Source organism: Micromonospora sp. NPDC005172, from assembly GCF_040608555.1.
GTDB lineage: Bacteria > Actinomycetota > Actinomycetes > Mycobacteriales > Micromonosporaceae > Micromonospora.
In genome coordinates, this window is record NZ_JBEXIL010000001.1 from 304,509 (window position 1) to 348,893 (window position 44,385).

Annotated in this window: 39 protein-coding genes and 1 pseudogene (1 of these 40 cut by a window edge); 19 read left to right on the plus strand and 21 right to left on the minus strand. The window is 70.2% G+C overall.

Features of this window, described 5'->3' with window-relative positions:
- Together ABZV06_RS01110 and ABZV06_RS01115 are read right to left on the minus strand one after the other, a co-directional pair.
- On the minus strand, positions 1 to 620 hold the 5' end (the start) of the coding sequence (locus tag ABZV06_RS01110) for a hypothetical protein (RefSeq protein ID WP_355617580.1). It extends 757 nt beyond the left edge of the window; only the first 620 of its 1,377 coding nucleotides appear in the window; it begins with the start codon at positions 618 to 620; its stop codon lies beyond the left edge, outside the window.
- A 348-nt stretch (positions 621 to 968) separates the two neighbouring features.
- Complete coding sequence (locus ABZV06_RS01115) at positions 969 to 1,529, minus strand: response regulator transcription factor (protein ID WP_355617583.1); 561 nt, start codon at positions 1,527 to 1,529, stop codon at positions 969 to 971.
- A 411-nt stretch (positions 1,530 to 1,940) separates the two neighbouring features.
- On the opposite strand from ABZV06_RS01115, the gene ABZV06_RS01120 reads away from it, so the two are divergent.
- Entirely contained in the window at positions 1,941 to 2,399 is a 459-nt protein-coding gene (locus ABZV06_RS01120) for a hypothetical protein (RefSeq protein ID WP_355617586.1), read from the plus strand.
- A 211-nt stretch (positions 2,400 to 2,610) separates the two neighbouring features.
- On the opposite strand, the gene ABZV06_RS01125 is transcribed toward ABZV06_RS01120, so the two are convergent.
- From ABZV06_RS01125 to ABZV06_RS01140, 4 genes are all read right to left on the minus strand, one after another.
- Complete coding sequence (locus ABZV06_RS01125) at positions 2,611 to 3,015, minus strand: nuclear transport factor 2 family protein (protein WP_355617589.1); 405 nt, start codon at positions 3,013 to 3,015, stop codon at positions 2,611 to 2,613.
- Between the two features lie 226 nt (positions 3,016 to 3,241).
- Positions 3,242 to 4,480 (minus strand): lanthionine synthetase C family protein, encoded by a 1,239-nt coding sequence (locus ABZV06_RS01130; RefSeq protein WP_355617592.1) that lies wholly within the window; start codon positions 4,478 to 4,480, stop codon positions 3,242 to 3,244.
- A complete protein-coding gene (locus ABZV06_RS01135; RefSeq protein WP_355617595.1) occupies positions 4,477 to 7,317 on the minus strand; it encodes a lantibiotic dehydratase in 2,841 nt (946 codons plus the stop codon). Before ABZV06_RS01135 ends, ABZV06_RS01130 begins: the two co-directional genes overlap by 4 nt.
- A 144-nt stretch (positions 7,318 to 7,461) precedes the next feature.
- Positions 7,462 to 7,596: a hypothetical protein gene (locus ABZV06_RS01140; protein ID WP_355235891.1), complete on the minus strand. Its 135-nt coding sequence runs from the start codon at positions 7,594 to 7,596 to the stop codon at positions 7,462 to 7,464.
- A 280-nt stretch (positions 7,597 to 7,876) separates the two neighbouring features.
- Between ABZV06_RS01140 and ABZV06_RS01145 the strand changes: the two genes are divergently transcribed.
- The 3 genes from ABZV06_RS01145 to ABZV06_RS01155 are packed head-to-tail and all read left to right on the plus strand — an operon-like array spanning position 7,877 to position 10,091.
- Positions 7,877 to 8,176, plus strand: coding sequence for an NAD(P)-dependent oxidoreductase (locus ABZV06_RS01145; protein WP_355617598.1), 300 nt, complete (start codon positions 7,877 to 7,879; stop codon positions 8,174 to 8,176).
- Positions 8,173 to 9,837 carry an FAD-binding dehydrogenase gene (locus ABZV06_RS01150; RefSeq protein WP_355617601.1) on the plus strand — a complete coding sequence of 555 codons (1,665 nt, stop codon included), beginning with the start codon at positions 8,173 to 8,175 and terminating at the stop codon, positions 9,835 to 9,837. The genes ABZV06_RS01145 and ABZV06_RS01150 overlap by 4 nt, the downstream gene beginning before the upstream one ends.
- 29 nt (positions 9,838 to 9,866) lie before the next feature.
- On the plus strand, positions 9,867 to 10,091 hold the full coding sequence (locus ABZV06_RS01155) for a hypothetical protein (protein ID WP_355235882.1): 225 nt from the start codon (positions 9,867 to 9,869) through the stop codon (positions 10,089 to 10,091).
- A 65-nt stretch (positions 10,092 to 10,156) separates the two neighbouring features.
- Here ABZV06_RS01155 and ABZV06_RS01160 read toward each other — a convergent pair whose 3' ends face one another.
- Positions 10,157 to 11,578 carry an NAD(P)/FAD-dependent oxidoreductase gene (locus ABZV06_RS01160; protein ID WP_355617604.1) on the minus strand — a complete coding sequence of 474 codons (1,422 nt, stop codon included), beginning with the start codon at positions 11,576 to 11,578 and terminating at the stop codon, positions 10,157 to 10,159.
- Position 11,579: 1 nt separating this feature from the next.
- Positions 11,580 to 12,140, minus strand: coding sequence for a hypothetical protein (locus ABZV06_RS01165; RefSeq protein WP_355617607.1), 561 nt, complete (start codon positions 12,138 to 12,140; stop codon positions 11,580 to 11,582).
- A 136-nt stretch (positions 12,141 to 12,276) separates the two neighbouring features.
- Here ABZV06_RS01165 and ABZV06_RS01170 point away from each other — a divergent pair, with 136 nt between their 5' ends.
- From ABZV06_RS01170 to zwf, 4 genes are all read left to right on the plus strand, one after another.
- Positions 12,277 to 12,885, plus strand: coding sequence for a TetR/AcrR family transcriptional regulator (locus tag ABZV06_RS01170; protein WP_355235873.1), 609 nt, complete (start codon positions 12,277 to 12,279; stop codon positions 12,883 to 12,885).
- Between the two features lie 423 nt (positions 12,886 to 13,308).
- A complete protein-coding gene (locus tag ABZV06_RS01175) occupies positions 13,309 to 17,220 on the plus strand; it encodes a Pls/PosA family non-ribosomal peptide synthetase (protein WP_355617610.1) in 3,912 nt (1,303 codons plus the stop codon).
- On the plus strand, positions 17,217 to 18,554 hold the full coding sequence (locus ABZV06_RS01180; protein WP_355235867.1) for a M1 family metallopeptidase: 1,338 nt from the start codon (positions 17,217 to 17,219) through the stop codon (positions 18,552 to 18,554). The genes ABZV06_RS01175 and ABZV06_RS01180 overlap by 4 nt, the downstream gene beginning before the upstream one ends.
- 279 nt (positions 18,555 to 18,833) lie before the next feature.
- On the plus strand, positions 18,834 to 20,327 hold the full coding sequence (zwf, locus tag ABZV06_RS01185) for a glucose-6-phosphate dehydrogenase (RefSeq protein WP_355235864.1): 1,494 nt from the start codon (positions 18,834 to 18,836) through the stop codon (positions 20,325 to 20,327).
- A 202-nt stretch (positions 20,328 to 20,529) separates the two neighbouring features.
- Here the strand turns inward: zwf and ABZV06_RS01190 are convergent, their stop codons facing one another.
- Together ABZV06_RS01190 and ABZV06_RS01195 are read right to left on the minus strand one after the other, a co-directional pair.
- Positions 20,530 to 21,705 carry a hypothetical protein gene (locus ABZV06_RS01190; RefSeq protein WP_355617613.1) on the minus strand — a complete coding sequence of 392 codons (1,176 nt, stop codon included), beginning with the start codon at positions 21,703 to 21,705 and terminating at the stop codon, positions 20,530 to 20,532.
- The gene (locus ABZV06_RS01195) at positions 21,702 to 22,823 is read right to left on the minus strand and encodes a ThiF family adenylyltransferase (protein WP_355617616.1); all 1,122 of its coding nucleotides are present in this window, start codon (positions 22,821 to 22,823) and stop codon (positions 21,702 to 21,704) included. Before ABZV06_RS01195 ends, ABZV06_RS01190 begins: the two co-directional genes overlap by 4 nt.
- A gap of 290 nt (positions 22,824 to 23,113) precedes the next feature.
- On the opposite strand from ABZV06_RS01195, the gene ABZV06_RS01200 reads away from it, so the two are divergent.
- On the plus strand, positions 23,114 to 25,924 hold the full coding sequence (locus ABZV06_RS01200; RefSeq protein WP_355617619.1) for a tetratricopeptide repeat protein: 2,811 nt from the start codon (positions 23,114 to 23,116) through the stop codon (positions 25,922 to 25,924).
- A gap of 148 nt (positions 25,925 to 26,072) precedes the next feature.
- Here the strand turns inward: ABZV06_RS01200 and ABZV06_RS01205 are convergent, their stop codons facing one another.
- Positions 26,073 to 26,555, minus strand: a complete 483-nt coding sequence (locus ABZV06_RS01205) for a hypothetical protein (protein WP_355236342.1) — start codon at positions 26,553 to 26,555, stop codon at positions 26,073 to 26,075.
- 235 nt (positions 26,556 to 26,790) lie between these two features.
- On the opposite strand from ABZV06_RS01205, the gene ABZV06_RS01210 reads away from it, so the two are divergent.
- Entirely contained in the window at positions 26,791 to 27,852 is a 1,062-nt protein-coding gene (locus tag ABZV06_RS01210; RefSeq protein ID WP_355617622.1) for an NAD(+)/NADH kinase, read from the plus strand.
- A gap of 42 nt (positions 27,853 to 27,894) precedes the next feature.
- Here ABZV06_RS01210 and ABZV06_RS01215 read toward each other — a convergent pair whose 3' ends face one another.
- Both ABZV06_RS01215 and ABZV06_RS01220 read right to left on the minus strand, forming a co-directional pair.
- Positions 27,895 to 28,485 (minus strand): hypothetical protein, encoded by a 591-nt coding sequence (locus ABZV06_RS01215; protein WP_355235851.1) that lies wholly within the window; start codon positions 28,483 to 28,485, stop codon positions 27,895 to 27,897.
- On the minus strand, positions 28,482 to 30,110 hold the full coding sequence (locus ABZV06_RS01220; protein ID WP_355617625.1) for a serine/threonine-protein kinase: 1,629 nt from the start codon (positions 30,108 to 30,110) through the stop codon (positions 28,482 to 28,484). The genes ABZV06_RS01215 and ABZV06_RS01220 overlap by 4 nt, the downstream gene beginning before the upstream one ends.
- A 101-nt stretch (positions 30,111 to 30,211) precedes the next feature.
- Here ABZV06_RS01220 and ABZV06_RS01225 point away from each other — a divergent pair, with 101 nt between their 5' ends.
- Positions 30,212 to 30,610, plus strand: a complete 399-nt coding sequence (locus ABZV06_RS01225) for a cupin domain-containing protein (RefSeq protein WP_355235845.1) — start codon at positions 30,212 to 30,214, stop codon at positions 30,608 to 30,610.
- A 149-nt stretch (positions 30,611 to 30,759) separates the two neighbouring features.
- Here the strand turns inward: ABZV06_RS01225 and ABZV06_RS01230 are convergent, their stop codons facing one another.
- The 3 genes from ABZV06_RS01230 to ABZV06_RS01240 all read right to left on the minus strand — a co-directional run bounded on the left by ABZV06_RS01230 (position 30,760) and on the right by ABZV06_RS01240 (position 31,989).
- Complete coding sequence (locus tag ABZV06_RS01230) at positions 30,760 to 30,984, minus strand: hypothetical protein (protein WP_327034932.1); 225 nt, start codon at positions 30,982 to 30,984, stop codon at positions 30,760 to 30,762.
- A gap of 98 nt (positions 30,985 to 31,082) precedes the next feature.
- On the minus strand, positions 31,083 to 31,235 hold the full coding sequence (locus ABZV06_RS01235; RefSeq protein ID WP_355617628.1) for a hypothetical protein: 153 nt from the start codon (positions 31,233 to 31,235) through the stop codon (positions 31,083 to 31,085).
- 175 nt (positions 31,236 to 31,410) lie between these two features.
- Positions 31,411 to 31,989 carry a TetR/AcrR family transcriptional regulator gene (locus tag ABZV06_RS01240; protein WP_355617661.1) on the minus strand — a complete coding sequence of 193 codons (579 nt, stop codon included), beginning with the start codon at positions 31,987 to 31,989 and terminating at the stop codon, positions 31,411 to 31,413.
- A gap of 155 nt (positions 31,990 to 32,144) precedes the next feature.
- Here ABZV06_RS01240 and ABZV06_RS01245 point away from each other — a divergent pair, with 155 nt between their 5' ends.
- From ABZV06_RS01245 to ABZV06_RS01255, 3 genes and pseudogenes are all read left to right on the plus strand, one after another.
- A complete protein-coding gene (locus ABZV06_RS01245; protein ID WP_355617631.1) occupies positions 32,145 to 33,164 on the plus strand; it encodes an aldo/keto reductase in 1,020 nt (339 codons plus the stop codon).
- 142 nt (positions 33,165 to 33,306) lie between these two features.
- Positions 33,307 to 34,152, plus strand: coding sequence for an LLM class flavin-dependent oxidoreductase (locus tag ABZV06_RS01250; protein ID WP_355235839.1), 846 nt, complete (start codon positions 33,307 to 33,309; stop codon positions 34,150 to 34,152).
- A gap of 153 nt (positions 34,153 to 34,305) precedes the next feature.
- Positions 34,306 to 34,731 (plus strand): annotated as a pseudogene (locus ABZV06_RS01255) (ATP-binding cassette domain-containing protein); the annotation flags it as partial.
- A gap of 693 nt (positions 34,732 to 35,424) precedes the next feature.
- Here ABZV06_RS01255 and ABZV06_RS01260 read toward each other — a convergent pair.
- Positions 35,425 to 36,066 carry a response regulator transcription factor gene (locus tag ABZV06_RS01260; RefSeq protein ID WP_355236336.1) on the minus strand — a complete coding sequence of 214 codons (642 nt, stop codon included), beginning with the start codon at positions 36,064 to 36,066 and terminating at the stop codon, positions 35,425 to 35,427.
- A gap of 17 nt (positions 36,067 to 36,083) precedes the next feature.
- Positions 36,084 to 37,310 (minus strand): histidine kinase, encoded by a 1,227-nt coding sequence (locus ABZV06_RS01265; protein WP_355235836.1) that lies wholly within the window; start codon positions 37,308 to 37,310, stop codon positions 36,084 to 36,086.
- A 107-nt stretch (positions 37,311 to 37,417) separates the two neighbouring features.
- On the opposite strand from ABZV06_RS01265, the gene ABZV06_RS01270 reads away from it, so the two are divergent.
- Both ABZV06_RS01270 and ABZV06_RS01275 read left to right on the plus strand, forming a co-directional pair.
- Positions 37,418 to 38,152: an ABC transporter ATP-binding protein gene (locus ABZV06_RS01270; protein WP_355235833.1), complete on the plus strand. Its 735-nt coding sequence runs from the start codon at positions 37,418 to 37,420 to the stop codon at positions 38,150 to 38,152.
- Positions 38,149 to 40,059: an FtsX-like permease family protein gene (locus ABZV06_RS01275; RefSeq protein ID WP_355617634.1), complete on the plus strand. Its 1,911-nt coding sequence runs from the start codon at positions 38,149 to 38,151 to the stop codon at positions 40,057 to 40,059. Before ABZV06_RS01270 ends, ABZV06_RS01275 begins: the two co-directional genes overlap by 4 nt.
- 464 nt (positions 40,060 to 40,523) lie before the next feature.
- Here the strand turns inward: ABZV06_RS01275 and ABZV06_RS01280 are convergent, their stop codons facing one another.
- The gene (locus ABZV06_RS01280; protein WP_355617637.1) at positions 40,524 to 41,120 is read right to left on the minus strand and encodes a DUF6518 family protein; all 597 of its coding nucleotides are present in this window, start codon (positions 41,118 to 41,120) and stop codon (positions 40,524 to 40,526) included.
- A 47-nt stretch (positions 41,121 to 41,167) separates the two neighbouring features.
- Here ABZV06_RS01280 and ABZV06_RS01285 point away from each other — a divergent pair, with 47 nt between their 5' ends.
- Positions 41,168 to 41,290 (plus strand): hypothetical protein, encoded by a 123-nt coding sequence (locus ABZV06_RS01285; protein WP_355617640.1) that lies wholly within the window; start codon positions 41,168 to 41,170, stop codon positions 41,288 to 41,290.
- Position 41,291: 1 nt separating this feature from the next.
- Here the strand turns inward: ABZV06_RS01285 and ABZV06_RS01290 are convergent, their stop codons facing one another.
- The gene (locus tag ABZV06_RS01290; protein ID WP_355617643.1) at positions 41,292 to 41,561 is read right to left on the minus strand and encodes a hypothetical protein; all 270 of its coding nucleotides are present in this window, start codon (positions 41,559 to 41,561) and stop codon (positions 41,292 to 41,294) included.
- A 440-nt stretch (positions 41,562 to 42,001) separates the two neighbouring features.
- Here ABZV06_RS01290 and ABZV06_RS01295 point away from each other — a divergent pair, with 440 nt between their 5' ends.
- Together ABZV06_RS01295 and ABZV06_RS01300 are read left to right on the plus strand one after the other, a co-directional pair.
- Complete coding sequence (locus tag ABZV06_RS01295) at positions 42,002 to 42,520, plus strand: hypothetical protein (protein ID WP_355617646.1); 519 nt, start codon at positions 42,002 to 42,004, stop codon at positions 42,518 to 42,520.
- A gap of 407 nt (positions 42,521 to 42,927) precedes the next feature.
- Positions 42,928 to 43,146, plus strand: a complete 219-nt coding sequence (locus tag ABZV06_RS01300) for a hypothetical protein (RefSeq protein ID WP_355617649.1) — start codon at positions 42,928 to 42,930, stop codon at positions 43,144 to 43,146.
- A 212-nt stretch (positions 43,147 to 43,358) separates the two neighbouring features.
- Here ABZV06_RS01300 and ABZV06_RS01305 read toward each other — a convergent pair whose 3' ends face one another.
- A complete protein-coding gene (locus ABZV06_RS01305; RefSeq protein ID WP_355617652.1) occupies positions 43,359 to 43,673 on the minus strand; it encodes a hypothetical protein in 315 nt (104 codons plus the stop codon).
- Between the last annotated feature and the right edge of the window lie 712 nt (positions 43,674 to 44,385).

A 44,385-nucleotide genomic window follows, 5' to 3' on the forward strand; every position in this document is an offset into this window, starting at 1 on the left:
TGCCAGACGTGCTCGCTCATGTAGGCGTGACCGGCACCGAGCAGGTGCGCCATCTCGTGCCCGACGACCCCACTGTCCCATGCCTCGACGACGGAGATACAGCCGCTACCGCCACTGCTCGGACACCAGTGCGCCGACGCGGACGGCGCGGGGAACTCCGTCAGGACCACATGCCAGCGGTTGCTGTCGTCGTACCCCTTGGCCGAAAGCTCGTTCGCGATCGACCAGTAGTCGGTGTTCGTGGTGTCGATCTTCACCGGCGTCACCATCGCCTGCGCGTACTGGTTGTACGTGCTGGTGGTCGTCGACCGGCAGCTCACCTTCACGTGCTGGTCGTAGTTGCTGGCCTGGTCGAGCAGCCAGTCAACGCGATCCACGACACGGGCGGCATTCTCGACGTTCGTCGCGTACTGGTTCCCGGTGGAGTTGTTCCACGCGTAGATCACCTGCACCGCCGCCGGACTGCTGGCCGGCGGACTCGTCGGGTCGGTGGCGGTCGTGTCGCAGCCCGCTCTGGGCAGACTGGCGTTGTTCGGCTGCGCGTACGGCAGGGTCGGCTCGCTACCGAGGTTGGCGGCATAGACCGGCTGCCCGGACGACACCATCACCAACACACTCACGAGCAGGGAAGCCAACCCCAGACGGCGACCGCGCCCAGACCAGCGTCCTTTGCCAAGCATGCGAATCCTCCCTCGCGTAGGTCGTTGTCGCGGCGTGACGTCGGGGATCGGCCTGTCAGTTGCAGCAGACCGTGGCGCGAAGAAGAGAACCTTCGCGCCCCACACCACCCATCGATGAAGGCCGAAGCTAGCTCTCTTGGGATATCGACCTCAAGGCGACGGAGCCGTCGTTTCTGGTCCGAACGGTCCCGAACATGTCCCGAACAGGTCCCGGACAACCGTCGGACCGCCTATCGCCGTGGCAGGACCCCCGCCGCCCCGTGAAGCCGTTGAGGCATACCTGTGGAGTCAGATCAGACCGTGGCGCAGCGCCGTCGTGACCGCGGCCGTGCGGTCGGCGACGTTCAGCTTGCCGAAGACGCGGAGTAGGTAGATCTTCACGGTGGTCTCGCTGATGTAGAGCGCTCGCCCGATGTCGGCGTTCGTGAACCCCCGCGCGACCAGGCGCAGAACCTCGGTCTCGCGGGCCGAGAGGGCCGGCGGCGCGGGGTGCCGCACCTGCCGAACGAGCGTGGAGGCGACGCTCGGCGCGAGCACCGTCTCGCCCCGGGCCGCAGCCCGGACCGCCTCCGCCAGCTCCGCCGGTGTGGCGTCCTTGAGGAGATAGCCGCTGGCGCCGGCCTCGATCGCCCGCAGGATGTCCCGGTCCGATTCGTACGTCGTGAGCACCACCACGCAGACGCCGGGAACACGCGTGCGGATCTGGCCGGTGGCCTCGACCCCGTCACCGCCCGGCATGCGCAGGTCCATGAGCACGATGTCAGGCTGCTGCTCGGCGGCGAGCTGCACTCCCTTCGGCCCCGACGACGCCTCGCCGACCACCGTCAGGTCCTCCTCGGCGTCGAGCATGCCGCGCAATCGCTGTCATAGCGTGGACGGTGCCAGTCGCAGCCCTCCCTGCGGAACGACCGCTCGACGGTCAGCGACTGTCCATCGATCGGTGGACAACCGAAGGCTTCGTACGGCGCGACGGATGAGCCGGATTCACACCCGACCATTCCACCGATTCATCACCCCGTCCCGGAAATCCCGCCGCCGGGCACGCGCTGCGGCACTGTAGACCACCGTTCTCCGACTGCCGCCGCCTGCGACATCTGCCGTCCACAGTCACGATGCGCCTCGTATCCGGCTCCAGACCGAGGCGCGTGCTCGACGGCGAACAACTGACCCCACCTGCTCGACCTGCGCTGGTAGCGTGCGCCGAACACGAAGATCATGGGGGAAACATCGATGAACCGAACTCGACTCGTCCTGACCGGCTTGGCCGTAGCGGCGATGATCGCGACGTCCGGCTGCGATCCGCAGCCGGAATCTCAGGACGCCGCAACCTCGCCGTCACCGGCGGTCTCCAGCGCCACCCCGACCGTCGGTGCAGCCAGCACCGCGGCCAGCACCGCGGCCGACAACGCGGCCACGGTGAAGGCCTGCGCCGACATCAAGAAGGACATCAAGGACAACGCGTCTAAGATCGCCAAGGCCGAGAAGATCGGCCCGCCGGCCGGACACTTCGCGGTCAGTGCCCAGTGGGCCGCCGGCTCGGTCGCGATCCTGGCGCACGCGATTGGCGCCAACCAGGCGGTCACCGCCGCCTCCGAGAAGATCCAGAACGAGATGATGAGCCTGAGCGACGCGTACAACACGTCCGCCGACGCCAAGCCCAGCAAGAAGGCCCTGGAAGCTGCCATCAAGGAGCTGGACGCGGCCTGCTCGGCCGCCTGACCGGTTCGACCTCGCAATCGGCGGTGACCCTCACCCGGGGGTCACCGCCGATTCGCATGTCGGTCTGTCCCGCGGCCTGGGCCAGCGGCCGCTGATCGAGCCACGGTCAGCCTGCGTGACGTCCAACGAGCTACCGCGACGAGCGGCGAACCGTGCCCGGCAAGCCGCACATGCTCTGCGTCGGGGTCGGGCTGCGCCCTCGATGGTGCTGCTACTTCTGCGGACGTAGTGCGGTCAGAAGGCTGTCGAGTTGACCCCAGGCCCGCGCGCTGGCGAGGTGGTCAATGTAGTCCCGGGACTCGATGATGAGCCCATCGCGGATACGCATCACGAAGACGCACGGCACCGTGAATTCCTCCCCCGTCTCGGCGACATGCCCCTGATAGGCGAACTCGGCGACAATGACCTCCGGGTCTGCGGTTTCGTGAATCCGCACGTCGACCGGCTTACGGTTCAACGTCCGGTCGGTCGGGGGCGCCGCGGTGAAGTGCTCGTGCAGTTCGCTGCGGCTCCGCAACGGCGGCGGGTCGAGCGGGTGGAACGGATGCGTGACATGGGTCTGTTCGCCGTACAGGTCGGCCAGGTCTTCGTACGGACCGTCGCAGACACCGTTCACGAGTCGGAGGAAGGTCTCGCGTGGACTACTCATACCGGGCATCCTTCGATCGGTAGATGTCACTCACGTCATGCCGTGCGGTCGGGGACGGCCGGTACCCTACCCACCTCGGCCCCGATCCGACTGTCCTTGAGGGCCTTCGTGGGCCGTACCAGGTGCGTCTGGCCATCGTGCCCAGAGGACGTGCCGACTCGTCGGGCCGAGAAGCCGAGCGCCAGCGTTTCGATCATGTGAGCAGCAGTGCCGCATCCCAGGTGAGCGTGGTGGCCCCCGGAGGTGTACCGCGGAGCACGAGCGCGACGCCGGCCGCGCCGTCGAGCACGCCGGCCCAGTGCGCTGGAGCCGTTCGTACGTCGAATCTGCTCTCCGGGTCGACGAAGGTGTTCAGGTGGGCACGGACTCGCCTGGTCAGCGGGTCGATGGCTGTGGGCGAGGCGGCGTCGCGGGCCACGAGGCTCAGGATGTGCAGGACTCCGGCAGAGCCGTGGCAGAGGGAGGCGTCGCGAATGCCGGTCGTGGACCAGGGGCGGGCCAATGCCGCCGTGAGGGTGGTCAACGCAGCCCGCTCCCAGGCCGGTTCCGCATAGACGCGTGCCGCCAGTTGCAGGGCGCGCGCGATCCCCGGTGCGCCGTAGCACCAGGCCACTCGGCTCGGTGGCAATCCGCGCACCGAGCCACGCTCCTCGTACTCCAGCGGCACCACCGCCGGCCAGTACGGGCCGTACTCGTCGTAGCCGCGTCGGGCCAACAGCCATTCGGCGATCCGGGCCACCGCCACGCGCTGCCCCGCCACCTCGACGCCAGCCGTCGCCGCGAGGGCCAGCAGCGCCAGAGGCCCGGCGATGCCGTGTGCCAGTCCCGGATTGAGGTGTCCCCGCGCGGCGGCGACGGGGTCGTTGAGAACGGCCGGGTCCGGTGTCCACCAGCCGGGCACCGGCCGGCGACCAGGAGTGACGGGTTCGATGAGCCGTACCAGGTAGCGCAGCGTCCGTTCCAGCACGGCGCGGTGCTGTTCCACGTCCGCCAACAACACCCGGCCCAACCCCGCCAGGCCGAAGCTGACGTCGTAGTGATGCATTCGGACGCCCGAGCGGCCCGAAGCGAGACGTTCCTCCTCGGTCGCAAGCAGGCGTTCGGCGATCCGGATGGTTGCGTTGTCCGCCGAGCTGAGGAGTTTCGCGTAGTCACCGGGAGTTCGGGCGAGCATTCGCCCGGCGAGCGCCACCGCGGGCAGACCATCGAACACGCTCTCGTGGGCGGGACGCGCGGTGCGCACGCCGCGCAGGAGCAACCGGTGCGCGGTCGCGCGATCGGCCGGGTCGTCGCTTTCGGCGAAGACCAGCGCGAGCCCGACGTAGCCGTCGGCGATCGACATCGGATGCCACCGCCGTCCGCCGTCGGCGAGCGGTTCGGGGTCCGCCGCTGCGGCAGCCAACCGCGAGGTGATGTCCTGGAGCCAGCTCATCGTCGGGACTTCGCGCGGGCCTGGTGAGCACGCAGGGCGCCGCTGGCGAGCGCGTACACCAGGTGCTCGCTGTCCGGCTCGGTTCCCAGCCGACGGTTGCAGTGCATGTGCGCCAGCGCGGCGAGCGCGGTGTCGCGACGATCAGCCGCGAGATGTCTGCCGTACGCGGCGAGGCGATCGGCCCACTCCCGTTCGATCGGGTCCGTGGGTGTGGGCCAGTCGGGACCGATGGCGTTCAACGCGGCGACCCGATGCGGAGCGAAGAGGCGGCGCTCGGGGTAACCATCGGCGAATCGCGACAGCAACCACTGGTCGCCAATGGTGCTGGACCCGTGGAATGACCGGACGAGCGCGACCAGGTCCCGTGCGATCAGCACCGGATCGTCGGCACCCTGCAACCGGTGCAGTACGAACATGCTGTCCGCGGCGAAGACCCGCTCCGCGAGCGGCATCAGCAGGGTGCCACCGTAACGGCCGACCTCCGGGTGGTAGGGCGCCAGCGTCATCGCCCCAGCCAACCCGGATGCGGCCACCTCGGTCGCCAACTCGTACAGCGCGGGCAGTACCTCGCCGCGCACCACCCCGGGCTCGCCGTGCAGTCGGATCCGCAACTCGGGTGCGTCACGATCGTCGACGTACCGGAGGAAGAACCACCTGTCGATCCGGTCGGCCACCGCGGTGATCCAGGGCAGCAGATGACGGGTGAGGAATTGGTGTTGGCGCGGAGTATCACAGGGGATTCGCGCGTACAGCCACTCACCGCCGGGCAGAGCTGAGGGCACGTCGGCGACGACGGGACGGCCAGGAAAGGCCGCCGCGCGGGCCGCCGTGCGCGAGCGCAGCGACAACACCAATTCGCTTTCGTACGCGCCGTCGGCTCCCCGCAGCCAACCATGGTCCAGGTCGGGAAGTGGTTCGGCGCAGACGTCCACGGCCGATGACCGTGCGGCCGCGCGGAGCAGGCGCCGATGCACTGGCGATTCGAGGTCGAGCCCGATCCGATGGTCGGCATACGCCAGCCGTACGTGTCGTGGCACACCGATCCGCGAACGCCACGCGGCCAACGCTTCGTCGTCTGAGAGGTCCTCGGGAGTTGCCCGCCACCGGGCGGGACTGAGGACCGTGCGGCCGTAGCGGACGGTCGGCAGGAACGGCGCGTTCACGAGCGGACCCCAGCTCCACCCCTTGAAGGTGCGCACTCCCATGAACGTCACGCCCCGCAGGAGCCGGACGACCTGCGGAGCGAAGGTGTCGGTGTCGAGCACGTGCGGGATGATCACGTCGAGTTCGCGGCCGCGGCTCAACGAGTACAACCGCAGCCGTTCGGCGTCGGCGACGATCGCCACGTCGTTGAGACGCAGGTCGTTGTCCGACATCGGCGCCACCCCGACGACGAGGGCCGTCGGGAGCGTGCGAGACGAGGGCAGCACGTTGCCGTAGCGGGGCGGTATTACCGAATGGACGAGTTCGACGGGCAGTGTCGCGTCCGGGTCCCCGACGGGGCGTACCAGCTCGGTCAGGGCGATCCCGAGACCGGACAGATGACCGAAGCGCCCGAGCGAGGCGCCGGCCTGCTGCGTGCCGGTGAGCGGGGAGATGATCAACTCGAAGTCGCCGGCCTGTAGGGCCGCAGCGTCGCGAGACACCAGAGCGCAGAACAGGTCGATCGATGCGGGTGTGCTCCCGCCCGGGCGGTGCAGCTGGTCGATCGTGTCATCGTCGAGGACCACGTCGCGACCGCCGTGCAGGGTGGACTCGACGAGCAGTCGGGTGAGCACGGTGGTCCGGGCGACATCGTCGAAGTCGAGGCGACGGAGCCGCGGGTCGTCCTTGTGGCCGTCGGGGAGGCCGATCCCAAGGTCCGGGTCGATCACTTCGGTCAGCGGCACCGCACGGCCGAGGCCGTACCGGTCGAGAAAGCGGGCGTGGTAGTCCTGCATGGCCCGAGAGCGAGGCGTGTCGGGAATCGCCAAACGGTGCAGAGCGCTGGCAGCGCGCTCGGCCTCGACTGCGACCGAGCGGGGCAGTGTCACGTCGAGGTCCAAGCCGAGATCTACCTGGATCGCCTCATCTTCGCCGGCCAGGCACCGCGTCTCGGCGAGCGCCGCCGGCCGGCCCGCCGCGGGCGCGTCGGAGTAGGCGGTGATCGCCTGGCGGGCTGATTCGACCGTCTTGTGACCGGGCAGTGCCGCTTCCAGCATGTCCAGGGAACGCGTCCGCCCCAGCGGCGTCAACAGCACGCCGGCACCAACCATGTCGGTGACCAGTGCCAGGACGCGGTCACGTGGTGCGCCGGGAAACTCTACGACCAGGCAATCGACCATGGTCGACGCCAGGACCGGGCAAGCGGCGTGCTTCAGGATGGCCGCGACCAGGCGTGTACGGCGTAAGGTGCGGCGCACGACGCCCGACCGGCCTGCGCCGAACGGCTGTACGACCAGATCGCCCTCAACCCGCACCAGGTCGTCCACCACGACGACGCACCGCTCGACGATGACTGGATCTCGTTCGAGATCGCCGACGAGGGCGGCCAGCCACCCGTGGTCGGGCCGCACGTGCCGGCGATGGTCACGGCCGACCGAGGCCGACACCGCGTCGCCGAACGAGCCGAGGGCCACCCCCGCCATGAGTCCGAACGGCGTGGCCCGGCCCGCCATCCGCAGCAGATACCGGGTCAACGACTCGCCGGCCCGGTCCGTGCGGCGCTGCCCGAGATCCCGCCCGCCGCCGACCTTCGCGAAGGTCTCCGCCATGGAACGGCTCGCGAGCGTGACGGCTTCCACGATCGGCGCGGCCGCCGGGTCGACGAGCAGGTCCCGCGCGTCCACCTGCGCCACACGGGTTCTCTCAGCCGCGCGTCGCGGCAGTACGGCAGCTCTCACCACGAACTGCGCGGCGCAGCTGAAGACGATGTCCACATGGGTTCCCGGGGCTGGAACGGCTGGCCGGACGGCGTTGTGCCGTCCGGCCAGCCGAGGGGTTCAGCAGATGGCGCAGGTCGTGATCGTCCGGTCGAACGTCGGGACCACCGCAGCGCCGTTCTCCACCGTGTCGGTGGTGACGTCTGCTTCCTCGATCTCGATGTCAAACAGTTCGTTCAGCTCGTGAACCGACATAGTCGACCTCCTCTGCTCAGGCGGACGGTGTTACCCGCCGGCGAAATCCTCGCGAACACCTCTGGACAGAGTCTGGACAGCGGGTGGGTCGACAGCTCGGCATGACTCGTGAGCTGCCGAGACCTCCGACGGCACTGCCGCCCGGCGGGAGGTTGGTGAGCCGGTTTGCCGGGATCTCAGCCGCGGTCGTCATGCCAGGCGGCGACGGCGACTTCGTGTCGGTCCACGCCGCACTGACCCCGCTCACGCGCCATCTCATCGACAGCGCGGCGTTGCCCGGATGAAGCCGGGCGCGCGCCTGATCAACACCGCACGTGGGCCGCTCGTAGACGAGGCAGCCCTGGTCGAGGCGGTCCGGTCCGGCCGGCTGGCGGGCGCAGCCCTCGACGTGGTGGACGTGGAGCCGCTGCCCGCCGACAGCATCCTGCGCGGGGTGGCCGGCATCACTGTCTACTCGCGTATGGCCGGGCAGACTGCCGAGGCCCGGCTGGCCGCGGGGGTGGAGGGCGCCAAGGAACTCGTCGCCGCCCTCGACGGCCGGCCGGCCCACTCGCTCACCGAACCGAAGGAGCCGGCATGACCACCACAACAGCGGACGCGGACGTGATGGTGATCGGCGCTGGCCTCGCCGGACTGGTGGCCACCGCCGAACTCGTCAGCGCCGGCCGGTCCGTCCTGCTGCTCGACCAGGAGCCCGAGCAGAGCCTCGGCGGCCAGGCGTTCTGGTCGTTCGGCGGGCTGTTCCTGGTCGATTCGCCCGAGCAGCGCCGGATGGGGATCCGCGACTCGACCGAACTCGCCTGGCAGGACTGGCAGGGCAGCGCCGGTTTCGACCGCCCCGAGGACGCGTGGCCGCGGCGCTGGGCCGAGGCGTACGTCAACTTTGCCGCCGGCGAGAAACGCGCGTGGCTGCGGGGCCTCGGCGTCAAGATGTTCCCCGTCGTCGGCTGGGCCGAGCGCGGGGGCTACGACGCCACCGGACACGGCAACTCGGTGCCCCGCTTCCACGTCACCTGGGGTACCGGACCGGGCCTGCTCGAACCCTTCATCGCGATCGTCCGGGAGGCCGCCGCACGTGGCCTCGTCCGGTTCGCCTTCCGGCACCGGGTCGACGCGCTGACCGTCAGCGACGGCGCGGTGGTGGGTGCCACGGGCCGGGTCCTGGAGCCCAGCGAGGCCGCCCGCGGCACCGCCAGCTCGCGGGAGGAGATCGGCGACTTCGCGTACACCGCGCAGGCCGTCATCGTCACCTCCGGCGGCATCGGCGGCAACCACGACCTGGTCCGCCGCAACTGGCCGGCACGGCTCGGCACCCCGCCCACCCACATGATCAGCGGCGTGCCCGCCCATGTGGACGGCCGGATGCTGAGCATCACGCAGGACGCCGGCGGGGCCGTGATCAACCCTGATCGGATGTGGCACTACGTCGAGGGCATCCAGAACTGGAACCCGATCTGGGACGCCCACGGCATCCGGATCCTGCCCGGGCCGTCCTCCGTCTGGCTCGACGCGCGCGGACGACGGCTGCCGGTGCCGCTCTACCCCGGATTCGACACCCTCGGCACGCTCGCCCATCTGCGCACCACCGGCCACGACCACAGTTGGTTCATCCTCACCCAGAAGATCATCGAGAAGGAGTTCGCGCTCTCCGGCTCCGAGCAGAACCCGGACCTGACCGGTCGCAGCGTCAAACAGGTACTCGGCCGCCTCCGTGCCGGCGCACCGGCACCGGTGGAGGCATTCAAGCGCCAGGGTGCCGACTTCGTCGTCGCCAACCGGCTGGACGAGCTGGTGAAGGGCATGAACGCGCTCACCGACGAGCCTCTGCTCGACCCGCTCGACATCCAGCGCACCATCGAGGCACGCGACCGGCAACTGACCAACAGCTTCACCAAGGACATGCAGATCGCCGCCATCCGCAACTTCCGGAACTACCGGGGCGACCGGCTCATGCGGACCGCCGCGCCGCACCGGATCCTCGACCCGAAGGCCGGGCCGCTGATCGCCGTACGCCTGCACGTGCTCACCCGCAAGACCCTGGGCGGCCTGCACACCGACCTCGACGGTCGGGTGCTCGACGACGCCGGCCAGCCGGTACCCGGGCTCTACGCCGCCGGCGAGGCCAGTGGATTCGGCGGCGGCGGCATGCACGGCTACCGCGCGCTGGAAGGCACCTTCCTGGGCGGCTGTCTCTTCTCCGGCCGCCAGGCCGGCCGCGCCGTGGCCACCTCCGTCGGATGACCGGCTCGTACCCGCGAAATGAGGAAACCATGACCCGCGACCGCGTACGAATTCTCGTGTCCTCCGGCATGCTCGGCTCGGGATTCCCGCCCGAGATCGTCGACCGTGGGCCGGAACTCGGTGCCGACGTCATCGCCGTGGACGGAGGGTCCACCGACTCCGGGCCGTACTATCTGGGCACCGGCACGGCCAAGACCACCGCGGCGGCCGTGGCCCGCGACCTGCGCCTGCTGCTACGGGCGGCGGCGGGTTGATTGTGATCTTGGTAGGCATGGCACTCTCCTCGAATTGGGTCGCAACTAGCGCTGCGGATCTGAATTCAGCGGCCGTAGGTCTCCAACAGCCGCAGCCACACCTCACTGACGGTCGGGTAGACCGGTACCGCGTGCCAGAGCCGGTCCAGCGGGACCTCGCCGACGATGGCGATGGTCGCGGCGTGGATCAGCTCCGCGACGTCCGGGCCGGCGAGAGTGAGGCCGACGATCACCTTGCGGTCCTCGTCGACGACCATCCGGGCGTGTCCCCGGTAGCCATCGGCGTGCAGGGAAGCTCCGGCCACGGCTCCAAGGTCGTAGTCCACGACACGGATCCGTAGCCCAGCCGCCTCGGCCGCAGCCGCGGTCAGGCCCACCGACGCGATCTCCGGGTCGGTGAAGACCACCTGTGGCACCGCGCGTTCGTCGGCCGTCGCCACGTGCCGGCCCCACCGGCCGTCCTCGACCTTCGCACCCTTCGCCCGGGCCACGATCACGTCGCCCACCGCCCGGGCCTGGTACTTGCCCTGATGGGTCAACAGCACCCGCCGATTGACGTCGCCCGCCGCATAGAGCCACTCGCCGCCGCCGACGACACGCAAGGTGTCGTCGACCGCCAGCCAGGCGCCCGGCGCCAGCCCGACCCGGTCGAGGCCGATGTCCTGAGTGTTCGGTGTACGACCGACCGCCACCAGCACCTCGTCAGCTTCGACCCGCTCGCCGGAGGCGGTCCTGATGTGGACGGCTCCGCTGTCGTCGCGGTCGACGGCGACGGCCTCCGCGCCGAGGCGTACGGACACACCGGCCTCCTGCAACGACTCGGTGACCAGTTCACCGGCGAACGGCTCGGCCGACGGCAGCAGACCATCGCGAGCCAGCACCGTCACCGATGACCCGAGTGCGGCGAACGCGGTCGCCATCTCGGCTGCCACCACGCCACCGCCGATGATGGCGAGCCGACGGGGAACCGATCTGGCCGAGGCGGCCTCGCGGCTGGACCACGGCGCCGACTCGCGCAGCCCCGGGATGTCCGGCAACAGGGCGCTGCTGCCGGTCGTGACGACCACGGCGTGCCGCGCGGTCAGCGTCGTGGTGACACCGTCGACGCCGGTCACCTCGAGGACCCGGGCGGAACTGATCCGCCCCTGACCGCGGTGCAGTACGATGCCAGCCGACTCCAGCCAGGACACCTGCCCGTCGTCCTGCCAGTGCGACGCGAAGGAGTCCCGCCGGCCCAGCACCGCAGCCGCGTCCAGGTCTCCCGTCACCGCCTCTCGCGCACCCGGCAGTTGGCGAGCGGCCCGCAACGCGGATGCGCTGCGCAGCAACGCCTTGGTCGGCATGCAGGCCCAGTACGAGCATTCACCGCCGACCAACTCGCGCTCGACAATCGCGGCGGTCAGCCCGCCCCGGACGACCCGATCGGCAACGTTCTCCCCGACCGGACCGGCACCGATCACAACAACGTCGTACTCGATGGCGGTCATGTCAGTTGCCCTTGGCCGTACGGCCGAGACGGATGGCCGCGATGAGGAAGAAGATGGCGCCGGGAATGGCGTAGCCGGCAGCGTTGGTGAGCGACGGGTGATCCGCGGCAGCGCCGACGACGAAGGACCCACCAGCCAGAACCGAGATGCCGCCGCTGATGATCATCGGCCACTGGCCGCCCATCTTGCGACGGGTGACACCGACGACCAACTGGACCAGACCGGCGACGATCGCCCAGGCGCCCCACACCCGCAGAACGGCGGGGATACCGGACGCGCCTGCGACTCCCAGTCCGACCGCCGCGACCAGACTCACCACGACGTTCACGTACAGCAGGGCCGGCGAGCCGGTGGTCCGCGACGAACGAAGGTCGTAGATGGCGGCACCCACGTCGAACAGCGGGTAGAGCACGAACAGCGTCACCGCGAGCGGACCGATCTCCTTGGCGGTGGCGATCGTCACGAGTGCCCACACGATGGCGAACGCGAAGCGGACGAAGTACAGCCGCCGCAGTGCGGCCGCAGTCTGGGAGATGCCGGGCGAAGCAGCAATGGTGGTCACGGGTGACCCTTTCAGCGGAGGGGACGAAGAGACCGATCGTTCTGTCTGGTCGAGCATGACAGGCTCGGCTCGAATCGTCAATACCGAACGTTCTATCTACCTAAGACCGAACGTTCTATCCGCTAGAATGGGGGGTATGACGACGACCACACCCGGTGCCCGCCCCTCGGAGGCGCGCCAACGGCTCCTTGGCACGGCAACGAGGATCTTCTACTCGGAGGGCATCCATTCCGTCGGCGTCGATCGGATCATCGCCGAGGCGAAGGTGACCCGGGCCACCTTCTACCGGCACTTCCCCAGCAAGGACGATCTCATCCTCGCCTACCTGCGTGAGGTCCATGAGATCGATCGCGGCGCGGTCGACGCGGTCATCACCACCGATTCACCACCGGTCGCCCCGCTCCTGGCCATTGCCAACTCCATCGCCGAGCGCATCCAGTCCCCGGGGTTCCGTGGATGCGCATTTCTCAACGCTGCGGCGGAGTATCCCGACACGGAACATCCCGTACGTCAGGAGATCATCGCCCACCGGCAATGGTTCCTGGACACGCTCACCACGCTGATGGCACAGGTTCACGAGGAGACGGCAGAGTCCGCCGCGCGTCACTTCGTCATGCTCCGCGACGGTGCCATGGCAGCCGGATGCCTCTTCGACCCCGCGTTGGTGTCCGAGACCTTCCTTCGCGGCGTCGAAGGACTTCTCCGGATCACTGCCGAGCGTCGGTCGACCGAATCCGCGGGCTAGTCCGCCGTGGCCGCGCGCGGCCAGGCTTCCGAGTCGGCCTGGCGCCGCACCATGACGCGCACACGTCCGAGCTGAGCGTTGCCTCGGCCGCGCCCTCACGGCCGGATTTGCTCGCAGGACCTCAGGATCCGCGTCGCGCTGTTCGCGCTGGAGGAACTCGCCGACCGCGTCGCCGATGCCGTCGCCCTGACCGAGAAGCGCGTCACGGAGGATCTGCGCGACAACGGTGGGGATGTTCAGATCCGCAGTGACGACACGGCCCCATAGCCACGACTCCCGATGGCTGTGGCGGCGGACACGAATTCCTTGCTGCGCCCGCACTTTCGGGCCGCTGCGACGTAGCGTTGAGGGCCGCCCAGGGCGGATCCGCATGCCGCACGCCTGGTTGACGCTGATCCGCTAGGTGAAGATGGTGAACGCTCGGTGCCTGTGCTGACTGACCCACAGCTGGATGCGATTTCGCCGGAGGCGGTCGCCCCTGCGGTGTTCCGCTCCTCGTCGGCCCCGTCCCGCCGCACGCTGATCGACATTCTCGACGACTCCGTGCGCGCGCACGGCGAAGCCGCAGCTCTCGACAACGGTGCCACGACTATGACGTACCGCGAACTGGCCGACGCGGTCGAGGTCGTACGGATGTCGCTTGCTGGACATGGGATCGGTGTCGGCGACCGAGTGGGCGTCCGGATTTCATCCGGCACTGCCGAGCTGTACCTGGCGATCCTCGGCGTTCTCGCCGCGGGGGCCGCCTACGTGCCGGTCGACGCGGACGATCCTGAGGAACGCATTGAGCTCGTGTTCGCCGAGGCGGGGGTCGTCGCGGTCCTGGGTGACGGGCTGGCGGTGTCGCTGCGCCGTACGCCCACCGGTCGGACCGGTCGGCCCGGCCCGGACGACGACGCCTGGATCATCTTCACCTCCGGCTCGACGGGCACCCCGAAGGGCGTCGCGGTCAGCCACGGCGCTGCGGCGGCTTTCGTGGATGCCGAGGCGCAGTTGTTCCTCGTCGACGAGGCCAGCGAGTCGATCGGTCCGCAGGATCGGGTCCTGGCGGGCCTGTCGGTGGCGTTCGACGCGTCGTGCGAGGAGATGTGGCTGGCGTGGCGGCACGGCGCATGTCTGGTGCCGGCGGCGCGGTCCCTCGTGCGCAGTGGCGTCGACCTGGGTCCGTGGTTGGCCGAGCAGCGGATCTCGGTGGTGTCGACGGTGCCGACGCTCGCTGCGCTGTGGCCGGTCGAGGCGCTGGAGGAGGTCCGGCTGCTGATCTTTGGCGGGGAGGCCTGCCCGCCGGAGCTCGCACAGCGCCTGGCCGTCGAGGGCCGGGAGGTCTGGAACACGTACGGACCCACCGAGGCGACCGTGGTCGCCTGCGCCGCACGATTGACCGGCGAGGAACCCGTACGCATCGGGCTGCCGCTGGCTGGCTGGGAACTCGCCGTGGTCGACGCCTCCGGCGCTCCGGTGGCGATGGGTGAGACCGGGGAACTGGTGATCGGCGGGGTGGGACTCGCCCGCTATCTGGACCCGGGAAAGGACGCCGAGAAGTTCGCGCCGCTGCCGGCGCTCGGCTGGCAGCGGGCGTACCGCAGCGGTGACATCGTCCGGGCGGAGCCGGAAGGTCTGCTGTTTGTCGGCCGCGGCGACGAACAGGTGAAGCTCGGCGGACGCCGGATCGAGCTGGGCGAGATCGACGCCGCGCTGCAGGCGTTGCCCGACGTCGCCGGTGCCGCCGCGGCGGTGCAGCGCACTCCCGCCGGTAACCAACTGCTCGTGGGCTACGTGGTTCCGCACGACGGCGTCACCTTCGATGCCGCGACGGCGGCGCTGCTGATCCGTGAGCAGTTGCCCGCCGCGCTCGTGCCGCTGCTGGCCGTGGTGGACGCGCTGCCGACCCGGACGTCCGGCAAGGTGGACCGCGCCGCGCTGCCCTGGCCACTGGCCACCGTCGAGGAGGCCGCGGGTCAGCTGACCGCGACGGAAGAATGGCTCGCCGGCGGTTGGGCGGAGATCCTGGGCGTACGCCCCGCCGAGGCGGACGCGGACTTCTTCACCCATGGCGGTGGCAGCCTGAACGCGGCGCAACTGGTCGCGTGGATCCGGCGCCGGCACCCCGGGGTCTCGGTGGCCGACATCTACCTCCACCCACAACTGTCGCGGCTCGCGGCGGTGCTCGACGCGCTCGACACGACGGCGACGACGCGCCGGGAGGTTCGCCCGACGCCGAGGCGCTCCGGACTGATCCAGGCCGCGATGCTGGTGCCGATGCTCGCGTTGGTCGGGCTCCGCTGGTTGACCGTCGTGGCCGCCCTGGGCAACGTCTTTGCCCCACTCGCTGCGGCACCGTGGGCACCGACTGTGTCCTGGTGGTGGGTGGTGCTGGGCTGGCTTGTGCTGTTCAGCCCACTGGGTCGGATCGCCGTCGCCGCCGGTGGAGCGCGACTGCTGCTGCGCGGCGTACGCCCGGGCAGCTACCCGCGCGGTGGCGGCGTGCACCTGCGGCTGTGGGCCGCCGAACGCCTCGCCGAGCTGACCGGCGCCACCAGCGTCGCCGGAGCCTCCTGGATGATCACGTACGCCAGGGCCCTCGGCGCGCAGGTCGGGGCCGACGTCGACCTGCACTCGGCGCCCCCGGTGACGGGTCTGCTGAAGCTCGGCCGCGGGGCGGCCATCGAGCCGGAGGTCGACCTGTCCGGTCACTGGGTCGACGGCGATGTTGTCCGCATCGGCAGGGTTCGTGTCGGTGCCGACGCCCGGGTCGGGTCCCGCAGCACCCTGATGCCGGGCGCTCGGATCGGCAAGGGCGCCCGTGTCGCCGCAGGCTCGACGGTGACCGGAGCCGTACCGGCGAACCAACACTGGGCCGGCTCACCGGCCGCAGCCGCTGCCGCTGCCAAGGACTCGAGCGAGTGGCCCGGGCAGCGCCCCCTCCGATCACGGATGAGGGCTCGCCTCTGGCCGCTCGCGTACGGTGTGACAGCCCAACTGCTGGTGCTGGTTCCGGTCGTCGCCGCGCTGGGGGCGCTCGCCCCGCTCGGCTGGACGCTTGCCGTCCGACCGACGTTCGGCGCTGCGCTGGCCGCCGTCGCGGTAGCGGCTGTCGCCTACGTCGTGGGCTACGCGCTACTGGTGCTCGGGGCCGTCCGGGCGCTCAGCATCGGCCTGCGCGCCGGGTACCACCCTGTGCAGGGGCGGGTGGCGTGGCAGGTCTGGGCAACCGAACGGCTGATGGGGATGGCCCGGGTCGGGTTGTTCCCGCTCTACGCCAGCCTCTTCACGCCCGTGTGGTTGCGGCTGCTGGGCGCGAAGGTGGGGCGCGGGGTGGAGGCGTCCACCGTCCTCGCGGTGCCGGCGATGACCACCGTCGCCGACGGGGCCTTCCTGGCCGACGACACCATGGTCGCCACGTACGAGCTGAGCCATGGATGGCTGCGGGTCGCCCCGGCCCGCATCGGTAAGCAGGCATTCCTCGGCAACTCCGGAATGGCGGCTCCCGGGCGTTCGGTGCCCAAGCGGGGGCTTGTCGGGGTGTTGTCGTCGGCGCCGTTCAAGGCGAAGAAGGGCTCCTCGTGGCTCGGCGCGCCACCGATGCCGCTCCGCCGGACCGTCGAGGCGGCCGACACCAGCCGCACCTTCGACCCGCCGGTTCGGCTGAAGGTGGCCCGGGCTGCGATCGAGCTGTGCCGGATCGTTCCGGTGATGTGCGCCGGTGCCCTGGCGGTCGGTGTCCTGGCCGTACTCGTGTTCATCTGGCGGGCTGCCGGTTGGTGGGCTGCGGCGGCCGCCGCCGGGCCGGTGCTGCTGGGTGCGGCGATCGCCGCAGCCGCCGTCGCGACGGCCGCGAAGTGGCTGCTGGTCGGACGCTTCCGGGTCGCCGAGCGCGCGCTGTGGACCTCCTTCGTGTGGCGCAACGAGCTCGCCGACACGTTCGTCGAGGTTCTGGCCGCGCCGTGGCTGGTCCGTTTCGCGACCGGCACGCCGCTGCTCACGGCGTGGCTGCGCACGCTCGGTGCGAAGATCGGCCGGGGCGTCTGGTTGGAGACCTACTGGCTGCCCGAGTACGACCTGGTCCGCCTCGGCGACGGCGCGACGGTGAACCGCGGTTGTGTGGTGCAGACCCACCTGTTCCATGATCGTGTGATGAGCATGGACGAGGTGACACTGGACGCGGGGGCCGTACTGGGCCCGAACGGCATCGTCCTGCCGGGTGCGAGCATCGGTGCGCGGACCACCGTCGGGCCCGGTTCACTGGTGACCCGCGGCGACGCCGTGCCGAGCGACAGCCGATGGTTGGGTAACCCGATCACCGCCTGGCCGGCTCCAGCGGCACGGTCGGCATGAATCCAGAGGCGGCGTCGGGCGGCGCATCACCTGGCGCCGCCCGCTCCGGCGACTCCTACCTGCCCGAGCACGGCAACGGCGGCTACCAGGTGCGGCACTACGACCTCGACCTCGACTACCGGGTCGCGTCGAACCGGCTTGCGGGCCAGGCCGACATCACCGCGGTCGCCGTCCAGCCGCTCTCGCGGTTCACTCTCGACCTCGGTCGATTCCGCGTGCAGGACGTCCGGGTGAACGGGCGCCCGGCGAAGTACCTGCACCGTCCGGACAAGCTGCAGATCAAACCCGAGCGGCCGATCGGCGCCGGGGACACCTTCCGGGTGGAGATTCGGTACGCGGGTAAGCCGGTGCCCATCTCCGGCCGGTGGGGTGAACTCGGCTGGGAGGAACTCACCGACGGGGCGCTCGTGGCCAGCCAGCCGAACGGATCGCCGTCGTGGTTTCCGTGCGACGACCAGCCCGCCGCAAAGGCCACCTTCCGGGTGGCTGTCACGGCACCCTCTCCGTACACGGTCCTGGTGACCGGTGACCCCGTGCTGCAGCGGCGAGGCCCACACGGCACGAGCTGGGTGTACGAGCGCCGCGAACCTACCTCGCCGTACTTGATGAGCGTGCAGGTCGGACGCTACGACATGGTGGACCTGACTGTCGGTGCGGTGGTACAGCGGGCGGCGATCCCGCCCGCGCTACGCAGGAACGTGGCACACGACTTCGGCAGGCACGGCGAGATCATGTCGGCGCTGCAGCGGCTCTTCGGACCGTACCCCTTCCGGGAGTACGTGGTCGTGGTCGCCGACGACGTACTCGACGATCCCGTCGAGGCGCAGGGCATGGCCGTCTTCGGACGGAACCACGTCGACGGGCGGCGTACGCACGAGCGGCTCGTCGTGCACGAGCTGGCCCACCAGTGGTTCGGCAACAGCCTCACGGTGGCGGACTGGCGACACATCTGGCTCAACGAGGGCTTCGCCACCTACGCCGAGTGGCTGTGGTCCGGCGTCTGTGGCGACCTGCCAACCGACGCCGTGGCCGCGCAGTGGTACGCGTGGATCGCGGCTCGCCCGCGAAACGTCGTCGTCGCGGATCCCGGTGTCGACCGCATGTTCGACCCGCTGGTCTACAAGCGCGGCGCGCTCACCGTGCACGCCCTGCGCAAGAGGATCGGCGACGAGTCCTTCTTCGCGCTCCTGCGAGCCTGGGCCGCCGAGCACCGCCACGCGACGGTGACGACCGAGCAGTTTCGGCTGCACGCCCAGCGATTCTCCCGCGATCCGCTGGACGATCTGTTCGACGCCTGGATCGACCGTCGGACGCTGCCTCCACTACCTCGCTGACCAGGACGCCACGGGCTCGCGGAACCCAGAGCCGGTCCCGGAACTACCGAAGCAGCCGACGTCGGCTGGCTCGGGAGTTCCGGGACCGGCACCTCGGATGGCACATTCCTCCGTCGACAGGCCGCACCGAATCGTCACCGGGTCGCCTGTCCGTCAGCCGGCATGCGAGGCTCAAGCTCCGCAACCAACGGAGCCACGCCGCCCACTACCGCCACAGCCGCACAATCCCTGGCATGACACCCCGACCTCACACCCCTTGTGCCCGGAGGAACGCAGACGATGGACCACGCATCCCAGCTCATCCAGGAGCGGAGTGCCCCACCGGCCACGCTGGTGATCTTCGGTGCCTCCGGTGACCTCACCCGGCGCAAGCTGCTGCCCGCAGTGGAGAGCCTGGCTCGGCACGAGCGGCTCCCGGACCAGTTCGCGCTCGTCGGTGTCGCGCGCACGTCGATGACCGACGAGCAGTTCGTCGAGAGCGCCCTCGGCGAGAACGCCCTCGCCAGCAAGCGTCAACTCCAGGGCGGCGTGCGGTACGTGGCCGGCGGCTACGACGACCCGGAGACCTACAAACGGCTCGTGGAGACCCTCGACGAGCTCGACGCACAGCGGGGCACGTCCGGCAACCGGCTCTTCTACCTGTCCACCCCGGCTGGCGCCTTCGAGCCGGTGATCAACGGACTGGCCCGAGTCGGGCTCAACCAGCCACGCGAAGGCTCGTTCTCCCGCCTGGTCATCGAGAAGCCGTACGGGCGCGACGTGGTCACGGCCCGCGAACTCGACGGTGTCGTGCACAGCGCCTTCGACGAGCACCAGGTCTTTCGTATCGATCACTACCTGGGCAAGGACACCGTCCAGAACGTGCTGGCACTGCGCTTCGCGAACTCGATCTTCCAGCCCATCTGGGATCGCTCCTGGGTCGACCACGTGCAGATCACCGTCGCCGAGACCCTCGGCGTCGGCAGCCGCGGCGGCTTCTACGAGGACGCCGGCGCGATGCGCGACATCGTGCAGAACCACGTGCTCCAGGTCCTCGCGCTGGCACTGATGGAGCCGCCGGCCTCCTTCGAGGCCGAGGGCCTGCGCAACGAGAAAGTGAAGCTGCTGCAGGCGATCCGCCTCCCCACCGACCGGGACATCGCCGAGGCCGCGGTCCGGGGCCAGTACACCCGGGGCGGCACCCGTGAGGAGCTGATGGCCGGCTACCGCGAGGAGGCCGGCGTCGACCCCCTGTCGCGGACCGAGACCTACGCCGCCATGCGGCTCAACGTGGACAACTGGCGCTGGGCCGGGGTGCCGTTCTACGTTCGCACCGGCAAGCGCCTGCCGGCCCGGCTCACCGAGGTGGCACTGCAGTTCCAGCGGCCGCCGCACCTGCCGATCCCGACCGATCAGCTCACCGGCCTCGACGCTGACGCGCTGATCCTGCGGATCCAGCCGAACGAGGGCATCTCGCTGCGCTTCGGTGCCAAGGTGCCGGGCCACTCCTTCCGGGTCCGCACCGCCACGATGGAATTCTCCTACGACCAGACGTTCGTCGAGGAGTCCCCGGAGGCGTACGAGCGTCTGCTCCTGGACGCGCTGATCGGTGACGCGTCGCTGTTCATCCGCAGCGACGAGGTGCAGCAGTGCTGGCGGATCGTCGACCCGATCATCGACCACTGGGAGAAGGACAACTCGCCGATCCCCACCTACGAGGCCGCCTCCTGGGGCCCGACCGACGCCGACCGGCTCATCGGCCGACACGGCCGCAAGTGGCGCAACTCGGCGTGACCCAGCCACTACACGTACGACCGCGCTGCTTGAGCCCGATCACTTGGGCTCGAGCAGCGACGGACAGCGCGGTCCGCAGGCTCCGGTGCGTCGCCGGGCCGTGTGGCCGAGCCGTGTGGTGGCCCACAGTCGGCCTGAAACCGCCTCGGATCATCTGGAGATCGCGGCAACCGGGTGCGGGTAGCGCGTCCAGCTTTCCGGTTCACCGACCCGCTCGGGTGCGCACCTGCCGGACGGCCAGCACCAGCGTCGCCACGATCGGCGCGTAGACCAGCAGGGCCGTCACCAGACCCCACCACAGCCTCGCGCTGCCCACCCCGGCGGCGAACCCGTCGGCCGCCCAGTCGGCGGCGTAGCGCAGCAGCGGCAGGTAGAACAGCACGAAGTAGCCGGCGGCGAGCAGGCACCCGGCGAGCCAGACCCAGCGGAACCAGGCGCCCACCCGCACGTCGTGCGGGTCGGCCCGGTCCAGCTCGGCGCGCTGCCGCTCGTCGAGCCGGCCGAAGGCCCGCCGCAGCAGCAGGGACTTGACGCGCCACAGGTCGCGGCAGCCGATCGCGGTGACCAGGACGGCGTACAGGTCGGTGCGCAGGAACACCATGCACTGCCAGAGCGTGCTGGCCACCAGGACGAACACCAGCGCCGGGAGCGGGCGTACCGGCCCGAGGACGAGCTGCCCGACCAGTAGCGCCGCGAGCAGGACCATGTCGACGGCCAGCCCGGCGAGCTGTGGGCCGTAGCGTCGGCGGCGCGGCACGCTCCACAGTTGCGACAGGTCGGTCTCGAAGACCAGGAAGAACAGCCGCCGGTCGATGCCGAACCGGGTCCGCAGGTCGAGTGCGCGCGCGGCCAGCCAGTGCCACGCCTCGTGCACGGCGACCAGGGCGTACGTGACCGGCAACATGATCAGCAGGCTGGCGCCGAGGTCGTCGGTGAGCAGGAGGTCGGTCGGCCGGGGCCAGAGGTCCGGGCGTACCAGGAGGCACGCCACCACCCCGATCGCGGCGGCGGCGTAGACCACCCACGCCACCCGGGAGAACAGCGGCCGGACCAGTGCCGCCGGGGGGCCGGCGGTCCAGGAGCGTTGCTGTACGGCGGCGGTCCGCACCGGCGCGGATGCCTGGTCGCTGTCCACGAACCCCAGCTCGGTCAGGACGGCGACGAAGTCTTCCAGGTCCACCGGCTCGCCCGCGAACGCCGCGCCCCGCTCGGCGGCCTCGGCGAGCGGAGCGCCGTCCAGCAGCGCCCGGATGACGACGCCCCCGACCGCGGGCATCGCGACGTAGGTGCCCCGTTCCGGGTCACCGACGAGGACGTCCGTTCCCTCCTCGACGACCGTCAGCGGGCGCAGCCGTACGGTGCTCGTCGCGTCGGTCATGACGCGGTGGCGGCGGTGCGCGCGCCGGCCACCGCGCACATGGCACAGTCCGGGTCGCGTGGCCACGGCTCACGGTTGGGTTGGCAGCCCGCGGAGAGGTCCACCAGCACCTCGGCGCCCGCCGCGTACGGCGGTTCGTAGCCGGTCAGGTAGCGCAGCGCCTCGAACGCCACGAGGGACCCGACCAGCGCCGCCGACGGCCCGTTGGCCCGGTTGACGCGGGAGATGCGGGCGCTGAGCCGTTGCGCGGTCATGGCGGTCGGCTCCAGCACCGACGCCTGGACGCCCCGTCCGTCGCCGTAGGCGCGGACCCGGCATTCGTAGCAGGCACTGCGGCCCGGGTCGACGGAGAAGTAGATGAGCTGGGAGCCGACCATGCCGCCCCGGATCCAGGGCACCCCGACGCGCAGGCACGCCTCGTTGACCCAGTTGTCGATCCGTTCGCCCTGGTCCACGCCGGACACCACCAGGTCGACGCCGGGCAGCAGGTCCGCGATGTCGTCGGGGCCGCCGATCCAGCGGCGTACGGCCTCGACGGTGATGCCCGAGTGGAAGGCGCGCACCCAGTCGGCGGCGCGGTCGACCTTGGTGGTGCCGAGGTCCGCCTCCCGGTACAGGAACTGCCGGGCGAGGTTGCGTGGCTCCACCTCGTCGGCGTCGACCAGGGTGAGCCTGCCGACGCCGAGGCCGGCCAGGTTCTGCAGCACGTTGGAGCCGAGCCCGCCCGTGCCCAGTTGCAGGACGTGTGCGTCGCGCACCCGCCGCTGCAGGTCGGCCTCGCTGGCCCCCAGGGTCGCGTACAGCTCGAAGAAGGCGAGGTTGCTGAAGTCCCGGCCGGCCCGGGCTCGGTCGACGTGCCGGTCGAGGTCCCGCAGCAACCGCAGGTCGTCGAGCGCGTTCAGCGCGCCGCTGAGGTCGTCGGTGCTGACCTGGATCCCGTCGGTGGCCAGGGCGGCACGTAGCTCGGCGACCGTTCCGGGCTGGTCGGACAGCACGGTGAGCAGGCGTTCGACCTGGCCGTCCGGGTCGTCGAGCAGCACCGAGCGGCTCGGGTCGCAGACGACGACCAGACCGTCGCCGACGCGCTCCCACTCGCAGGGCTTGAGGCCGACGCGCATGACAAACCTCCGGTTCCGAGGATGGTTTCACCGGGGTGGGCGGCCGCCGGGGAACGACGGCCGCCCACCAGGCTTGATCAGGAATCGGGGTACTGCGTGGTCTTCACCGACTCCACGGTGCGAACGACGATCTTCATGGCTGCCTCCCTCCCTCTCGGCTCGACCGAACACCTCCGGACCCCCCGTGTGCCGTTCCGGTCGAGCACGAAGAGAATGGCAACCGACGATGGGCCGTACCGTTGTGGAATCGTTGCGACGCCGAAGGTGGCTGATGCTGTGCGGGTCTCGTGGTGAACGGGCGGGCCGAACCGGTCGGGTACCGGCTGCTCGGCCCGGTGCAGGTTCTCGCCGGGGCACGACCGGTCGACCCGGGGCCGCCGCGACAGCGGGCGGTGTTGGCAGCGTTGCTTGTCGACGCCGGCCGGGTCGTCGAACAGGCCGCGCTTGTCGACCGGGTGTGGGGCGAGCGGGCCCCCGTCGACGCACGGGGCAGCCTGCGGGCGCACGTCACCCGGATCCGGCAGGTGTTGCGCGAGGCCGCCGGTGACGCCGACCCGCCGCCGCTGGTGCACCGCTCCGGCGGGTACGTGCTGGAGATCGACGAGGAACTGGTCGACCTGCACCGGTTCCGCCGGTTGCTGCTGCGCGCCGGCGACACCGGAGACGACCGGGAACGGCTGGCCACCCTGCGCGCGGCGATCGGGCTCCGGCAGGGCGTACCGCTGGCCGGCATCGCCGGTGACTGGGCCGCCCGGATGCGGGAGAGCTGGACCCGGGAGCACCTGGACGCCGTGGTGGCGTGGGCGGACGCCGAGCTGGGTGCCCACAACCCGGGCGTCACCATCGGGCTGCTGGCCGATCTGGCGGCGGAACACCCGCTCGTGGAGTCGCTCACCGCCGCGCTGATGCGGGCCCAGCACGCGCTCGGGCGCACCGCCGACGCGTTGCGGGAGTACGCCGCACTGCGGACCCGGCTGGCCGAAGCGCTCGGCGTCGACCCGGAACCGAACCTCCAGATGCTCCACCAGGCGCTGTTGCAGGGCGCTTCCCCGCAACCCCGGGCCGCTCCGGCCGCCGGTACGCCGGCCCCGGTGCCGGCGGAGCTGCCCACGGACGTCCGCGGCTTCGTGGGGCGTACCGACGCCCTGGCCGGCCTCGACAAGCTGCTGGCCGAGCCCACCGGCGAGGCGACCGGCGGCGTGCTCGCGGTGATCTCCGGCACCGCCGGGGTCGGCAAGACCACCCTCGCCGTGCACTGGGCGCACCAGGTGGCCCACCGGTTTCCCGACGGCCAGCTCTACGCCGACCTGCGCGGCTTCGACCCCGCCGGGGTGCCGGTCCGACCGGCCGCCGCGCTGCGCGGCCTGCTCGAATCCCTCGGCCTACCGCCCGAGCGGATTCCCGCCGACCCGGACGTGCAGGCGGCGCGCTACCGCAGCCTGCTGGCCGGTAAGCGGATCCTCGTCGTGCTCGACAACGCCCGCGACGCCGACCAGGTCCGGCTCCTGCTGCCCGGCGCACCCACGTCGGCCACCGTGGTCACCAGCCGCGACCGGCTCGCTCCCCTGGTGACCGTGCACGGCGCCCACCCGCTCGCCGTCGACGTCCTCGACCCCGACGAGGCCCGGCTCCTGCTGGCCCGCCGCCTGGGCGTCGACCGGGTGACCGCCGAGCCGGCCGCCGTGCGGCAGATCATCACCGCCTGCGCGCGGCTGCCGCTCGCCCTCGCCATCGTCTGCGCCCGCGCGCAGCAGACCGCGTTCCCGCTGACCGCGATCGCCGCCGAACTCGACGACGTGCACGGCCGCCTGGACGCCCTCGACGCCGGCGATCCGACCACCCGGGTACGCGCCGTCTTCTCCTGGTCCGAGGCCGCGCTGAGCGCCGACGCGCGGCGGCTGTTCCACCTGACGAGCCTGCACCCGGGCCCGGACATCGGCGCGTACGCCGTGGCGAGCCTCGCCGGGCAACCGCTGGCCCCCACCCGCCGCCTGCTGGCCGAACTGGTCCGCGCCAACCTGGTCGCCGAACCGGCACCCGGCCGGTACGCCCTGCACGACCTCCTGCGCGCGTACGCCGCCGAGGAGGTTGCCCCCGACGACGGGCGGGCCGCGCGATCGCGCCTGGTCGGCCACTACACGCACGCCGCGCATGCCGCGAACCGGCTCGTGCACGCCCAGCGGGACCCCATTCCGCTCCCGCTCGACCCGCCGTTAGCCGCCGACACGCCGGAGCACCTGGCGGACCCGGGCCAGGCGACGGCCTGGTTCCACACCGAGCGCGCCGCTCTGCTCGCCACTCTGCGCCTCGCCGCCGAGTCCGGCCTCGACCGGGAGGCCTGGCAGCTCGCCTGGGCCCTCGACACGTACCTGGAACGCCGTGGGTACTGGTACGACCGCGCCGTCGCCTGGCGGACCGCGCTGGAGTGCGCGGACCGGCTCGCCATTCCGGCCGCGCGTGCCGGCGCCCACCTCAGCCTCGCGCACACCGACCTGCGGTTGCAGCGGCTCGACGACGCGCAGGAGCACCTGCACCGCGCCCTCGACCTCTATGTGGACAGCGACGACACGGCTGGGCAGGCGTTCATCCACCGCCTCTTCGCCTACCTGCACGAGCACCGGGAGGACCCGTCCGGCGCCCTGGAACACGCCCGCCGGGCCGTCCTGCTCTACCGCGCGGCCGGACACGAACGCGGGGAGGCGTTCGCACTCAACGCTGTCGGCTGGTGCCACACACTGCTCGGCGACCACGCCACCGCCGTCGAATACTGCGAACACGCGCTCAGCCTCCTGCGCCGGGTGGGCGACCGCGGCGGTACGGCCGCCACCTGGGACAGCCTCGGCCACGCCAGACACCACCTCGGCCAACACGATCGGGCCGTCGACTGTTACCGGCAGGCCCTCGGACTGTTCCGAGAACTCGGCTACCGCGCCCACGAGGCGGACACCCTCAGTCACCTCGGCGACACCCACCTTCGCGCGGGAGACGCGGGCGCCGCGCGGGCGGTGTGGCAGCAGGCCCTGAGCATCCTCACCGACCTCGACCATCCGTCGAGTGAGTCGGTCCGCGCCCGCCTCGACGCCCTGCCGCCCTCGGCATAGTCCGAGCTCCGCGCCACCCTCGACGCCGGAGCCGATCCGGCGGTCGTCACCGGGTCTGTCGCGCAGATCGAGGCCGAACGCGCACGCGCGGAAGCGTCCGTCCCGGTTTCCACCCAGCGTCTTCCACGCGAGGTGCGAGATCCCTGCGTCAGTCGTCGTTGGTGACCGTGAAGGGCGCGTAGCCCTCCCCCACCTCCGTCACCTCGAGGTCACTGAAGACGAGAGCCAGGGTGTGCGCGTTCATCTCGAAGCGGACCTCGTGAAAGGGGATGCCGATCTCGTCCGACCACGACCGTGCACGCTCGGAGTCCGTCACCACCTCCGCACCTGGGTAGAGCGGCTGCCAGCGCACCGCCCACACGAAACCGTCCAGATCCGGACCGATTTCCGGGTCGGTCAGCCGCTCGTCGAGGGAGCGCCGCCAGGTGTCGGGACTCACCGCCGTCCGCACCTCTGCTGCGACGCAGTACCTGAAGAGGTAGCGGAGGTGAACGGACGGGATGCCGGTACGCGGGTCTGCGGTGACGTGGACGATGACCTCGTAGTCGCGAAGGTAGTCGGTGTAGCCGTGATGCACGACCGCGCCGTCGAAGATCTCTTCCAACGCCTGGCTGAGCCGCCCGATCTCCACACACCGTTCTACCACCCGCCGGCACCGTGCCCGCGGCGGAGCGCTCGGGCACCGGCAACCGATTCGCGCCAGGGGTAGCCATTCGAGCGATGTCGTCACCTCGGCGAGGATCTCCGGCACCGGAGTCACACCGATGCCGAAGCAGATGGGAGTGCGGCGCCCCACCGCTCCGTAGAGTATTTCCGCAGTGGTCACGTCAGATGACGTCGGGAGCCAAGAGGACGTGGTGATTCGGATGCTCGTTGGCGTCGTCGTACACCCGACCAGGCCGCAGGCCGCCGAGACGGCGGACCTGGTGTCGCGGATCTGCGCCGAACACGGCGCCACGGCGCGGACCCTGGACGTCTGGCGGGACGAGCAGAGCCCCGCCGATGTGCTGGCCGACCTGCCGCAGCGACCGCAGCTCGTCGTCACCATCGGCGGCGATGGCACTCTCCTGCGCGGACTCGCCGTCGCGGTCGAGGCCGACGCACCCGTTCTCGGCGTGAAGGCCGGCCGGGTCGGCTTCCTCACCCCGTTCGCCGCGACGGACCTGCCGAGGGTGCTGGGCGCCGCCCTGACCGGCCGCGCAACCATCCAGCAACGCATGCTGCTCACCCTGCGGGCGTCGCGCCCGCTACAGGTCCCACCGGAGCTTCGGACCCTGCTGCGCTACGGCCGCGGTCCCGCGCCCGCCCCGCCCATCCCCCGACGGGGTACGCCCGACCAGGTGGGCTGGGGTGTCCCGCTGGGCCTCAGCGGCCTCAACGACGTCGTGTTCGAGAAGCTCGGCCGGGACCGGCAGACCAGCGTGGCGGTGTACCTGTCCGGGCGGCTGTTCGCCACCTACTCCGCCGACGGCGTCATGGTCGCCTCACCGACCGGCTCCACCGCCTACTCCTTCGCCGCAGGCGGACCGGTCCTGTCGCCGCGCCTCAACGCCCTCGTCTTCACCCCGGTCGCCCCGCACATGGCGTTCAACCGAAGCATGGTCACCGCCCCGGACGAACCCGTGGGTGTCCAGGTGCTCCCTCGCTCGGGCCAGGTCACCGTCGTCGTCGACGGACGCGTACACGGAATCCTCGACCCCGGCGACTGGGTCGCCGTCTACCCCGCCCGACGCCGCGCGAAGCTCATCGTCGCCGACGTCGACGACTTCTTCGGCCGACTCCGCGACCAGTTCTCCCTCGCCGACGCTCCCGCCGCCCGCGCCGACACCGACAGCCAGCCCCCACTGCTGATCTACCGGCCGGACCTACCGGTACCGGAGGACCTGCAACACCTGCACCTGCCAGCCGAGGGGTCCGAGTCCGGCTGAGCCGCACGTCCCACGCCTCCGAACGCCGGAGCGGGGAAGCAATCAGGGCGTGTAGACGATCGCCATGCGGGTGATGACGCCGAGCTCGGTGGCGACCGCGACCATGGCCTCCTTGTTGGACGCGAACCACGCGGCGAACTGTTTGCCCGTCATGGGACACGTGCCCCCCTTCTCCGGGGCGTCCATACACACGTCCCCCTGGGCGTCCTCCCACGTGAAGTAGTCGACGTCGTCGGCGAGCGGTACGGTGACCTTGGTATGGCTCTCCTCCGTGATGTACGCCAGGTGCGTACACCGGCCGTCCGATCGTTCGATCTTGAATGCCCGGCAGTACGCGTCGCTGGTCATGAAGAGGATCGGTTCCACGACGGCGGATGCGTTCGCCGGGTCGTAGGAGTGCAGCGTCACCACCGACGTGGTGCTGCCCTGGGTGAGGTCGGCGAATCGGGGCTGCGGCACGGTTGCGCTGCTTGACGTACCTGTGGGGGTGCCCGGCTGGTCGCTCGCGGGCCCGCCGAGGCCCGAGACGGCCGACGGTGACGCGGTGGCGGCGGAGGAGGTGTCCGGCGAGCCGGTGCCGCAACCGCCGATCACCACGACCAACAGCAGCGCGGCGAGCAGCTTGTGTCTCACAGCTTCGTGACCTCCACACGGGCGAACGCGGCGCGCGCGTCGCCACTGATGACGTCATCGATGACGCCCAATGTCACCCGGCCGGCCGTCAGGGACGGCGGCCCGAGCGTGGTGGTGATCAGTGGCGCATCGTCGACCTCGACGGTCGCCGTGTCGCCCTGCACGACGACTCCCACCCGGCGTGCATGTCCCAGGACGGCTCCGGCAACTGCGGCCCGCGCCTCCTGGGTGACGCCGTCGTCGGTGTCCACGCCCAGTCGGACCTCGGTCTCGCAGAGCGACACCAGGTAGGCGTTCGCACCGGCCACCCGGAACCAGATCGCCGCACACGCTCCCGGGGTGAGGAGCGTCGCGTCGACACTGACCGTCTGATCCTTGAAGGAGTCCTGCGGACCGTGGCAGCGGTACACCGGCGACATCCCGGTCCGGGCCTCGAACCGCCCGTCGCCGAAGACGCACCGGCCCTCGGCCTCGTCGCGGCTGTCCGTCCACTGGCCAGGCCGGTCCAGCCGGTCGATGATCGCCGGACGTCCCGCGACCCGGCTCGACGACGAGGTCGGCCCGGGTGTGCCCGCGCCACCCGTCGGAACCGGAGTGCCGCCCTGCCCATTCCCGGCCACTCCCAGCCCGGGCAGCAGCTGAGTGGTGAGGACCCCGGTCACGCCCAGCGCCAGCACTGCCCCACCGGCCAGGACCATCCGCCGCACCCGGCCCGCCCGCCGGCGGCCGAAGCCGAACCTGCTGGCCCTCCGGGCCGCCGTGGCTGCCCGGAGCAGCTCCGGGCGGATCAGCTCGGTCTTGACGTCGGTATCCAGGTCCAGCAGCAGGTCGAGCAGTTCGTGCGCGGTGGGCCGCTCCGTCGGGTCCTTGGCCAGCGTGCGGGCCACCACCTCGCGCAACCGGTCCGGCAACCCGGAAAGCTCCGGCGGCTGGGTCAGGATCCGGGCCGCGGTCGCCGCCGGCGAGTCGGCCCGGAACGGGGTACGCCCGGTGCCGGCGTACGTGACGACCGCGCCCCAGGCGAACACGTCCGCGGCCGGGCCGACCAGGGCACGGTGTTCGGTGTCGAAGCGCTCCGGCGCCATGTAGGCGACCGTCCCGACCATCTGATCGGTACGGGTGTGCTGACTGGTCACCTCGAAGGCCCGGGCGATGCCGAAGTCGATGACCTTGGGGGTGCCCAGCGCGAACAACACGTTGGCCGGCTTGAGGTCCCGGTGGATCACCCCGGCGCCGTGGATGGCGGCCAGCGCTGTCGCCACCCCGACCGCGACGCTGTGCAGGCTACCCCCGCCCAGCGGGCCGTTGCGGGTGATCACCTCGGCCAGGCTGGGCCCGTCCACGTACTCGACCACCAGGTAGGGCGTGGGATGGTCGGGGTCGGCGTCGAGCACCTCGGCCGTGCAGAACGGCGGGACTTGCCGGGCCCGGTTGACCTCACTGCGGAACCGGCCGCGGAACTCGGTGTCGTCGGCGTACTCGGGCCGGATCATCTTGACCGCGACCCGCCGGCCGTTGGCGTCCTGTCCGAGATAGACCGCGCCCATACCGCCCTGACCGAGCCGTCCGAGTAACCGGTAGCCCCCCAGGTCCACTGGATCACTCGGCAGGAGTGGATCAGTCACGCGCAGGACCTTACATCGAGGCGCGCACGCCCTCCTGGCGGCTACCACCGCCGGCACCGGATCACTGACCGCAGCGCGGTGACGTCACTACAGTGGCCTCCATGACCGCACGTCCGCCTCTTGCCGAGCAGTTCGATCTGCAGCCGCATCCGGAAGGTGGCTGGTTCCGGGAGACCTATCGCTCTGCTGTCGCGTTCGAGCCGGACGGCTACCCGGGCAGCCGTGCCGCCGCGACGGCGATCCTCTTCCTTCTGACACCGGGTGACACGTCGGCCTGGCACACCGTGCGGTCGGACGAGATCTGGTTCTGGCACTCGGGTGGCCCGTTGGCGCTCACCATCGGCAGGGACTCCGAGCCGACGATCCTGAGTGCCGAGTGTCCGCAGATCCTGGTGCCGGCGGGCCAGTGGCAGTCCGCGCGCCCGGCGGGCGACCAGCACGTTCTCGTCAGCTGCGTGGTGAGCCCGGGCTTCGAGTTCGCCGACTTCCACATGCTGTGAGCAGCAGCACCCGCCTCGTCGGTGCCGGTCAACGGCGCCTACTACGGCAGACCAGCGTAGCGGTGCACCTGTCCGCGGGCTGTTCTGAGGGCGCAGATGCCCGGCGGCCACGAGTTGCCGTGGCCACCGGGCATCTGGTGTGACGGGTGTTACTTGGTGCCGCCGGTCAGCGCGACCAGTGCGCTGGCGGTGCGGAAGTACGGGTTGCGTCCGAGGTCGCCGACGGTGGTGATGTTGAAGGCGTCCTTGAGGAGCTTGGCGTCGCCGTCGCTGACCCCCGCGAGGGCCGCGACCGGGGCGTCGACCAGCTCGGTGAGGGACTTGTCCTGGTAGGCCTTGTCGACCAGCTTGGTGAAGTCGGCGGTGACGGGCATGCACACTCCTTCTCGATCCCGGTCGGACAATCCGACCGGAGATGGACGATCCTCGCGAATTAGATCACTGCTGCGGCAGCAATGTCTAATGTGGATGCTCAGCCCCCGCCGACGAGCAGCGCGGCAACCCAGCCGAAGTTGACGTTCTCCGCACCGATACCGAGGAGGAAGCCGAGGCTCGCCGCGACGGCGACCAGGAACTCGCTGGTGTCGATCGGGTAGCCGGTGTGCTGTCGGAGGTGATCACCCACCGTCGAGCCGGCCGGCACCCTTCCGGTGCCGGCCGGTCCCGACGTGATTCCAGCCCTCCACGCGCGCCGCGAGGATGAGGTGGCCCGCCCCGCCGCCCGGAGGGGAGTCGTTCGCCCACGAGGCGAGGATCCACAACGGCCACCGAACACGCGGTGGACGTTCGTGGACGCCGCATTAGCGGACGCGAAGCCCGGCGACGAGGAGGTCGACCAGGCGGCGTGCGTCGTAGAGGGGATCGCTGCCCGCGCCGATGCAGAGATTGCCGACACCGCGCAGCAGTCCGTAGGCATCCATATCGGGGCGGATCTCGTCGGCGGCGACGGCGGCGTCGAGGAGCTGGTCGCAGACCGGGACGAGCCGGTCGAGAAAGTAGGCGTGCAGGGCCTGGAAGGCGGCGTCGTCGGACTGTAGCGCTGCGGCCAGACCGTGCTTGGTGACCAGGAAGTCGACGAACAAGTCGATCCACTGCGCCAGGGCGGCGTGCGGCGTGTCACTGTCGGCCAGCAGGGCCGGTCCTGCCTCGGCGCACGCCTCGATCTGGTGTCGGTAGACGGCGACGATGAGGTCGGCTCGGGTGGGGAAATGGCGGTAGATCGTTCCCACGCCGACGCCCGCCCGGACGGCGATGTTCCGCACGGGTACGTCGACGCCGGAGGTGACGAACGCTGCGGCGGCAGCGTCGAGCAGGGCTTTCTCGTTGCGCCGGGCGTCGGCCCGCTTGCGCGGCACCAGCTGCTCCGAACCGCTGTCGATGTCGGCCACGTCGCGTTACCTCCGTCACTCCACTTGGTAAACGGAACGTGGTTCCGTATCGTTCGTACCGGAACATTGCTCCGCTTACCCAGCATAATCAGCCGGCGGGTCGCCACCAAACCGTGGACCGCCGGACGTCTGAAGGAGAGACAGTCATGCAGTACCGCACCTTGGGTCGCACTGGTGTGCAGGTCAGCACCCTCGTACTTGGCGCGATGAACTTCGGCAAGATCGGCAATACCACCCAGGAGGACGCCACCGCCATCGTCGACGGCGCGCTCGATGCGGGAATCAACCTCATCGACACCGCCGACGCCTACAGCGGCGGCCAGTCCGAGGAGATGGTCGGTAGGGCCATCGCCGGACGCCGCGACGACGTCGTCCTGGCCACCAAGGCGACCCTGCCCATGGGGGACGAGCGCAACCAGCGGGGCGGCTCACGCCGGTGGCTGGTCACCGCGCTGGAGAACAGCCTGCGCCGCCTCGGCGTCGACCACGTCGACCTCTACCAGATGCACCGGTGGGATCCGACGACCAGCGACGACGAGACGCTGTCGGCGCTGACGGACCTGCAGCGCGCGGGCAAGATCCGCTACTTCGGCTCCTCGACCTTCCCGGCCTACCGCGTCGTGCAGGCGCAGTGGGCCGCGCGCGAGGGGCGGTTGAGCCGCTATGTGACCGAGCAGCCGAACTACTCGATCCTGCAGCGTGGCATCGAGACCCACGTACTGCCCGCGACGCAGGAGTACGGCATGGGCGTACTGGCCTGGAGCCCGCTGGCGTCGGGCTGGCTCTCCGGGGCGATCCGCGCCGGACAGGGAATCAGCACGAACCGCGCGGGCTTCATGCAGCAACGCTTCGACGTCAGCATCCCCGCCAACCGCGCCAAGCTCGACGCCGTCGAGCAGCTCGCCAAGGTTGCCGACGAGGCTGGCCTCAGCATGATCCAGCTCGCGCTCGGCTTCGTCACCGCGCACCCGGGCGTGACCAGCGCGATCATCGGCCCCCGCACGATGGACCACCTCAGCTCGCAGCTCGCCGCCGCGGACACGGTGCTCTCGGCCGACGTGCTGGACGCGATCGACACGATTGTGGCTCCCGGCGTCGACCTGGCCGCCCACGAGAAGAACGACACCCCGCCCGCTCTGCTCGATCCGGCGCTGCGCCGCCGCTGATCACTCGGCACGTCACTGACCAGGCGGCGACAGACGGACGTGCGCCTGCGCGTCCGCCTGGTCACACAGCCAGACCTTCCAGGCTCGCGCCGAAAGCAGGAACAGACCCATGCCAAGCAAGCCATCGCCCAGTTTCGGGCTCATGACCGCCCCGATGCAGGTCGACTACCACGACATCCTGCGGGTGTGGCGTGAAGCGGACGCCATCGCTGAGATCGAGCACGCATGGCTGTTCGACCACCTCATGCCCATCGGTGGAGACCCGGGCGGACCGGCGTACGAAGGCTGGACCCTGCTCTCCGCCCTCGCCGCGCAGACCGAGCGGCTGCGCCTGGGCGTCATGGTGACCAGCAACCGCTTCCGGCCTCCCGCGATGCTCGCCAAGATCGCCACGGTCGTCGACATCGTCTCCGGCGGGCGCCTCGACTTCGGCATCGGCGTCGGGTCGCGGCCCGATCATCCCCTCGCGCGGCGGGAGTACGCCGCGCACGGCCTGCCCTTCGCCGACACGGCCGACGCCGTGGGCAGCCTCGCCGAGGCGCTCACGGTCATCCGGCGGCTCTGGACCAGCAACGACCCGTTCGACTTCCACGGCACGTACGTCGACCTCACCGGAGCGTTTGCCAGCCCCAAACCCGTGCAGCGCCCGCATCCGCCGATCGTGATCGGTGGCCGCTCCGCCGCCACGTTGCGGGTGGTCGCCGAGCACGCGGACATCTGGAACATCGCCAGCGGCGACGTCGACGCCGCCGTCAGCCGCGGTGCCCTGCTGGAACGCTACTGCGCGGCGATCGGCCGCGACCCGGCGTCGATCACCCACTCGATCAACCTGCCTGTCTCCTACGACCAGCCCCGGCTCACCCGCGACGCCATCGACAGGGCGATCGGCGCCGGCATCGGACACATCGTGCTCACACTGCCGGCGCCCTACCCGGCTGGTGTCGCGCGTTGGGTCGCCAATGAGCTCATCACCCCGTCGACCGCATAGCCCCCTGGGCGGGTCGGTGTGGTCGGCCAGTCGTCGAACTGGGAATTCTCGCTCGCCGAGCGATGGCCGGTAGAACCTGAGTACCAACGGCGGGCCGAAAGAGTCGACCGCGGTACCACGATGAGGGCTGTGCCCGAACCTAGCGTGGTGAGCATGATTCAGGTACGTGAAGTAACCAAGCGGTACGGCGCGAAGACGGTCGTCGACCACCTGTCGTTCACGGCGAAGCCCGGACAGGTCACCGGCTTCCTCGGCCCCAACGGTGCCGGCAAGTCGACGACCATGCGGATGATCGTCGGTCTCGACGCGCCGACCTCGGGCGACGTGCTGGTCAACGGCGAGCCCTACGCGTCGTCGACAGCGCCACTGCACGAGATCGGCGTGTTGCTCGAAGCCAAGGCCGTGCACCCGGGGCGCACTGCGGTCAGCCACCTGCTGGCCATGGCCCGCGCGAACGGCATTCGGCGCTCCCGCGTCGACGAGGTGCTCGACCTGGTCGGTCTCTCGGCCGTCGCCCACAAACGGGTCGGCGCCTTCTCCCTCGGCATGGGCCAGCGGCTCGGCATCGCCGCCGCGCTGCGGTCGATATGGCGAAGCTGCCACGAGCGACTGTGCGATAGGTCGTGTCGGCAGTTGAGGCGACCAGCACGACAGAGAGCGCGAGGAAAGTAAGAGCACCCCAGATCGGCTCCAGGCCAGCGAGCGTGAGGGACACGATGAGCGGGATGGCCGAGACCAAGAAGATCCACCGCACCCCCGAGCGCATGTAGCGGTCGGCTGCAGCTGAACCCCGGCGGGTCCTGTGCAGGTCGGAGTCGAGGTAGAAGAAGACTCCGACAAGAAGTGTGCCGACAAGAGCACCAGACACTTCTGCCATAGTCAAGAAGAATTCGTCGCTGATTGCTCGCATTGCGACCAACTCCCCTTCAGCATGGAGGATGTCCGAACGGCAGTCTCTCTATCACCACACGTCCGAGCGAGGAGGGCATGTGCGTATTCGCAGTCGCGGCATTATGAGGTGCCAACTCCGTGCGTTCAGCCGCGAGTTATCCGACCGCGGAAGGCACCGTGAGCACCGTCAGCACACTGAGAGCGCCTTTCGCATTTGTGTCAATCGGCTGTGTTGACGGTGCAACGCTGTTGGCGCGGGTTTGCCTCGAATGAGAGCGCAGCATGCCGCCGAGAGCGGCCCATCGAAACATGGCCGCTGATGTGGGCGTGGTAGCCGCCGATCCGATGGCATGCCTGACAGGCGTGATCGATTCCGTTCGGTCAGCCGCGAAGATAGGTGAGAACGGCCGACACCCGGCGGTCCGAGTGCGGGTCGAGCGGAAGCTTGGCGAAGATGTTGCCGATGTGCTTGCGCACCGCGGCCTCGCTGACGAACAGCTTGCCGGCAATCGCGTGGTTGGTGTGGCCTTCGGCCATGAGCGCCAGCACCTCCCGTTCGCGTTCGGTGAGGCTGGCGAGGGGACCGTCGGTGTGCCGGCGGACGACGAGCTGACGGACGACCTCGGCGTCGATGACCGTGCCGCCCGAGGCGACACGGTCGACGCTGTCGAGGAAGTCGCGTACGTGGCCGACCCGGTCCTTGAGCAGATAGCCGATGCCGCCGCCGGGGGCGGAGTCGAGCAGCTCGCCGACGTAGGCGTCGGCGACGTAGGCGGACAGCAGCAGGATCGCGATGCCGGGATGGGCGGCTCGGATGGTGGCCGCCGCGCGCAGGCCCTCGTCGGTGTGGGTGGGTGGCATGCGAATGTCGGTGACGACGAGGTCGGGGCGGCAGTTGGCCGCGTACGTGAGCAGAGCCGGCGCGTCTGCGACCGCCGCGACGATGTCGTGGCCAGCGCGTTCGAGGATTCGCACCAACCCTTCGCGGAGCAGGGCCGCGTCCTCGGCGACCACGATGCGCAGTGCCTTCGGCAGCGGCGTCACTGGATTGGGCACCTCATCCTCACCTGGGTCGGGCCGCCGACGGGGCTGGTGATGTGCAGGTCGCCGTCGAGGGCGTCGAGCCGGGCGCGCAGTCCGGCGAGGCCGGTGCCGGCCTGCGGGTCAGCGCCGCCGACGCCGTCGTCGACCACCGAGACGATCAGCGCGTGGTCCTCGGTCCAGGCGTGCACCTGCGCCGATCGGGCCCGGGCGTGGCGGGCGACGTTGGTGAGGTTTTCGCTGACGAAGAAGTAGGCCGCGGCCTCGATGGCCGGGGGGAGCCGGCCGTCGAGGGCGAGATCGAGGTGGACCGGGACCGGTGACCGATCGGCGATCTCGTGCACGGCCGCGGCGAGACCATGGTCGGTCAGTACCTGGGGGTGGATGCCCCGGATCGTGGTGCGCAGGTCGGCGAGGGCCTGCTCGGCCTGCTGATGGGCCTCGCGCACGAGATTGAGGCCGGGACCGTCGGTCAGGTCCAGTTCGGCGCTGCCCAGTGTCATGGTCAGCGCGACGAGGCGCTGTTGGACGCCGTCGTGCAGGTCGCGCTCGATCCGGCGACGTTCGATTTCGAACGCGTCGACCAGCCCGCTTCGGGAGCGGCGTAGCTGCTGGACCGCTTCGGCCAGTTGGGCTTCGGGCGGGTCCAGCAGGTGCCGCACCAGGGCCGCCTGGCCGCAGGCCAGCGCGGTGACCGCGTACGCCAGCAGCACGAGTGTGAGGATGCCGGCGGGCACCGCCAACCACGCCTCACCGGTGTCGTCCACCCGCCAGCCGGCGACCTCGACCACGTCGTGACGGACCAGCACCGGAGCGAGGATCAGCAGGACCGGGGCCGTCAGCAGCACGACCACCACGGCGTCCACGAGCCAGAACAGCGTCACCAGCAGGACCGTGACGCCCGTCTCCGGCCAGGCCACGCGGCCGTGGTCCCGATCGCGCGGAGCGGGTAACCGGCTCACCGGCCGCCCGGGGAAGATCAGCCGGAGCCGGTGCCGCTCGCCAGCGGCGGCGAGGTGCGCGAGCGTCGGAAGGCCGGCAAGCACGAACAGTCCTGCGATCACCACGATCGTGGCCACGCCCACCGTGAGCACCACGAGCAGGAGGATCAGCCAACCGAGACCGATGGGCACGGTGCTGGCCACGTACGCGAGTGAACGCCACGGCCACACCGACGCCAGGAACCGCGTGGGGCGTCCCCGCACGGCTGTCCAGGCATCATTCACCTGCCCAACCCTACGGTTCGCGCCGGCCGGGCGGGGTAGCGTGCGCGCTACCCCGAAGTCGCGTCCAAGCCCGTGTGGTGGGCCGCGCCGGCCGGCACAGTGAGGGCATGAACCAGGCATCCCCGGCGGCCGTCACGCTCGACGGCCTCACCCGCACCTACCGCTCGCGCGCCGGCACGGTGCAGGCGCTGCGCGGCGTCACCCATGTGTTCCAACGCGGCACGTTCACCGCGATCATGGGACCGTCCGGCTCCGGAAAATCCACGCTGCTGCAGCTCGCCGCGGGCCTCGACCGGCCGACCGGCGGGCGGGTGCTCGTCGGCGACACTCAGCTCGACAAGCTGGGCGAGACCGCGCTGACCCGCTTCCGGCGCACGTCGATGGCGTTCGTCTTCCAGTCCTACAACCTTCTCGACGCGCTCACTGCGTTCGAAAACGTCGCGCTTCCCGCCCGCCTGGCCGGACGCCGTGTCGACCCGGCAGCCGTGCAGACCGCCCTGGCTCACGTCGGCCTTGCCGAACAGGCCGGGCGCCGGCCATCGGAGCTGTCCGGCGGCCAGCAACAGCGGGTCGCGATCGCTCGGGCGCTGCACGGTCGGCCCGACGTCCTGTTCGCCGATGAACCCACCGGCGCCCTGGACCGCGGCACCGGACGCGACGTGCTGGAACTCCTGCGCTCGCTGGCCGACGGCGGCCAGAGCGTCGTCATGGTGACCCACGATCCACTGGCTGCCTCGTACGCGGACGCGGTGTTGTTCCTCGCCGACGGGCAGATCGTCGGTCGCCTCACGGACGCCGACGCTGGTCAGATCGCCGCGACGATGACCGACCTGGAGCGATGATGCTGACTTTGAGCCGGCAGACCGTGCGCAGCTCATGGCGCGGCTACCTGGGCGCCTTCGTCGCGCTGCTGTTCGGCGTCGTCCTGATCGCCGTTACCGTGACCCTCATCGGGAGCGTCGACGCCACCGGCGGCCGGCCCGGCGTCACCGCCGACCAGCGCGCCCAACTCGACGACCTGGCCGCGATTTTTGGGATGATGTCGGCGGTATCGGCGTTCATGGCGCTGTTCGTGGTCGGCAGCACGTTCGGCTTCGTCGTGGCCGGCCGCCGGCGCGAGCTCGGCCTGCTGCGCCTGGTCGGCGCGACGCCAGGGCAGGTGCGCCGGCTTCTGCTGGGCGAGTCCCTCGTCGTCGCGGCCGCGGCCACCACGGTTGGCGGTCTGCTCGGCACGGCGCTGACCCCCGCCGTTCTCTGGCTGGTGGAGGCCATCGGGATCACCACGCTCGACCTTCGGGCACCGCGCCCGTGGATCGCCTGGGCGGTCGCCGTGCCCACCGGTGCGGTGATCGCGCTTCTCGGGGTCTGGCGATCCTCACGCCGCGCCGCCCGGATCGCCCCGAGCGCCGCCCTGCGGGAGGCCACGATCGAGCGAACCCGGCCGAGCATTCTCCAGCTCGCCGTCGCGACGCTGTCTTTCGGTGGCCTGGTGGTTGTCGTCGCCGCCGACATGCCGCCGCTGTTCGCCCTGGTCGCCTCCATCCTGCTGCCAGAGGTGGTCGTGATTGGCCTGATGAGCATCGGCTACGCCCTCATTCCGCGGCTCGCCGCCCTGCTCGCCCGCCCGTTCGTCGCCCGGGACGTCACGGCCCGGATTGCCCGCGACGAGGTACGTGCGGCCGCCCGCACCACCGCCGCGGTCGCCGCCCCGGTCGTGGCCATCTCCGCCATCGCCGGGTCGCTGCTGCTGTCCCTCAGCTTCACCGCCGACTGGACGAACGCGCAGGATCGGGCCCGGCTGCGCGCACCGCTCGTCGTCGAGGCGGCCAGTCCGGCCACAGCGGCGGCGGTCGCGTCCGACAAGGCCGTCGCGATCGCCGACGTACGCCGGCAGGCCATGCTCCAGCGTGACGAGGAGGGCCGTCCCGGCGTGCGCGATCAGGTCGAGATCCTCGACCCCGTCACCGCCTCCGCCGCCCGGGGCCTGACCGCCACCCGCGGCACTCTCGACGACTTCCACGGACGCGTGGTGGCGGTCACCGCCACAGAGGCCAGCGACGCCGGCATCGGCCTGGGCGGCACTGTGCCGGTCTGGATCGCCAGCGAGCGGGTCCCGTTGCGGGTCGTCGCCGTCATCCCCGACGCACCCGACCTGTACGGCGACCTCCTCATCCCGGCCGGCCTGCTCCCGCCCGCAAGCGAACGTGCCACCGGGACGGTCTTCGTCCTACCGCGCGCCGACGCTGCGGCGGCGCGCGTCTCCCTTGAGCGCACCCTCGCCGGCACCCACAGCCGGATCTTCGACTCCGGCGACTGGATCGACGCCACCACGGCCCAGACCCGCGAGGCCAACAAGCTCGGCCTTACCATCCTGCTCGGACCGGCCGGCCTCTACGCCGCCATCGCGATCGTCAACGCCACCCTCATCGGCGGATCCCAGCGGCGTCGGCAACGCGACCTGGTTCAGTTCCTCGGCGCGACCCCCGATCAGGTCCGGCGAGCTGCCATCTGGCAGGCCGCCCTCGTCGGCGGCACCGGCCTGCTCCTGGGCGGTGCCACCACCGTGCTGCTCGGCTGGCTCGTACGCCGCGCCATCACCGCCGACCTGGTCGGCATCGCCGTGCCCATCACCATCCCATGGCTCCCGCTGCTCGGCATCGGCGTCACCTGCCTGCTGCTCACCGTGGCCGCAGCAGCGGCCGGTATCCGTACGCGCAAGGCTCCACATCCAGCCGGGAACACGCCATGAGCGTGGATCCCGAAAGATCTCACGGTGTTGAATCGTTCCGACAGGAGGTCCGATGTCAGTGGCGGAAGGTCGGTTCTCGCTGAAGCTGCCGCGCGAGTTGTTGGCCCGTCCTACTGGTGAGAGCGCCTATTCAACTGTCGCGAGTTCTCGGCGCGGAAACCCGCTTCAGCTACTCGTCGTAGTCGAGCCGGGATCTTCGAGAAGGCATCTTGCGGAGGATCTCGCGGTCGGCGGTGGCACTGCGACGTAGGCGACCTCGTCAAAACCCTCGACCCGAAGCTCGTCGCCGCCGCACTCGGCCTTGACCCGCAAGCTTCGCTGATTCACCTCGCGCACCGGATCGTCCCGGACCGACTTCAGAGCTTCCGCGGTCCATCACAGTTGAGGGGTAGATGCGGTCGCTGGCTCTTTCTACGTCTCCAACCATCGACAACTGGGCTTACAGCTCGGCGGGAGCTCGGCGTTCATGTAACGCGTTCCGCCGTCTCCACCCGCCGGCCGAGGACCCAAACGCATCCTGCCGTTCCAGCCGTCAACAGCACCGATCCGCTGACGAAGTCGGCCACCCGGTTCGGCCAGGGCAGGATCGCGGGAGTGGTGAACCGACCGAGGACGAATGGTTCGAGCACGGCTCCGGCCGGGACGGCAAGGCGGGCCGCCATCCCCCACGGATCCAACCGCCGAGCAATTGCGCCCACCAGGCCGAGTGGTCCGCCAGCGAGCATCGCGGCCATGAGCCAGTGCAAATTCGCCGTAAAGACATCTGGATCGAACATTCCGAAGGCTGTCCCCACCCCGTAGTGCACGATGCAAGCGGTGAGCAGGGCGACGACTCCGGCGGCAACAGCCGGGGCAGCGCGGCGGACGAGCCACCCGGATACCACCGCCAGCCCGGCCCAGACCGTACCGGCATTGACCAGTTGGCTGAAGGTCAGCCGAGCGACCAGCAGCGTGTTCACCTTGCCTTCGAGCTGGTTCAGGGTCGTCACATTTGAGGCAAGCGATACCAGAGCCAACACACTGGCGGCGGCAATGACCAGCCACCATCCCCGTCGATCCACAGCAGAAGGTTACGCACCACAGGATCAACACCGCGCTGCAGGCCGTTGTGGAGTTCCGCGATGCCGATGGAGGGCGTTTCGAGGCCGATACCGTCACCGCCGCCGAAGTCATTCTCGAGCTTGAGGTCAGCCCTGGCCCTGAGCCCTGCTCGGTCACGATCATCGCATGAGCTACTTGCCGCGGCGTGTGACGTAGTTCGCCCAGGTGGTGCCGGATTCGGCAGCAAATCGGGCAGTGGTGACCTGGTGGTAGCCGAGCGCGGTGGCGACGATCGGGGCGGGCAGGTCGAGGACGTGCTGGCGGATCGCCGCCGCGCGAGAGGCGGTCGCCGGGACGCCGAGGCCGTGGACCAGCGCGGACAGTGTGTCGGAGCGCAGTGGTTGGCCGGCGCGGCGGCCCGGGAAGAGCCAGCGCGATTCGCGGTTCGTGGCGGTGGCCATGTTGCTGCGCTGGCCGAGGTACTCGAGCAGCAGCGCGGCGACCGGCCCGGGCGCCGGTGATGGAATTCGGGTGGTGAGTTTGTGGCGACTCAGGATGTGTTTTCGGCGGAGGAACTGGCGCGGCTTCGGGGCTTCCCGAAAATCGGACGGCCCGCACCTCGGAACATCCCGACGGACCAAGCCGCAGGCAGCCCTCGATTCGACGCGAGCGGAACTGTTCCGCACAGCTCAGACCCTGTTCCGCCTTACCACCCGCAGGTCAGGCTTAGCGCCAGATTGATGCGTCCGACAGCGGGGCCGAAAGCGTCGACGCGTTTGCCCAGCCGTCCGGCCGCGTCGGCCAGGGCCCAGTCGGATGCTCAGCAACCGCCGGTTTCCGACCAGGAATCCGCTACCACATCAGAGAAGTGCCAGGCACACCACACAAGGAGGAGAAGGGTATGAAGCGCAAGCTCTCTGCTGTCGCCGCTGCGGGGCTGACCCGGCTGCCGGACAGATCGGGCCACTCAGGTACTTCGATAGCTACCGTTTTCCCAGACCATGTAACCACCGGGGGGGCAACCATGAAGAAAGTCATGCCACGGGTAACCAGCTTGATCGCCGGAGCCATCCTCGCCGGCGGGACCGTGCTGGCAGGCGTTTCACCGGCCTCTGCTGACCAAGGCGCCATGCACGCCTCGGCTACCGCAGACTCCTCGCGCTCGGCCGTAGCCTGCTACCTCTATGTGTGGGATCGGTTTGGGTACTACAACGTACGCACCTCGAAGTCTCCCACTGCCTCGCTGATCGTCAAGTACACCGGCACGCGGTTGCCCGTCTGGGATCGCTGCGGAGAAGAAGTCGGGCAGAACTACCGTTGTACGAGCAGCGACCCGGTCGACAACTCCTGGGTTGCGGTCAACTACAAGGGGCGCAAGGGGTACGTCGCCGCGTACTGCGCGGGCGGGCTCGGCACTTGAACCTGAGCCCGTAAAGCGCGCCTTTCGGGCCCGGTCCGATCAATCAGCGCGGATCCGTCGATCGGGCCGGGTGACCGCTGACGTAAAGCCCAGGTGTAGTTCTCAGCCCGGAATCAGCGGTTAGGCTGGTCAACTGGCCGTCGGAACGAGCGGCTGCGCCGTCGGCGACCGACAGCCGTGCCGTATCTGCAAGTCCGGCGCCTTAACCCGGGACCAGGACGGCAGGCCTGCCACAAGACCTGCGCCGAGGACGAGGCGACCGAACGGGCGGCCCGCGCACGAGGCTGAGCCGGCGGTGGACAGGCAGAGAGGCCCGGAAACTCCGGGCCTCTCTGGGGCTTGAATCAGCTTGAGGAACACCTGGCTTACCGGATCGCCCCGGGCGCGCGTAGCCCCGTCCTGGCACGATGAGCCTCATCCGCAACTTTCCCGGGTACGCCGACCACGCTATGTCTCTTCAGGACGCAGCGCACCGGCTCGCCAAGCTCCTCGAAGGCGACGTGGAGGTCGGGGAGCCGGACGCACTCATCGCCGTGCTGCGCAGCGCGGTCATCGGGCTGGGCAAGGGCCTCGGTGAGCTGGCCGTGGCGGCGGATGCTGCCGGCCAGGGCGGGACAGCGGCGTAACTGCGCAGGGCCCTGGCCGGGCAGCAAGAGTGGGCGCAGGCGTTGGCCAGAGCGGTGCGGGCCCTGACCGCGCCCCGGGTGCTGGGCGGCTAGTTCTGCAAGGTCTCCGCTACGACATTGCTGAGTGACCAGCGGGGGCTTGGTGTAGAGGACGTAGACCCGGGTGAAGCCGTACGGCCAGCGGGCGACGGCGTCGTCCTGCATGAGGTGCATCAGTGTTCGCGAGGCGTCGGTGGGCCCGATTTCCAGAGGATGTTCTCCCATACGTCGGCCGGCCGACCCGAGCGGCCGGGGTCAGCGTCGTCCACCATGGTGAGCCCTTCGGGGATGGTGAACCACGCGTCGCCGTCGAAACCGTTGCCGTCGAACAGTTCCGCGGTGATGCCGAGGGGCACGCTAGTCAGTTTGGCCTGACTTCCCGCCCGATCGGCGTTCCGTCCCGGCGTGTCACCGACCTCGAAGTACGACAGCTCGTACCGGCCGTTGCGGCCGTAGTGGAGCAGTTGGGACAGTGCCTCACTTGGCAAGGTGTCCAGCCGCGGGAGGGCCGGCCGAGGATGTCTCGGAGTATCGCGTTGTCGTCGTTTCGGAGCCAGGCTTGGGTGTGCTCGAAGACAGTCGCGGAGTTTGTGCCGCCGTGTTTGCGTATCCGCGAGTCGCCGAGACGGTCCTCTTGGACGTCGACGACGTTCCGCTCGGTCACACCGGTGTCATGCGGTGGAACCCGCGGGACAAGTGGGTGGTCTCCAACGAGATCACCCACCCACCGATCATCGATGAGGCCACCTTCGAACAGGCGCAGACGCTGCTCGCTCGACACCGGTTGGGTCTGGACCTGCCGCAACGGCAACGCCGCGCCCGCAACCCGTACGTCTTTCGCGGCCTGATCTACTGCACCGCGTGTAAGACGTCACCCATCCCCGCAACGTCCACCTCCGCGAGGAGACCCTCACCGATCCGGTCGACACCTGGCTCGCCACCGCGTTCCACCCTGACCGCATCGAGAACACGATCACCGCGATGGCAGACGCCCAGCTGGGCGACCACCCATCCCCCACCATCACCGCCGCCCGCGCGACCATCAACGACTGCGACACGAAACTCAGCGCTACCGGGCGGCCCTCGACGCCCGAGCCGACCCCTCAGAGGGCGTTTCACATTGCTGTCAGTCGGGTGTGTCGAAGGTGAGGCGTTGTTGGCGGGTGGCGGGTTCGCCTCGGGCGAGGCGGCGGAGCATGC

What these genes read in the sequence shown, in the direction of transcription:
- ABZV06_RS01115 (WP_355617583.1), bottom strand. Translation starts at nt 1,529, where the DNA reads ATGCTCGACGCCGAGGAGGACCTGACGGTGGTCGGCGAGGCGTCGTCG.
- ABZV06_RS01130 (WP_355617592.1), bottom strand. Translation starts at nt 4,480, where the DNA reads ATGAGCTGGCTCCAGGACATCACCTCGCGGTTGGCTGCCGCAGCGGCG.
- ABZV06_RS01140 (WP_355235891.1), bottom strand. Translation starts at nt 7,596, where the DNA reads ATGTCGGTTCACGAGCTGAACGAACTGTTTGACATCGAGATCGAGGAA.
- ABZV06_RS01145 (WP_355617598.1), top strand. Translation starts at nt 7,877, where the DNA reads ATGAAGCCGGGCGCGCGCCTGATCAACACCGCACGTGGGCCGCTCGTA.
- ABZV06_RS01150 (WP_355617601.1), top strand. Translation starts at nt 8,173, where the DNA reads ATGACCACCACAACAGCGGACGCGGACGTGATGGTGATCGGCGCTGGC.
- ABZV06_RS01155 (WP_355235882.1), top strand. Translation starts at nt 9,867, where the DNA reads ATGACCCGCGACCGCGTACGAATTCTCGTGTCCTCCGGCATGCTCGGC.
- ABZV06_RS01160 (WP_355617604.1), bottom strand. Translation starts at nt 11,578, where the DNA reads ATGACCGCCATCGAGTACGACGTTGTTGTGATCGGTGCCGGTCCGGTC.
- ABZV06_RS01170 (WP_355235873.1), top strand. Translation starts at nt 12,277, where the DNA reads ATGACGACGACCACACCCGGTGCCCGCCCCTCGGAGGCGCGCCAACGG.
- ABZV06_RS01180 (WP_355235867.1), top strand. Translation starts at nt 17,217, where the DNA reads ATGAATCCAGAGGCGGCGTCGGGCGGCGCATCACCTGGCGCCGCCCGC.
- zwf (WP_355235864.1), top strand. Translation starts at nt 18,834, where the DNA reads ATGGACCACGCATCCCAGCTCATCCAGGAGCGGAGTGCCCCACCGGCC.
- ABZV06_RS01190 (WP_355617613.1), bottom strand. Translation starts at nt 21,705, where the DNA reads ATGACCGACGCGACGAGCACCGTACGGCTGCGCCCGCTGACGGTCGTC.
- ABZV06_RS01195 (WP_355617616.1), bottom strand. Translation starts at nt 22,823, where the DNA reads ATGCGCGTCGGCCTCAAGCCCTGCGAGTGGGAGCGCGTCGGCGACGGT.
- ABZV06_RS01210 (WP_355617622.1), top strand. Translation starts at nt 26,791, where the DNA reads ATGCTCGTTGGCGTCGTCGTACACCCGACCAGGCCGCAGGCCGCCGAG.
- ABZV06_RS01225 (WP_355235845.1), top strand. Translation starts at nt 30,212, where the DNA reads ATGACCGCACGTCCGCCTCTTGCCGAGCAGTTCGATCTGCAGCCGCAT.
- ABZV06_RS01230 (WP_327034932.1), bottom strand. Translation starts at nt 30,984, where the DNA reads ATGCCCGTCACCGCCGACTTCACCAAGCTGGTCGACAAGGCCTACCAG.
- ABZV06_RS01245 (WP_355617631.1), top strand. Translation starts at nt 32,145, where the DNA reads ATGCAGTACCGCACCTTGGGTCGCACTGGTGTGCAGGTCAGCACCCTC.
- ABZV06_RS01250 (WP_355235839.1), top strand. Translation starts at nt 33,307, where the DNA reads ATGACCGCCCCGATGCAGGTCGACTACCACGACATCCTGCGGGTGTGG.
- ABZV06_RS01270 (WP_355235833.1), top strand. Translation starts at nt 37,418, where the DNA reads ATGAACCAGGCATCCCCGGCGGCCGTCACGCTCGACGGCCTCACCCGC.
- ABZV06_RS01275 (WP_355617634.1), top strand. Translation starts at nt 38,149, where the DNA reads ATGATGCTGACTTTGAGCCGGCAGACCGTGCGCAGCTCATGGCGCGGC.
- ABZV06_RS01290 (WP_355617643.1), bottom strand. Translation starts at nt 41,561, where the DNA reads ATGGCCACCGCCACGAACCGCGAATCGCGCTGGCTCTTCCCGGGCCGC.
- ABZV06_RS01295 (WP_355617646.1), top strand. Translation starts at nt 42,002, where the DNA reads ATGAAGCGCAAGCTCTCTGCTGTCGCCGCTGCGGGGCTGACCCGGCTG.
- ABZV06_RS01300 (WP_355617649.1), top strand. Translation starts at nt 42,928, where the DNA reads ATGAGCCTCATCCGCAACTTTCCCGGGTACGCCGACCACGCTATGTCT.